Source organism: Tatumella sp. JGM118 (assembly GCF_018257515.1).
Taxonomy (GTDB): domain Bacteria; phylum Pseudomonadota; class Gammaproteobacteria; order Enterobacterales; family Enterobacteriaceae; genus Tatumella; species Tatumella terrea.
The window spans coordinates 1-57,671 of the sequence record NZ_JAERJR010000007.1 but is presented as its reverse complement, the minus strand read 5'-3'; the positions used below and the strand labels follow the sequence as shown (position 1 = coordinate 57,671).

At 51.6% G+C, this 57,671-nt stretch carries 43 protein-coding genes and 1 pseudogene (1 of these 44 running past the window's edge); 32 read left to right on the top strand and 12 right to left on the bottom strand.

Annotation, left to right across the window (positions count from 1 at the left end; translation table 11 throughout):
• The 3 genes from JK223_RS09025 to JK223_RS09015 form a co-directional block, all read left to right on the top strand.
• Nucleotides 1-209: the 3' portion of a fimbria/pilus outer membrane usher protein gene (locus tag JK223_RS09025; protein ID WP_212713856.1), read on the top strand. Its footprint begins 2,041 nt before the window's first position; the window shows 209 of its 2,250 coding nt (coding positions 2,042-2,250); its start codon lies beyond the left edge, outside the window; its stop codon occupies nt 207-209.
• Nucleotides 200-1,156, top strand: coding sequence for a spore coat U domain-containing protein (locus tag JK223_RS09020; protein ID WP_212713855.1), 957 nt, complete (start codon nt 200-202; stop codon nt 1,154-1,156). The genes JK223_RS09025 and JK223_RS09020 overlap by 10 nt, the downstream gene beginning before the upstream one ends.
• Before the next feature lie 893 nt (nt 1,157-2,049).
• Nucleotides 2,050-3,201, top strand: coding sequence for an MFS transporter (locus tag JK223_RS09015; RefSeq protein ID WP_212713854.1), 1,152 nt, complete (start codon nt 2,050-2,052; stop codon nt 3,199-3,201).
• 61 nt (nt 3,202-3,262) lie between these two features.
• Here the strand turns inward: JK223_RS09015 and pflA are convergent, their stop codons facing one another.
• From pflA to ycaO, 4 genes are all read right to left on the bottom strand, one after another.
• Complete coding sequence (pflA, locus tag JK223_RS09010) at nt 3,263-4,003, bottom strand: pyruvate formate lyase 1-activating protein (protein WP_212713853.1); 741 nt, start codon at nt 4,001-4,003, stop codon at nt 3,263-3,265.
• Nucleotides 4,004-4,159: 156 nt separating this feature from the next.
• Nucleotides 4,160-6,442 carry a formate C-acetyltransferase gene (gene pflB, locus JK223_RS09005; RefSeq protein ID WP_212713852.1) on the bottom strand — a complete coding sequence of 761 codons (2,283 nt, stop codon included), beginning with the start codon at nt 6,440-6,442 and terminating at the stop codon, nt 4,160-4,162.
• Between the two features lie 88 nt (nt 6,443-6,530).
• A complete protein-coding gene (focA, locus tag JK223_RS09000; protein WP_212713851.1) occupies nt 6,531-7,391 on the bottom strand; it encodes a formate transporter FocA in 861 nt (286 codons plus the stop codon).
• 327 nt (nt 7,392-7,718) lie between these two features.
• On the bottom strand, nt 7,719-9,482 hold the full coding sequence (gene ycaO / locus JK223_RS08995) for a 30S ribosomal protein S12 methylthiotransferase accessory factor YcaO (RefSeq protein ID WP_212713850.1): 1,764 nt from the start codon (nt 9,480-9,482) through the stop codon (nt 7,719-7,721).
• Between the two features lie 291 nt (nt 9,483-9,773).
• On the opposite strand from ycaO, the gene serC reads away from it, so the two are divergent.
• From serC to JK223_RS08940, 11 genes are all read left to right on the top strand, one after another.
• Complete coding sequence (gene serC, locus JK223_RS08990; RefSeq protein WP_212713849.1) at nt 9,774-10,859, top strand: 3-phosphoserine/phosphohydroxythreonine transaminase; 1,086 nt, start codon at nt 9,774-9,776, stop codon at nt 10,857-10,859.
• Nucleotides 10,860-10,933: 74 nt separating this feature from the next.
• A complete protein-coding gene (gene aroA, locus JK223_RS08985; protein WP_212713848.1) occupies nt 10,934-12,214 on the top strand; it encodes a 3-phosphoshikimate 1-carboxyvinyltransferase in 1,281 nt (426 codons plus the stop codon).
• 200 nt (nt 12,215-12,414) lie between these two features.
• Nucleotides 12,415-13,098, top strand: a complete 684-nt coding sequence (cmk, locus tag JK223_RS08980; protein WP_212713847.1) for a (d)CMP kinase — start codon at nt 12,415-12,417, stop codon at nt 13,096-13,098.
• Nucleotides 13,099-13,223: 125 nt separating this feature from the next.
• A complete protein-coding gene (gene rpsA / locus JK223_RS08975) occupies nt 13,224-14,903 on the top strand; it encodes a 30S ribosomal protein S1 (protein WP_025902849.1) in 1,680 nt (559 codons plus the stop codon).
• Between the two features lie 89 nt (nt 14,904-14,992).
• Entirely contained in the window at nt 14,993-15,289 is a 297-nt protein-coding gene (gene ihfB, locus JK223_RS08970; RefSeq protein ID WP_025902848.1) for an integration host factor subunit beta, read from the top strand.
• A gap of 192 nt (nt 15,290-15,481) precedes the next feature.
• A complete protein-coding gene (locus tag JK223_RS08965; RefSeq protein ID WP_212713846.1) occupies nt 15,482-17,734 on the top strand; it encodes a DNA internalization-related competence protein ComEC/Rec2 in 2,253 nt (750 codons plus the stop codon).
• Nucleotides 17,735-17,768: 34 nt separating this feature from the next.
• A complete protein-coding gene (gene msbA / locus JK223_RS08960; protein WP_212713845.1) occupies nt 17,769-19,517 on the top strand; it encodes a lipid A ABC transporter ATP-binding protein/permease MsbA in 1,749 nt (582 codons plus the stop codon).
• Entirely contained in the window at nt 19,514-20,497 is a 984-nt protein-coding gene (gene lpxK / locus JK223_RS08955) for a tetraacyldisaccharide 4'-kinase (protein WP_212713844.1), read from the top strand. Before msbA ends, lpxK begins: the two co-directional genes overlap by 4 nt.
• Nucleotides 20,498-20,642: 145 nt before the next feature.
• The gene (gene ycaR / locus JK223_RS08950; protein ID WP_212713843.1) at nt 20,643-20,825 is read left to right on the top strand and encodes a protein YcaR; all 183 of its coding nucleotides are present in this window, start codon (nt 20,643-20,645) and stop codon (nt 20,823-20,825) included.
• Nucleotides 20,822-21,574: a 3-deoxy-manno-octulosonate cytidylyltransferase gene (gene kdsB, locus JK223_RS08945; protein WP_212713842.1), complete on the top strand. Its 753-nt coding sequence runs from the start codon at nt 20,822-20,824 to the stop codon at nt 21,572-21,574. Before ycaR ends, kdsB begins: the two co-directional genes overlap by 4 nt.
• 84 nt (nt 21,575-21,658) lie before the next feature.
• Nucleotides 21,659-22,552: a phosphotransferase gene (locus JK223_RS08940; protein WP_212713841.1), complete on the top strand. Its 894-nt coding sequence runs from the start codon at nt 21,659-21,661 to the stop codon at nt 22,550-22,552.
• Nucleotides 22,553-22,561: 9 nt separating this feature from the next.
• Here the strand turns inward: JK223_RS08940 and elyC are convergent, their stop codons facing one another.
• The gene (gene elyC, locus JK223_RS08935) at nt 22,562-23,323 is read right to left on the bottom strand and encodes an envelope biogenesis factor ElyC (RefSeq protein WP_212713840.1); all 762 of its coding nucleotides are present in this window, start codon (nt 23,321-23,323) and stop codon (nt 22,562-22,564) included.
• Nucleotides 23,324-23,447: 124 nt separating this feature from the next.
• Here elyC and cmoM point away from each other — a divergent pair, with 124 nt between their 5' ends.
• The 7 genes from cmoM (at nt 23,448) to JK223_RS08900 (ending at nt 34,104) form a co-directional block, all read left to right on the top strand.
• Nucleotides 23,448-24,233, top strand: a complete 786-nt coding sequence (gene cmoM / locus JK223_RS08930; RefSeq protein ID WP_212713839.1) for a tRNA uridine 5-oxyacetic acid(34) methyltransferase CmoM — start codon at nt 23,448-23,450, stop codon at nt 24,231-24,233.
• Nucleotides 24,230-25,552, top strand: coding sequence for a chromosome partition protein MukF (mukF, locus tag JK223_RS08925; protein ID WP_212713838.1), 1,323 nt, complete (start codon nt 24,230-24,232; stop codon nt 25,550-25,552). The genes cmoM and mukF overlap by 4 nt, the downstream gene beginning before the upstream one ends.
• Nucleotides 25,533-26,273, top strand: a complete 741-nt coding sequence (mukE, locus tag JK223_RS08920; RefSeq protein WP_212713837.1) for a chromosome partition protein MukE — start codon at nt 25,533-25,535, stop codon at nt 26,271-26,273. Before mukF ends, mukE begins: the two co-directional genes overlap by 20 nt.
• Nucleotides 26,270-30,724, top strand: a complete 4,455-nt coding sequence (mukB, locus tag JK223_RS08915) for a chromosome partition protein MukB (protein ID WP_212713836.1) — start codon at nt 26,270-26,272, stop codon at nt 30,722-30,724. The genes mukE and mukB overlap by 4 nt, the downstream gene beginning before the upstream one ends.
• 145 nt (nt 30,725-30,869) lie before the next feature.
• Entirely contained in the window at nt 30,870-32,711 is a 1,842-nt protein-coding gene (ldtD, locus tag JK223_RS08910) for a L,D-transpeptidase (RefSeq protein ID WP_249213550.1), read from the top strand.
• 174 nt (nt 32,712-32,885) lie between these two features.
• Nucleotides 32,886-33,437 (top strand): YcbK family protein, encoded by a 552-nt coding sequence (locus tag JK223_RS08905; RefSeq protein WP_212713835.1) that lies wholly within the window; start codon nt 32,886-32,888, stop codon nt 33,435-33,437.
• 37 nt (nt 33,438-33,474) lie between these two features.
• Complete coding sequence (locus tag JK223_RS08900; RefSeq protein ID WP_212713936.1) at nt 33,475-34,104, top strand: MBL fold metallo-hydrolase; 630 nt, start codon at nt 33,475-33,477, stop codon at nt 34,102-34,104.
• Nucleotides 34,105-34,187: 83 nt separating this feature from the next.
• On the opposite strand, the gene JK223_RS08895 is transcribed toward JK223_RS08900, so the two are convergent.
• The 4 genes from JK223_RS08895 to pncB form a co-directional block, all read right to left on the bottom strand.
• Nucleotides 34,188-35,378 carry an amino acid aminotransferase gene (locus tag JK223_RS08895; protein WP_212713834.1) on the bottom strand — a complete coding sequence of 397 codons (1,191 nt, stop codon included), beginning with the start codon at nt 35,376-35,378 and terminating at the stop codon, nt 34,188-34,190.
• 229 nt (nt 35,379-35,607) lie between these two features.
• Nucleotides 35,608-36,687 carry a porin OmpF gene (ompF, locus tag JK223_RS08890; RefSeq protein WP_305803614.1) on the bottom strand — a complete coding sequence of 360 codons (1,080 nt, stop codon included), beginning with the start codon at nt 36,685-36,687 and terminating at the stop codon, nt 35,608-35,610.
• Between the two features lie 297 nt (nt 36,688-36,984).
• A complete protein-coding gene (asnS, locus tag JK223_RS08885; protein ID WP_212713833.1) occupies nt 36,985-38,385 on the bottom strand; it encodes an asparagine--tRNA ligase in 1,401 nt (466 codons plus the stop codon).
• 150 nt (nt 38,386-38,535) lie between these two features.
• Nucleotides 38,536-39,741, bottom strand: a complete 1,206-nt coding sequence (gene pncB, locus JK223_RS08880; protein ID WP_212713832.1) for a nicotinate phosphoribosyltransferase — start codon at nt 39,739-39,741, stop codon at nt 38,536-38,538.
• Between the two features lie 262 nt (nt 39,742-40,003).
• Between pncB and pepN the strand changes: the two genes are divergently transcribed.
• From pepN to JK223_RS08865, 3 genes are all read left to right on the top strand, one after another.
• On the top strand, nt 40,004-42,619 hold the full coding sequence (pepN, locus tag JK223_RS08875; protein ID WP_212713831.1) for an aminopeptidase N: 2,616 nt from the start codon (nt 40,004-40,006) through the stop codon (nt 42,617-42,619).
• A gap of 190 nt (nt 42,620-42,809) precedes the next feature.
• A complete protein-coding gene (gene pyrD / locus JK223_RS08870; RefSeq protein WP_212713830.1) occupies nt 42,810-43,820 on the top strand; it encodes a quinone-dependent dihydroorotate dehydrogenase in 1,011 nt (336 codons plus the stop codon).
• Nucleotides 43,821-43,987: 167 nt separating this feature from the next.
• A complete protein-coding gene (locus tag JK223_RS08865) occupies nt 43,988-44,530 on the top strand; it encodes a cell division protein ZapC (protein WP_212713829.1) in 543 nt (180 codons plus the stop codon).
• Here JK223_RS08865 and JK223_RS08860 read toward each other — a convergent pair.
• A complete protein-coding gene (locus JK223_RS08860) occupies nt 44,527-45,645 on the bottom strand; it encodes a YcbX family protein (protein WP_212713828.1) in 1,119 nt (372 codons plus the stop codon). The two genes, JK223_RS08865 and JK223_RS08860, sit on opposite strands and share 4 nt — an antisense overlap.
• Before the next feature lie 105 nt (nt 45,646-45,750).
• Between JK223_RS08860 and rlmKL the strand changes: the two genes are divergently transcribed.
• The 7 genes and pseudogenes from rlmKL to JK223_RS17155 form a co-directional block, all read left to right on the top strand.
• A complete protein-coding gene (gene rlmKL / locus JK223_RS08855) occupies nt 45,751-47,865 on the top strand; it encodes a bifunctional 23S rRNA (guanine(2069)-N(7))-methyltransferase RlmK/23S rRNA (guanine(2445)-N(2))-methyltransferase RlmL (protein ID WP_212713827.1) in 2,115 nt (704 codons plus the stop codon).
• 6 nt (nt 47,866-47,871) lie between these two features.
• Nucleotides 47,872-49,788: an ABC transporter ATP-binding protein gene (locus JK223_RS08850; RefSeq protein WP_212713826.1), complete on the top strand. Its 1,917-nt coding sequence runs from the start codon at nt 47,872-47,874 to the stop codon at nt 49,786-49,788.
• A gap of 5 nt (nt 49,789-49,793) precedes the next feature.
• Nucleotides 49,794-51,077 carry a membrane integrity-associated transporter subunit PqiA gene (gene pqiA, locus JK223_RS08845; protein WP_212713825.1) on the top strand — a complete coding sequence of 428 codons (1,284 nt, stop codon included), beginning with the start codon at nt 49,794-49,796 and terminating at the stop codon, nt 51,075-51,077.
• The gene (gene pqiB, locus JK223_RS08840; RefSeq protein ID WP_212713824.1) at nt 51,064-52,707 is read left to right on the top strand and encodes an intermembrane transport protein PqiB; all 1,644 of its coding nucleotides are present in this window, start codon (nt 51,064-51,066) and stop codon (nt 52,705-52,707) included. Before pqiA ends, pqiB begins: the two co-directional genes overlap by 14 nt.
• Nucleotides 52,704-53,276 (top strand): membrane integrity-associated transporter subunit PqiC, encoded by a 573-nt coding sequence (gene pqiC / locus JK223_RS08835; RefSeq protein WP_212713823.1) that lies wholly within the window; start codon nt 52,704-52,706, stop codon nt 53,274-53,276. Before pqiB ends, pqiC begins: the two co-directional genes overlap by 4 nt.
• Nucleotides 53,277-53,532: 256 nt before the next feature.
• Complete coding sequence (gene rmf, locus JK223_RS08830; RefSeq protein ID WP_212713822.1) at nt 53,533-53,700, top strand: ribosome modulation factor; 168 nt, start codon at nt 53,533-53,535, stop codon at nt 53,698-53,700.
• 380 nt (nt 53,701-54,080) lie between these two features.
• A pseudogene (locus tag JK223_RS17155) lies at nt 54,081-54,383 on the top strand (hypothetical protein); the annotation flags it as partial.
• Between the two features lie 97 nt (nt 54,384-54,480).
• Here JK223_RS17155 and fabA read toward each other — a convergent pair.
• Together fabA and JK223_RS08815 are read right to left on the bottom strand one after the other, a co-directional pair.
• Nucleotides 54,481-54,999, bottom strand: coding sequence for a bifunctional 3-hydroxydecanoyl-ACP dehydratase/trans-2-decenoyl-ACP isomerase (gene fabA, locus JK223_RS08820; protein ID WP_025902821.1), 519 nt, complete (start codon nt 54,997-54,999; stop codon nt 54,481-54,483).
• Nucleotides 55,000-55,068: 69 nt separating this feature from the next.
• A complete protein-coding gene (locus tag JK223_RS08815; RefSeq protein WP_212713821.1) occupies nt 55,069-56,817 on the bottom strand; it encodes a Lon protease family protein in 1,749 nt (582 codons plus the stop codon).
• 170 nt (nt 56,818-56,987) lie between these two features.
• On the opposite strand from JK223_RS08815, the gene matP reads away from it, so the two are divergent.
• Entirely contained in the window at nt 56,988-57,449 is a 462-nt protein-coding gene (matP, locus tag JK223_RS08810) for a macrodomain Ter protein MatP (RefSeq protein WP_212713820.1), read from the top strand.
• The last annotated feature ends 222 nt before the right edge of the window (nt 57,450-57,671 follow it).

The following is a 57,671-nucleotide window of genomic DNA, read 5'->3' as shown; positions in this document are numbered from 1 at the left end:
CAGTTGATGTAACAAACGCAGAAGGGCTGACTGCCGTGAAAGGGACGACCCATACGGTGGTGGGTTATGAAGGCAATATCTATCTGGAAGATCCACCGGCCAGGGGTGAGGTTATTGTTCACGGTACCCATGGAGATTGCCGGATACAATTACCAGCAGAGTTGCCCGCAGGGAAAAGTGTGGTGCAGATGGAGGCGATATGCCAATAATTAGAACGATGTTGTGGTTAATGCTCGCAGGTATCGGTTTCGGTTTTTCATCGGGGGCCTCTGCCGCTCCGAATTGCTGGAATGGTGGGGGGATAACCTTTAGTTTTGGTACGGTCACGGCGGGGCAGTCTGCATCCACCTCAGGACAAGTGGCCTTTACCTGTAATAATTATGATTCAGTCCCTGAGTATATCAGGGCCTGTCTGACCTTACAGGATAACGCCCCTCTGGCAATGAATCCGAACGGTGTGAGTGGTTATCCGTTGTATTTTAATGTTTATTCTTCAACGGATACGTCGGATGCACTCAGTGCAAACAATACTGTCTATGCGCAGGGAGACTTTGTGGTGCCGGTGGGCGGTTCGGTGGAAAAGGACTTCACTTTAGTGTCGAAGATAGTTTCCGGACAAACTAAACTGACCGCCTCTGATTACTATAATTATGGCTTCTGGACAGTGATCAAGTACAGTTATGCCAGCAGCAGTAGTCAGTTGCCTTCCTGTGCATCAATGGCATCGACCAATACCCGGACGGTACAGCTGGGAGCCAATGCCGCGGTGAAAAATGGTTGTCAGATCAACAATGTCAGTGATCTGAACTTCGGGGAGTTAAGTCCGGCGGCTTCATCAGCCTTATCGACAACCTCCACATCGACGGTCACGGTGACCTGTCCGGTGAATACGGCCTTTTCGGTAGGACTGGGTAGCGGCTTGCATAGTCAGCAATCGACCCGTTATCTGTGTAATAGCTCAGATAATCAGTGTGTGTCCTATCAGCTATATCAGGATGCCGCTCACAGTAAGCCATGGGATGATACAAATACACAGACAGTCACTTCTGCGACCGGCTCAAGCCAAAGTATGACCGTTTATGGCGTCGTTCCCTCCCAAAGCTGGCCTACACCTGGCGACTACAGTGATACGGTGACGGTGACACTGAATTATTAATCTGCTTGCCGGCTTGTGCGCTGTCCGAATCGGACGTTGACAAGCCGGCCATATTCCTGTCGGCTCTCTCTTCTCTCTTCTCTCTTCTCTCTTCTCTCTTCTCTCTTCTCTCTTCTCTCTTCTCTCTTCTCTGTTCTGCTTAGTATTCGTTCATTACCTTTCTGTAAATCACACTCTTTTTCCCAAAATGACTTAAATCATAAAAAATATTTATTTCATTTGTAAATATTCGCACCCTCTTGTATATCTAAGGCAACAGGTAGCAAAGATTACCTAAAGTAGTTTTATATTTTAAACATTTAACCAGGGCGGAAAGCATTAGCCTGCTGCATTCATTGCAAGAGGGGGTGGAAAATGCGATACCCGCACAGAAGTATCAGAGCTTTAGTTTTTTCAGCTATTTTTTCAGCAATGAGTCTGATGGTAGCTTTTCCGGCAACGAGTCAGATAGTTGAGGCTTCTTTAGGAATACATTTGCAGGTGGTCAATCGCTGCGCAATGCTACTAGAGGCCTCAGCAGGTGATATCTCCGTACATTGCAACAGAAACGTTGCCTATAGGATCACCGTTCGTCCGGATGTGGCGACCGGGGACGGTATTAATCGTGTGGTGGTGAGTTACTAAAAAATACAGTTCAAAACGATACATAATAAGTAAAATCTGACGCTATCAGAGGAGATATCTGTGGCAGAGCTTTTATGTCCTGCCCGATATTGTTACTTATCTGCATCTCCTGAAGTAATAAAACTGTTAATCAACAGGCCTGACACTTCCCGTGTTTCTCATTAATTCCCCGCTGCGAAAGCAAAAAATGCTCTGCATATTTTTGTTAATTGACTTTAAAATTGTTGGTGCCATTATTCGCCACATTATTTCCTTCTGTGGTTATGGCTATGTCTGCATGGTCCCGTCCCGTATTGCTTTTACTGAGTGGTTTACTGTTATTAACCATTGCGATTGCGGTGTTGAATACACTTGTGCCTTTATGGCTGGCCCATGACCAGTTCGCGACCTGGCAGGTTGGCGTCGTGAGTTCTGCTTATTTCTCGGGTAACTTACTGGGGACCATTATTGCCGGTAAAGTGATCCGCCGGCTTGGTTTTAACCGCAGTTATTACCTTGCCGCCGGTGTGTTTGCAGTGGCGACAGGCGCTCTGTTAATTGCTGGTGGGTTTGCGGGCTGGACACTGTGGCGTTTTCTGGCAGGTACCGGTTGTGCGTTAATCTGGGTTGTTGTCGAGAGCGCGTTACTGTGTTCAGGTACGCCGCGCAACCGCGGACGTCTGCTGGCAGCGTATATGATCGTTTATTATATTGCTACGGTTCTGGGACAGTTACTGGTCAGCTTCGTTTCCGATAAAGCGGGTTATGTACTGCCTATGCTGGTCATGCTGATTGTCGTGGCATTTCTGCCATTACTGTTTACCCGCATTAAAACGCCGGAAATCGCGGCGGAGGCTGAAACACCCAACGTCCGGGAAATGTTCGGCCGTCATTCTTCACGGCTGGGGATCAATGGCTGCATCCTCTCCGGAGTGGTTCTGGGTTCACTGTATGGTTTATTGCCGCTCTACCTCTCCCATCGCGGCATGAGCGATTCGAATGTGGGCTATTGGATGGCATTGCTGGTCAGTGCCGCCATCCTCGGGCAGTGGCCTATCGGCAGGCTGGCAGATCGTTTCGGGCGTCTGATGGTATTGAGAATTCAGGTCTTTATGGTGATCCTGGGCGCTTTGGCCATGTTATCTCAAATGGCAATGGTGCCGGCGCTGTTTATTCTGGGGTGCTCCTGTTTCACGCTCTACCCGGTGGCCATGTCATGGGCCTGTGAAAAAGTGGCACATCATGAACTGATCGCGATGAATCAGGCCCTGCTGCTAAGTTATACCATCGGCAGTCTGCTGGGCCCGGTAATGACCTCATTGCTGATGGAACACTACTCGGACAATGTTTTGTTTACCATGATAGCAGCCGTATCTTTCGTTTATCTGGTCATGTTACTGCGTAAAGCAGACCACCAGACAACGCCGGTGGCACATGCCTGATTAATCCGGCTGATCCTTCACTAAAAAAGGGCCAGAGGCCCTTTTTTAGTGTCCGGTATATTCAGTAAATAACCTTATGCCCATAACTGGCAATAATGGCTTTAATTCTTTCCATTGTCTCTTTCGGGGGAGGCCTGACACCTTCGAGCTGATAGTCCTCACCCATTGTGGTCCATTTGTGTTTGCCCAGTTCGTGATAGGGCAGCAGTTCAACTTTCGTTATGTTATCCATCGGGGCGATAAACTGTCCCAGCTGATGAGCTGACGCATCATCATCACTGTATCCCGGTACGACGACATAACGTATCCAGGTGTTCTGCCCGCGTTTATGTAAATACTCTGCAAATTCCAGCATCCGGTGATTCGGCACACCGGTCAGTTTCTGGTGAATTTCATCATTAATTTGTTTCAGATCCAGCATGACCAGGTCTGTGACATCCAGCAATTCATCAATTACATGATCATAACGGCGTACGAAGCCATTGGTGTCCAGGCAGGTATCAATTCCGGCCTCTTTGCAGGCCCGGAACCAGTCACGGACAAACTCTGCCTGCAGAATCGCTTCACCGCCGGATGCGGTCACTCCGCCGCCGGAAGCCTTGATATAGTGACGATATGAAAGGAGGTCATTCATCAGTTCCTGAACAGAGACTTCTTTACCGCTGTGGGTATCCCAGGTGTCCCGGTTATGGCAATAGAGGCAGCGAAGCAGGCATCCCTGAAAAAAGACGATAAAACGAATCCCCGGCCCGTCAACGGTTCCGCAGGATTCGATAGAATGAATATGACCAGTCACTGACATGTAATGGTTCCTCCTTTTTACCTGCCACAAAAAATGCAGGACGGGTATTCAACGGGCCAGGGGGGTCGAAACCCTGTTCTTATCTGAGCGATAGTAAAACAGCGTAAGCAAAAAGGCTCCTTTTAAGGAGCCTTTTACGGTAATGACTCAGTGGCTTCAGATGGACTGAGTAAAGGTACGGGTAATTACATCATGCTGCTGTTCTTTGGTCAGAGAGTTAAAGCGTACGGCATAGCCTGAGACACGAATCGTCAGCTGAGGATATTTTTCCGGGTCTTCCATCGCTTCCAGTAACATTTCACGATTCATGACATTCACGTTCAGGTGCTGGCCGCCTTCAATCGCAGATTCATGGTGGAAATATCCATCCATAAGACCTGCCAGATTGGCTTTACGCACCTCATCATCTTTACCCAGTGCGTTAGGCACAATTGAGAAGGTATAAGAGATACCGTCTTTTGCATAGGCAAACGGTAGTTTCGCGACGGACGTCAACGATGCAACGGCACCTTTCTGGTCACGTCCATGCATCGGGTTGGCACCGGGCCCGAAAGGTGCTCCGGCCCGGCGACCATCCGGGGTATTTCCGGTTTTTTTGCCATACACCACGTTGGAGGTAATCGTCAGCACAGACTGCGTTGGGACAGCATGGCGGTAGGTATTCAGTTTCTGAATTTTTTTCATGAAACGTTCGACCAGGTCACACGCCAGATCATCAACACGGGAATCATTATTACCAAACTGCGGATATTCCCCTTCGATTTCAAAGTCGATGGCCAGGCCATTCTCATCACGAACCGGTTTCACTTTGGCATATTTAATGGCAGACAGTGAGTCAGCCGCGACAGATAACCCGGCAATACCACACGCCATAGTGCGGTAAACATCCCGGTCATGCAGCGCCATCAGTGCCGCTTCATAACTATATTTATCGTGCATGTAATGGATGATATTAAGCGCAGTGACATACTGTGTCGCCAGCCAGTCCATAAAATGATCCATCCGGGCCATCACTTTATCGAAATCCAGCACTTCATCGGTCATCGCAGGTTCTTTCGGTCCGACCTGGATTTTAAGTTTCTCGTCCATACCGCCGTTGATGGCATAGAGCATTGTTTTCGCCAGGTTCGCACGGGCACCGAAGAACTGCATTTGTTTACCTACTACCATCGGGCTGACACAGCAGGCAATCGCATAGTCGTCACTGTTAAAATCCGGACGCATCAGATCATCGTTTTCATACTGGATAGACGAGGTGTCGATAGAGACTTTTGCGGCAAATTTTTTGAAGTTCAGCGGTAACTGTTCTGACCAAAGGATGGTCATATTTGGTTCCGGAGAAGGCCCCATGGTGTAGAGGGTATTCAGGAAACGGAAGGTACTTTTGGTGACCAGTGTACGCCCGTCCAGCCCCATTCCTGCCAGAGATTCGGTCGCCCAGATCGGGTCGCCGGAAAACAGTTCATCATATTCCGGTGTCCGCAGGAAACGGACCATACGTAATTTCATGACCAGATGGTCGATCAGTTCCTGAGCCTCATCTTCAGTGAGTTTACCGGCGCGGATATCGCGTTCGATATAGACATCCAGGAACGTTGAGACGCGGCCGAAAGACATCGCGGCACCGTTCTGCGATTTGACGGCAGCCAGATAACCAAAATAGGTCCACTGGACGGCTTCACGGGCATTGGTTGCCGGTGCAGAGATATCACATCCATAACGGCTGGCCATCTCTTTCATATCTTTTAATGCCTGATATTGATCGGCGATTTCTTCACGCAGGCGGATGGTCTCTTCCAGGTTTTTACCGCTTTCAAGATCACTCTGCAGAGAACCAAACTGTGCGAGCTTATCTTTCATCAGGGCATCAATCCCGTACAGGGCCACACGACGATAATCGCCGATGATCCTGCCGCGGCCATAGGCATCCGGCAGACCGGTCAGGATGCCGGATTTACGGCAGCGCATAATATCGGGGGTGTAAACATCGAAAACCCCCTGATTATGGGTTTTACGGTAGTCAGTAAAGATTTTTTTCAGTGCCGGGTCGAGCTGGCGACCATAGACCTGACAGGAGCCTTCCACCATACGGATACCACCATAAGGGATCAGAGCACGTTTCAGTGGGGCATCCGTTTGCAGACCCACGATTTTTTCCAGGGATTTATTGATGTATCCCGCATCGTGGGAAGTGATCGTGGAAGCCAGGTCTGTATCAAAGTCAACCGGCGCATGGGTACGGTTTTCGATTTTGATCCCTTCCATGACTTTATCCCAAAGCACGGTGGTGGCTTCGGTCGCTGTACTCAGGAAGGCTTCATCGCCCTCGTAAGGGGTATAGTTTTTCTGAATAAAATCACGAACGTTAATGCTGTTCTGCCATTCACCGGCGGTGAATGCCTGCCACGCCACGGCCATTTTTTCGTTGAGTTCAGTCATGATATGCCTGCCTTATTAAGTTGAGTTGAGCGCACTGGCAGCATTATGCGTGCCTGGCGGTACAAGGAATCCATAAAGTAACGACCTGTCACTGACGTACACCCTCGTTACGCAGATAAATCATCCAGTAGGTTAAGCCTACTAACAGGCCTCCGCCGAGAATGTTTCCCAGGGTGACCGGAATCAGGTTGTTCAGAATAAAATGACCGGGGGTCAGGGAAGGGAATTGATCCGCAGAGATCCCTGCCAGTTGCCAGAATTCGGGTGAGGCGAAATTTTTGATGACGATCCCCAGCGGGATCATGAACATATTGGCAATACTGTGCTCGAAACCGCTGGAGACAAACATAGTGACCGGCAGGATCATGGCGATCGTTTTATCGGTGAGCGACCGACCGGAGTAACTCATCCATACCGCCAGGCAAACCAGCAAGTTGGCCAGTATTCCCAGCACGACAGCTTCCACGAAGGTGTGATGCATCTTATGGTCAGCCGTTTGCAGGACATTCATTCCCCAGCCTCCGTTGGCCAGCATATGTTCTCCGGAAAACCAGATTAACCCGACAAAAAAAAGCGCACCAAACAAATTTCCTATGTAAACGTTTATCCAGTGGCGCGCGAGCTGACCCCAGCTGATACGTTTACTGGCTTTGGCGACCACAATGAGGACGGTTGAGGTAAAAAGGTCGGCACCACAGACCACCACCAGAATCAGCCCGAGTGAGAAACAGAAGCCGCCAGCCAGTTTTGACAGCCCGTAAGGCAGAGCAGAGCTACCGGTCGTGGCGGTGATATAAAAGGTAAATGCGATGGAGATGAATACACCGGCAGTGATGGCCAGAAAGAACGTAGTTAAGGGATGTTTCGAGGCTTTATACACCCCGGCATCTTCGGCAACTTTCGCCATGGCTGCCGGCATCAGTAAATTAAAAGGATTGTCAGTTTTCACACTAACCCCTCCGGGTTTTTCGCTGAGTTAAGCGTAACAAAACGTTTATAACCGCAACTTGATGTGGATCATTATTCACCTCTGCAGAGGGCAAAAACAGGCGTAATTATCCGGTATTTTTGAATTAAGCAATTGAAATATAACGTTAAAATATTTTTTAAAAAATATCTTTATTGTTGATTTCGGGGCTGTCGCACCCTTATGATTAGGTTTATCTGCGAATGTCGGGGCTGGAAAAAAGGAGGGTCGTGAAAGGGGGAATGAAAAGACAGAACTAAAAACAGCGCCGTTCTCACGGCGCTGTCGGGGGAGTGTCAGTTCGCGGTATCAGCGTGTTTTCCAGTGCTCACGTTTGGCGTTCTGGAGTTTCTCATACGCTGCCAGTAATGACTGATGTGCAGGGAAGGCCTGAAGATCGGCATCCACAGGATGTAATCCATAGAAAGGTGCTTCACCGCTCAGAGCGGCAGAAGCGGCTTCAACGGTATCACTGCCGTACATCCGGTTAAACGCGTTCAGATATTCCACTGCAGTACGCTCATCTTCCTGAGCCAGTAACAGTAATGTCTGCAGACAACGGTAGTAATTTGCCCGTTCGGCACTGAAGACAGAACCATTAAACTCGATGGTCCACTCTGTCCAGATCAGCGCCTGCTCTGTATCACCGCCGGCCAGCGCCAGCATGGCTTTCAGCTCACCGACACGCAAGGTTGACCAGCCACTGTCTTTACCGGTGGCCAGCCCGAGCAGTTCACGCACCCGGGTGAAATCATCCAGACCTTCATCATCGATTCGCGTGATCAGATCCAGATAATCCTGAGCTTCCCACTCACTGTCAGGCAGACTCAGGAAGAGATCACGGAAATCTGCACCCATATTGTTATTGGCCAGCATCAAGTCTTCTGCGGGATAAATATCTGACATGCCAGGGACGATAATACGGCAGGCATACACTCCGAGATGCTCATAGTCCGCAATATAGACTTCCTGCTGCTCCGCTTTAAAGATATTCATCAGCGTTGTAAATTCTTCATCGGTCGTGCCGGAGAAAGACCAGTCAGCAAAAGGATAATCAGGCGTATCTTTGAACATATCCCAGGAAATCAGTCCGCTGGAATCGATAAAGTGGGTTTCCAGATTGGTGTGTTCAGCGACTTCTTCATCATCGAAGGTGGGCGGTGTGAAGACGTCGAGATCTTTCAGGCTGCGACCCTGCAATAGTTCGGTCACCGTACGCTCCAGCGCCACACCAAAATCAGGGTGTGCACCGAAGGAGGCGAAACAGGTACCATTAGAAGGGTTGAATAACACCACACAGATCACCGGATATTTGTCACCCAGCGACGCATCATAGGCAAAAATAGGAAAACCTTCGGCTTCCAGCTGACCGATGGCTTCCGTCACGGCAGGATAACGCGCCATGACCGCGTCAGGAATTTCCGGCAGGCTGATGGACTCAGCAATAATGCGGTTTTTAATATAGCGCTCAAAGACTTCAGAAAGCCCTTGTACACGCGCTTCACTGGCGGTGTTACCGGCAGACATGCCGTTGGAAACATACAGGTTACCGATGATATTCATCGGAATATAGACCGTCTTGTTGTCCGACTGGCGGGTGAAAGGCAGGGCACAGATCCCGCGTTCATCATTGCCGGATTGTAAATCGATCAGCAGGCTGGCACCCAGCACATCATCCGAGTCATAAAATTTACGTAAACCCTCATCCAGCAGCCCTTCCGGCAGACTGTCATCCTCTGTCAGCGGGAACCACTTTTCGTCCGGGTAATGCACAAAATCACCCGCTGAAATACGGTTACCCAGCCAGAAATCGGCAAAGAAATAGTTGGTCGATAAACGCTCGAAGTATTCACCCAGCGCGGAAGCCAGAGCCGCTTTACGGCTGGCGCCTTTACCATTAGTAAAGCAGAGCGGACAATCGCGATCGCGGATATGCACTGACCACACATTGGGGACAGGGTTCAGCCATGAGGCTTCTTCAATGTTGAAACCCAGCGCCTGTAATTTGTCCTGAAACCGGGTGATGGAATCTTCCAGTGCGGCATCTTTGCCTGGTATAAATGTTTGTGTCATGGGCCGCGTTCTCCCGGGGATCATGAGTAATTGAGTTGCCGGCAATGATACGGATTTTCTTCCGCTATCGCTATGAGGATGAATGAAAATTATCACCTGTACGGAATGCGCCGGCAGGGGGAGTCTTAAGGTCAGCAAAATATGGCAGGATAAAACACCAGTGCCATGAAGGAACAGGGGGATATCCTTTAAAATCATCACCTGCAGAGATTTATTATTGCAGGGTTATTGCCGCAGTGATAAAACCGGTAAGTACCGGATAATCATTCGTTGTAACCATGGTGAGTATAAATGACGCAGGTGTATAATTTTAGTTCTGGCCCCGCAATGTTGCCAGCAGAAGTACTTCGTCGTGCACAGCAGGAACTGACAAACTGGCAGGGACTTGGCACGTCTGTAATGGAAATCAGCCATCGCAGTAAAGAGTTCATCCAGGTGGCGGAAACGGCTGAGCAGGATTTTCGTGACCTGCTGAAGATCCCCTCGAATTACAAAGTACTGTTCTGTCATGGTGGCGGGCGCGGGCAATTTGCGGCAGTCCCTGGCAACCTGCTCAACGGTGCAAGCCATGCGGATTATGTCGATGGTGGTTACTGGGCACATAGCGCCATCAAAGAAGCTGAAAAATTCTGTACGCCTAACACTATCGATATCAAAGTCAGCCATGAGGGCAAAACGGCGCTTCTGCCGATGAGCCAGTGGAAACTGAATGATAATGCGGCTTATGTTCACTATTGCCCGAATGAGACGATTGATGGCACGGCAATTTTCGAACAGCCCGATTTTGGCGATAAAGTGGTCGTGGCTGACTTTTCGTCCACCATTTTGTCCCATGAAATTGATGTCAGCCGCTATGGTGTCATTTATGCGGGTGCTCAGAAAAATATCGGTCCGGCCGGACTGACACTGGTGATCGTCCGTGAGGATTTGCTCGGCAAAGCCCGTACCGATTTACCGTCAGTCTTTAATTATTCTGTGCTGGCGGATAACGGTTCGATGTTTAACACTCCGCCAACTTTCGCCTGGTACCTCTCCGGTTTAGTCTTTAAGTGGCTGAAAGAGCAGGGCGGCGTCGCTGCGATGGAGAAGCGTAACCAGCAGAAAGCGGACCTCCTGTACAACACCATTGATAACAGCGGCTTCTACCGGAATAATGTGGCGACAGCCAACCGTTCACAGATGAACGTGCCTTTCCAGTTAGCCGATGCTGCGCTGGATAAACTTTTCCTGGAAGAGTCTCTGAATCAGGGACTGCATGCGTTGAAAGGTCACCGGGTGGTCGGCGGAATGCGGGCTTCCATCTATAATGCCATGCCGCTGGCTGGCGTACAGGCCCTGACCGATTTCATGCTGGACTTCGAACGTCGTCACGGCTGATCCCCCGGATGGCTGTTTTTTGTGTTTACCCCGTCATGGACGGGGTTTTTGTCTTATAAAAAGAGTGATTTTACATGTCGGATTCTCTGACCTTACAACCTGTCGCCCATGTTGAGGGCACCGTAAACCTGCCGGGTTCCAAAAGTGTTTCCAACCGGGCACTGTTGCTTGCCGCCATGGCGAAAGGCACGACACGCCTGACCAACCTTCTGGACAGCGATGATATTAAACATATGCTGAACGGATTATCCCTGCTCGGGGTTCAGTATTCACTTTCTGAGGACCGTACCGAATGTGTGGTGACCGGGACCGGGAGCGCGTTACGTTCTGACGCCGGAGTTGAACTGTTTCTGGGGAATGCCGGTACCGCGATGCGTCCGCTGGCTGCAGCGTTAAGTCTGGCCGGCAATGATATAGTGCTGACCGGTGAACCGCGCATGAAAGAACGCCCGATTGGTCATCTGGTCGATGCCCTGCGTCAGGGGGGGGCGGACATTACTTACCTGGAAAACGAAAACTATCCGCCACTGCGGATCGGTGGAGGGTTTACCGGAGGGGAAATCAGTGTGGATGGCAGCGTTTCCAGCCAGTTCCTGACCGCATTACTGATGGCGGCACCACTGGCCGCCCGACAGACGGTGATCACTATCAAGGGCGATCTGGTGTCGAAACCTTATATCGATATTACGCTTAACCTGATGAAATGCTTCGGTGTGACGGTCGAAAACCAGTCCTATCAGCGTTTTGTGATTGAAGGCGGACAGCAGTATCAGTCTCCGGGCGATTATCTGGTTGAAGGCGATGCATCCTCTGCGTCCTATTTCCTGGCGGCGGCGGCCATTCGTGGCGGCACCGTGCGTGTGACCGGTATTGGCCGGGAGAGCGTGCAGGGAGATATCCGTTTCGCGGATGTGCTGCAGAAGATGGGGGCAGAGATCGAATGGGGCGACGATTACATTGCCTGTCGCCGTGGCAGTCTGAAAGGCATCGACATGGATATGAACCATATCCCTGATGCGGCCATGACCATTGCCACGACCGCGCTGTTTGCTGAAGGCACTACGCGGATGACCAATATCTATAACTGGCGTGTGAAAGAAACCGACCGTCTGGCGGCGATGGCAACGGAATTGCGTAAAGTGGGTGCGGTGGTTGAAGAAGGCCATGATTACATCGATATCACCCCACCGCAAAAACTTCAGCATGCGGAAATCGCAACCTACAATGATCACCGTATTGCGATGTGTTTCTCGCTGGTGGCACTCTCTGATACACCGGTGACTATCCTTGACCCTGGCTGTACGGCGAAGACTTTCCCTGATTATTTCCGGCAGTTTGCGGCATTGAGTCAGTAAAAATTGCCCGCGCTGGTCAATTATCGTCTATGTTTATTCTCAGCACCGGGACACCGGCGCTGAGAGATTAGCTGAAAATGTTGTTTTCCTGGCTGACTGACAGCATAAGCCTCTGCTACTTATTACGTTTAAGAGAAGGTATACTGATAGCTGATGGCGTTTTTACAGGCTGAATTCAGTACAGTGACAAGGAGATAACGATGACAACAGTCCCGGTGATTACCATTGATGGCCCGAGCGGAGCAGGAAAGGGTACGTTATGTAAAGCCCTGGCTGAAACATTGCAATGGCACTTACTTGATTCAGGGGCTATCTATCGGGTGCTCGCATTGGCCGCGTTGCATCATCAGGTGGATATCGGTTCTGAAGAAGCCTTAGTGCCCATCGCGGCTCACCTTGATGTCCGCTTTGTGTCGGTAGAGGGTGAGTTACAGGTGATCCTCGAAGGTGAGGAAGTCACCCACGAAATTCGTACCCAGGAAGTCAGTAATACCGCCTCTAAAGTGGCCGCATTTCCGCGCGTTCGTGAGGCGTTGTTACGTCGCCAACGCGGATTTAAAGAAGCACCAGGCCTGATTGCGGATGGCCGTGATATGGGCACCGTGGTCTTTCCGGAAGCCCCGGTGAAGATTTTTCTTGATGCAAGTGCAGAAGAAAGAGCGCAACGGCGCATGCTACAGTTGCAGGAAAAGGGCTTTGATGTTAACTTTGAGCGCCTTTTATCCGAGATAAAAGAACGGGATGATCGTGACCGCAATCGTGCAGTGGCTCCTTTGGTGCCTGCCGCGGACGCGCTGGTAATTGATTCTACCGGCATGACTATCGACCAGGTGATTGAAAAATCTCTGGATTATGCGAAGTCTTTGCTGAAGAGTTTCAATTAATCCCCGTGGGAAATTGAACAGAATGCTTTACCTTCGTTTCATGGATGAGGCGAAGAATGTGAAACAACCCCATCCGACAAGAAGTCAGATGGACGTTAAATTGAAGAATCCTGAAGATTATCAATATGACTGAATCTTTTGCTCAACTCTTTGAAGAGTCGCTGAATGAAATCGAAACCCGTCCGGGTTCCATTGTTCGTGGTGTTGTTGTTGCTATCGACAAAGACATCGTCCTGGTTGATGCGGGCCTGAAATCTGAATCTGCGATTCCTGCAGAGCAGTTCAAAAACGCAGCCGGCGAACTGGAAATCCAGGTAGGTGACGAAGTTGATGTAGCCCTGGACGCTGTCGAAGACGGCTTCGGTGAGACTCTGCTGTCCCGTGAGAAAGCTAAGCGTCACGAAGCGTGGATCACGCTGGAAAAAGCTTACGAAGAAGCTGAAACTGTTACCGGTGTTATCAATGGCAAAGTCAAAGGCGGCTTCACTGTTGAGCTGAACGGTATTCGTGCGTTCCTGCCAGGTTCACTGGTAGATGTGCGTCCGGTTCGTGATACTCTGCACCTGGAAGGCAAAGAGCTTGAATTCAAAGTAATCAAGCTTGATCAGAAACGTAACAACGTCGTCGTTTCACGTCGCGCAGTTATCGAATCTGAAAACAGCGCTGAGCGTGATCAGCTGCTGGAAAACCTGCAGGAAGGCATGGAAGTCAAAGGTATCGTTAAGAACCTGACTGACTACGGTGCATTCGTTGATCTGGGTGGTGTTGACGGTCTGCTGCATATCACTGATATGGCGTGGAAACGTGTTAAACATCCAAGCGAAATTGTTAACGTTGGCGACGAAATTACAGTTAAAGTACTGAAATTCGACCGCGAGCGTACCCGTGTATCTCTGGGCCTGAAACAGCTGGGCGAAGATCCTTGGGTTGCTATCGCTAAGCGTTACCCTGAGAGTACTCGTCTGACCGGTCGTGTAACTAACCTGACTGACTACGGCTGCTTCGTTGAAATCGAAGAAGGCGTTGAAGGTCTGGTACACGTTTCTGAAATGGACTGGACTAACAAAAACATTCACCCATCTAAAGTTGTTAACGTGGGCGATGTTGTTGAAGTTATGGTTCTGGACATCGACGAAGAACGTCGTCGTATCTCCCTGGGTCTGAAGCAGTGCAAATCTAACCCATGGCAGCAGTTCGCAGAAACCCACAACAAGGGCGACCGTGTTGAAGGTAAAATCAAGTCAATCACTGACTTCGGTATCTTCATCGGCCTGGACGGTGGCATCGATGGTCTGGTTCACCTGTCAGACATCTCCTGGAACGCGACCGGCGAAGAAGCTGTTCGTGAGTACAAAAAAGGCGACGAAATCGCTGCCGTTGTACTGCAGGTTGATGCAGAGCGCGAGCGTATCTCTTTAGGCGTTAAGCAGCTGGCTGAAGATCCTTTCAACAACTACATCACACTGAACAAAAAAGGTGCGATCGTAACTGGTAAAGTTACTGCAGTTGACGCGAAAGGTGCTACAGTTGAATTAGCTGACGGCGTTGAAGGTTACCTGCGCGCTTCTGAAGCTTCACGCGACCGTATCGAAGATGCGACTCTGGTTCTGAACGTAGGCGACGATGTTGAAGCTAAGTTCACCGGTGTTGATCGTAAGAACCGCGTTGTAAGCCTGTCTGTTCGTGCGAAAGACGAAGCTGACGAGAAAGATGCAATTGCTACTGTTAACAACAAACAGCAAGACGAAAGCACCTTCTCTAACGCGATGGCTGAAGCCTTCAAAGCAGCATCTAAAGGCGAGTAATTGCCCTGAAGAGGCAGACAACAGCGTTATGCTGTTGTCTGTTCAGGCCAGCTGTCAAAAGTTCCCTAAAGGAAATCACCGGAGGATTCATGACTAAGTCAGAGTTGATCGAACGCCTTGCCAGCCAGCAAACTCATATACCGGCTAAGGCTGTTGAGGATGCGGTTAAAGAGATGCTTGAACATATGGCATCGACCCTGGCACAAGGCGAACGCATCGAAATCCGGGGATTTGGCAGTTTTTCTTTGCACTACCGTGCTCCTCGTACTGGCCGTAACCCGAAAACGGGTGACAAAGTGGAACTGGAAGGTAAATACGTTCCCCACTTCAAACCGGGCAAAGAGTTACGTGACCGTGCGAATTTAGCGGTTAATGCCAAAGCCTGAATTTCAGAAGATGCTAAAAACGATACCTTAGGGTATCGTTTTTTTTGCCTGTTGTGAACCCGCCCGATAAAACTTCCCCCCGTGTGACTTCGCTAAATAATCTCTGTGGTTCTCACGCGCATTCTCTCTGACAGAGGTTGTTACTGCTGTACCAGAGCAGGCACTCTTCTCCTCCGACTCCGGGAGGGGAATATGAGTCTGATACTGTTTTCCGGCATTACCATCTTCGCGTTATCTGCATTACTCTTCTTGCCGGAACTGCCGTCCGGCAGCGTACTCTGTGGCATCGTATTACTGTCCTTCTTATTGCTACGCAGCGAATTACGGGCATTACAGGCGCTGGCCTGGCTGGGAGGTATCTTCTGCTGGGGAGTGCTGGTAGCCCGGCAGCAAGTTCACCAGATGGAGGCACTGACCCAAAGACCACTCGCGGCCGAAGTCAGGGTTATCGCCACTGAGCAATACCGGCAGCAGATGAGTATCAAAATCCTGAGGATTTCCGGGCAACCTCAGTTTCCTGCCTTGCAGGCCAGGGTGAATGTGGGCGAAGAGGTCGGCGCGTTTTGTCCCGGACAGCGGTGGCTGATGCGTTTGAGATTACGTCCGGTGCATGGTCGTCTGAATGAAGGTGGCTATGATCAGCAACGTACAGCCTTAGCCGCTTACCGGCCGATTAGCGGCCGGATCCTGCAAAAAAAAGTTCTTACGGCAGATTGTAGTCTGAGGGCCGGGATTATGGCCGCGGCGGACGAAGCAATGGCTGGGCTGAAGTACGGCGGTGTCCTTCAGGCTCTGCTGTTTGGTGTCCGGGACAGGTTATCCCCGCAGGTTTCACAACTGTTTCGTGAGACCGGCATTGCACACCTGATGGCTATCTCGGGTATGCATATCGGGCTTGCGGCGGCATCGGGATGGGGGATCGTGCGATATCTTCAGCGGGGGTTACCGGCCCGTCTGATTACCCCCTTTCTGCCAGGCATTATCAGTCTGTTACTGGCGGCCTGTTATACCTGGCTCTCCGGAATGCAGGCGCCGGCATTACGGGCCATGCTGGCAATGACGTTCTGGCAGATATTTCGCCAGCATTATTTTAATTTCAACAGCTGGCAGGTCTGGCTATTGTGCGCGGGGCTCCTGTTGCTCAGTGACCCGATGTTTGTCTTATCCGAAAGCTTCTGGCTATCAACGCTGGCGGTCCTGATGTTACTGATCTGGTACCGGTGGTTTGCCTTGCCTCGGTATTATGCCCGGCACTGGCGCTGGCGAAGTCTGCAGCTATTACATCTGCAGTCGGGGATGTTGCTACTGATGTTACCGCTACAGGCATTATTATTTAACGGTACCAGCCTGCTGGCTTTACCTGCGAATCTGATCGCCATTCCGCTGATTTCTCTGTTTACGTTACCCGTTGCAGGGCTGGCATTACTCCTTATCCCCACGGGGCTTTCCGGACTCTTCTGGCAACTGGCCGATCAATCTCTCACACTGCTGGTGATGTTGCTTGAGTCTCCGCCACCGGGATGGTGGTATGTGACCGATGTTTATCTGTGGGGCCCGGTGGTCTGGGGTGGCCTGCTCTTTTTTCGCTCCGCGGCCTGCTTTCATTATCCCTTTCACGGCCTGGCATTATTACTCTGCTGTCTGCTATGGCGTTATCCGCCCCGCAATGACGAATGGCGAGTGGATATGCTGGATGTCGGGCATGGCCTGGCCGTGGTGATAAGTCAGGGAGATGAAGCGGTGGTCTATGATACCGGCAATCGCTGGCAGCAAAGTAATGCCGGAGAACGTATTATTGTTCCCTGGTTGTTAAGTCACGGATTAAAATTGCAGCAAGTGATTATCAGCCATCGTCATCTGGATCATTATGGCGGTCTCAATGGGGTCCTCTCTTACTGGCCGGCAACACCGGTCAGAACAGCATTTTCCCGCCGCGGATATCTTCGCTGCGTACGCGGAGAGCGCTGGCAATGGCAGCGACTCAGCTTTAGTGTGCTCTGGCCTCCCGCGGGTGGCACAAACGGCCAGAATAATGAGTCCTGTGTCATTAAAGTCTCAGATGGTTTTTTTAGTCTGTTGCTGACCGGGGATCTGGAGCGTCAGGCAGAAATGAAACTTGTTTCGCTGGAGAAACAGCACCTGCAGGCAACCTTTCTCCAGGTCCCGCATCACGGCAGTAATACCTCGTCATCCCCGGTGCTGCTCAGGACGGTGAAGGGAGAGGTGGCCATGGCATCGGTTGCCCGTTATAACGCCTGGAAAATGCCGTCGCTGAAGGTTATTGAACGTTACCGTAACGCCGGTTTTCGCTGGTCGGATACGGCAGTATCGGGGCAAATCTCCTTGCGGATCTCTCATCGCCAGTATCAACTCTCAGAAATGCGCGAAGAAATTTTCCCCCGCTGGTATCATCAGTGGTTTGGTGTAAAGCCTGAATCCGGGTAGAATAGCCGGTAATCTCAAACAACGTGAAGAAATAATGCATTCAGATAAAGATCTCTCAACGTGGCAGACATTCCGTCGGCTCTGGCCAATGATCGCCCCCCATAAGGCGGGACTGATCGTCTCAGCGATTGCATTGGTGCTAAATGCCGCCGGTGACACCCTGATGTTATCGTTACTTAAACCTCTGCTTGATGACGGGTTTGGTAAAGCCGATAAATCCGTTTTAATTTGGATGCCCTTAGCCGTGATTGGCCTGATGCTGATGCGTGGCATCACCAGTTATGTCTCAAGTTACTGCATCTCCTGGGTTTCCGGTAATGTCGTCATGCGGATGCGTCGCAGCTTGTTTGCTCATATGATGGGAATGCCGGTGGCCTTCTTTGACCAGCAATCGACCGGGACCTTGCTTTCCCGAATCACCTATGACTCTGAACAGGTAGCCTCTTCCTCTTCCAGTGCGCTGGTGACGGTCGTCAGGGAAGGGGCCTCGATTATCGGCCTGTTTATCATGATGTTCTACTATAGCTGGCAGCTGTCGTTGATCCTGATCGTACTGGCGCCGATTGTCTCTTTTGCTATCCGCCTGGTCTCCAAACGTTTCCGTAACATCAGTAAGACCATGCAGAACACGATGGGGCAGGTCACCACCAGTGCCGAGCAGATGCTCAAAGGGCATAAAGAAGTCCTGATCTTTGGTGGGCAGGAAATTGAGACTAAACGCTTCGATGTCGTCAGTAACCGCATGCGACAGCAGGGGATGAAGCTGGTTTCCGCTTCTTCTATTTCAGACCCGATTATTCAGCTGATTGCCTCGCTGGCACTGGCGTTTATCCTGTACGCTGCGAGTTTCCCGGCAGTCATGGATACGCTGACCGCAGGGACAATTACTGTCGTTTTCTCCTCGATGATTGCACTGATGCGTCCGTTGAAGTCACTGACCAACGTGAATGCGCAATTCCAGCGCGGTATGGCGGCCTGCCAGACCTTATTCACCATCCTGGACTCTGAGCAGGAAACGGATACCGGTACCCGTGTGATTTCCCGTGCCCGGGGAGACATCGCGTTCCGTAATGTGACCTTCTGTTACCCTGGCCGTGAAATACCGGCATTACATAATATCTCTATGGATCTGCCGGCCGGTAAAACGATCGCCCTGGTAGGCCGCTCCGGCTCGGGTAAATCGACCATTGCCAGTCTGCTGACCCGTTTTTACGATATTCAGTCCGGTGAAATCACGCTGGATGGCCATGATCTGAAAGAATATACCCTGCAGTCATTACGTAACCAGGTGGCGCTGGTGTCGCAAAATGTGCACCTGTTCAATGACACGATTGCCAATAACATCGCTTACGCCCGTGAGTCACAATACAGCCGTGAGGATGTCGAACGTGTTGCCAGAATGGCCCATGCCATGGACTTCATCGGCAAAATGGAACACGGCCTGGATACGGTGATCGGTGAAAACGGTGTTCTGTTATCCGGCGGGCAGCGTCAGCGTATCGCCATCGCCAGGGCGTTATTGCGCGATTGTCCTATCCTGATCCTGGATGAAGCAACCTCGGCACTCGATACCGAATCTGAGCGCGCGATCCAGTCGGCTCTGGATGAACTGCAGAAAAACAGAACATCCCTGGTGATTGCTCACCGTTTGTCGACCATCGAAAATGCGGATGAGATCGTGGTGGTCGAAGACGGGCGCATTATCGAACGCGGTTCTCACACAGAATTGCTGGAGAAACGCGGGGCTTATGCCCAGCTTCATAACATGCAGTTCGGGCAATGATTGAGCGCCTCTGGAGCGGACAGTCAGGTTGGTGGCGGCTGCTGCTGCCATTTTCCCTGCTGTATGGTGCGGTTACGGCCGTTATCCGCTGGAGCTATCGTCGTGGCTGGCGTAAAAGCTGGCAGGCGCCCGTTCCGGTGGTTGTGGTAGGTAACCTGACCGCCGGTGGTAACGGTAAAACACCGGTGGTTATCTGGCTGGTGGAACAACTCAGAGCCAGAGGCATTTCCGCAGGGGTTGTTTCCCGGGGATATGGCGGAAAATCAGAACGTTATCCTCTGGTCCTGAAAGACACAACCACTACGGCGGAGGCCGGTGATGAACCGGTGCTGATTTATCAGCGCACCGGCGTGCCTGTCGCCGTCGCGCCACGGCGTTCGGACGCGGTGGCAGCTCTGTTGAAATCATCACCGGTCGAAGTGATTATTACTGACGACGGGTTACAGCACTATGCGTTACGGCGTGACCTCGAAGTCGTGGTCGTCGATGGTATGCGACGGTTTGGCAATGGCTGGTGGCTGCCTGCCGGGCCTATGCGCGAGCGTGCATCACGCCTGCAGGAAGTGGATGCGGTAGTGACCAATGGGGGTGAAGCTCATGACGGTGAAATTACCATGCAGCTGGTCTCCGGAGAGGCGGTAAATTTACTCAGTGGTGAAACCCGGCCACTGTCGTCATTGACGAATATCGTCGCCATGGCGGGTATTGGCCATCCTCCCCGTTTCTTTTCAACACTGAAATCCCGCGGTGTGACCCCGGAGGCCGAAATTGCTTTCGCTGACCATCATGCCTATTCAGCACAGGAACTCGAGGTATTGCTTACCGGCGAACAGCAACTGCTGATGACCGAGAAGGATGCGGTAAAATGCCGCCAGTTTGCCCGGGCCAACTGGTGGTATCTGCCGGTGACGGCGCGACTGAGCGGGGAAGCCGCACCGGCGTTACTGGATAAAGTCGTCCGCCTCAGCCAGCGACCATAATACCGGTTGTGATCCCCTGAACCCCGTTCTATGACAGAGGCCTGATGGCCTCTGTTTTCTTTTCCCGGCCATGACAAACCATGTTTCCTCCCGGGCGGCTGTGATATGCTAGCGTTCAGTCCCCGCGGTCCGTGATGGAGGAAATATGGATCACCGTTTACTCGAAATAGTGGCATGCCCGGTCTGCAATGGTAAATTGCAGTATAACCAGCAACAGCAGGAACTTGTCTGCAAACCTGATGGCTTAGCCTATCCGGTGCGTGACGGTATTCCCGTTCTGCTTGAAAATGAAGCCCGTACATTGACAGCGGATGAGAGCCTGTCATGAGTTTTGTGGTCATCATTCCTGCCCGATATGCGTCTACACGTCTGCCCGGAAAACCTCTGGTCGACATTAATGGCCTGCCGATGGTTGTCCGCGTGCTGCATAAGGCGCTGGCCTCCGGTGCTGACCGTGTGATCGTGGCGACAGATCATCCTGCGGTGGCTGAAGCCGTCACTGCCGCGGGGGGTGAAGTATGTATGACCCGTGAAGATCACAATTCCGGGACTGAGCGACTGGCTGAGGTGATTGATACCTGTCAGCTGGCTGACGATACCATTATTGTGAATGTGCAGGGGGATGAACCTCTGGTCCCGCCGGCGATCATTCGTCAGGTGGCCGGAAACCTGGCACAGGCCAGCTCAGGCATGGCGACCCTGGCGGTTCCTGTGACAGAAGCAGAAGAAGCGTTTAACCCGAACGCCGTTAAAGTGGTGACCGATCATCAGGGTTATGCGCTTTACTTCTCCCGCGCCACGATCCCCTGGGATCGTGAACGTTATGCTGCGTCACGGGAGACGATTGGTGACACCCTGTTAAGACATATCGGTATTTATGCGTATCGTGCCGGGTTTATCCGCCGTTATATCCGCTGGCAGCCCTGCGCGCTGGAGCAGATCGAACTGCTCGAGCAGTTAAGGGTGCTCTGGTACGGTGAAAAAATACATGTGGATGTCGCGCTGGAAACTCCGCAAGTGGGTGTGGATACCCTGGCAGATCTTGAGCGTGTGCGAGAGATTCTGGCAGAAAAGTAATCATTTCCGGTTCGGCAGGCAGGAGAAAGGCTGACGAAATGTCCCTGATAGCGGGCCATGAGATGCAGCTTATCAGGAGGAAAAATGGAACTGTTAAAGGCAGAACTCAGCCTGATCCTCGGGGAATCGATCAGCCGGATTGAGACGCTACATTGCCAGTCACAATCCTGTCTGTACGCTATTTATGACCGGTCAGGTCATGCGATGCCGATGGCCGTACGCTGTTTTTCTCAGCCTGGTCTGGCCGAACAGCAAGCCAGAAAGCTGATGCTGTTGCGTCAGAAAGGGACGATCCCTGTCCCCGTCGTCTATGGTGTCGTCGTCAGTGAACGGCTGCCGTTTCATGAATTATTGTTGATGGGGCGTATCGGAGGCATCTCTGCTGAAGCCCCGGCCTCTTCGGCTGAACAATGGCAGACACTGGCACAGCAAATTACGGAAGGGCTGGGGGCGTGGCACTCACATTCCGCAGACGGGATGAGTGGCTATGTCGACAGCACTCAGAAAATCCGCTGGCCTGACTGGTATCTTCAACACACCTCCGTGCTCCTCGCGTTGCTGCGGCAGAAACGTCAAACGGCGATCCCGGCTGATGACCAGCAACTGCTGCACCGCAGTCTGCTCTGCCATGAGACGTTATTTGCTGATCTTAATGCCCCTAATGTGCTGGTGCATGGCAACCTGACCCTGAATACGATTATTAAAGATCCCCGTACAGGGCATTTGCTGGCAATGGTACAACCGGGAAGAGTGCTCTGGGCACCGGCAGAGTATGAACTTTTTCGCTTACAAAACTCGCCCCGGGAACAGAGCCTGTTACAGTGTTATCTGAAAAAATACGGCGTTGATGAGGGGTTTATCTGGCGATGTTCGCTCTATCGCCTATGGGACCAGGTGGAGCAGTTAATTCATAATCGCCCGTTTTCGACGGAATTATATTCTGAGGCCAGGGATAACCTGCTTCCCTGGCTCGAATAACCACAACAATCAGGCCTTGTCTGTCAGGCTCTGCCACATTCTTCCCAGTGTTTCATACCATGCTCTCTCGCTGTGTGACAGCCAGAGCGGGGAGGGGGTTAATTTTTCCCAAAAATTCAGGGGGCTGGTGATGGCCATCTGATTTGCCGGTGCAGGAACAGGCGCTAACCCTTGCTGGCGGAAAAATTGCATCGCTCTTGGCAGATGATTGGCGGATGTGACCAGGATCAGTGGATGATTACCGATAAGTTGCCGGACAGCCGCGGCTTCTTCTGCAGTGTCTTTGGGCTTATCCAGCTGAATGATATCCTGTGGCGGGACGCCCAGTGATTCAGCGACTTCTGCAGCCACACTGGCATTACTGCGCGGATTTCCCTGCGCTCTGGCACCGGTAAAGATCATCTTCGCTCCCGGAGAGAGACGCCACAACCGCACACCTTCGGTCACCCGGGGCAGGCTGTTGCCGATCAGATTGGATCCCGGTGCCCAGCGGGGGTTATAGGTATATCCGCCACCCAATACGACGATATAGTCACCGGGCCGCCCGTCGCGGAGCGTCGGATACTCTGACTCCAGCGGGGCCAGCAGGCGATCGGCGACGGGTTGCAGGCTTAACAGTAATAAAATAACCCAGCTGACTGAAAGTAATATCCGGGCCGTCTTTTGCCAACGCGTAAACCATAATAATAAAAGCGCCAGCCCCATGCAGATAAGGAGCAGCGGCAGAGGCAACAGCATTCCCCCGATCATTTTTTTGAGCATAAAAAGCATAAATATCACCAGTTTTGTCTGAAAAAACAGCAGCCGGTAGCAATATAAAGGATGAAAGATTCATTCTTACAAGACCTGTGACAAAATAGCATATTTCTTACGTGACCCATCCGGAGCTTTTGTCATGAAGGATCGTAATTTCGATGATCTTGCGGAGAAGTTTTCTCAAAACATTTATGGCACCGCGAAAGGTCAGATCCGCCAGGCAATTCTTCGCGATGAGCTCGATGAGATTTTACCGACGCTCCCGGCAGGCCCGTTGTCGATAGTCGATGCCGGCGGCGGGATGGGACAAATCTCCTGCGGGCTGGCGGCCAGCGGGCACCATATCCTGCTGGGGGACGTTTCCGGCAAGATGCTGGAGCGTGCAGAAGAAAATGCGCAGCGTCTGGGTGTCAGCGGGAACATGGTTTTTAAACAAATGCGGGTGCAGGATATTGCAGACCATTTGGATAAACCCGCGGATCTGGTATTGTTTCATGCTGTGCTTGAATGGGTGGCCGAACCTGAAACGGCGCTGAAGGCAATCTATAATGCGTTAGCCCCCGGCGGGGTGTTATCGCTGATGTTTTATAACCTGAATGGTCTGGTGATGCAGAACCTGACACTGGGGAATTTTGGCTATTTACGGGCAGATATGAAAAAACGTAAAAGACGGACACTGTCCCCGGATTATCCCCGTGACCCCGTACAGGTGTATCACTGGTTAACCGAATGCGGATTTATTATTGAACAGCGGGCAGGGATCCGTGTGTTCAGTGATTTTATTCGTGATATGCCCCCCAGTGCTAATGGCTTTGACGGGATCCTTGAAATGGAAAGACGCTTCAGCCGCCAGGAACCGTACCTGAGTCTGGGGCGCTATATTCACGTCACTGCGCGCAAACCACTGCAGAAGGATCAATTATGAGTGATTTCTCCCAGACGATCCCGGAACTGGTCTCCTGGGCCCGTAAAAGCGATTTTTCAATTTCGCTGCCTACGGAGCGTCTGGCTTTCCTGCTGACAATCGCGACATTAAATGGCGAACGGATGGATGGTGAACTGAGCGAAGGCGAACTGATCGACGGCTTCCGTCATGTCAGTAAAGCCTTTGAACAGACCAAAGAAACCGTTCAGGCCAGAGCGAACAACGCCATTAATGACATGGTACGTCAGCGGCTGTTAAACCGTTTTACCAGCGAACAGGCAGACGGACACGCGATCTACCGTCTGACGCCACTCGGTATCGGTATTACCGACTATTATATCCGGCAGCGTGAGTTTTCGACCTTACGATTGTCGATGCAGCTCTCTATCGTCGCCAATGAACTTAAGCGCGCTGCGGATGCGGCCGAAGAAAACGGGGATGAATTCCACTGGCATCGGAATGTATTTGCTCCGCTTAAATATTCTGTCGCGGAGATCTTTGACAGTATTGATCTGACACAGCGGTCGATGGATGAACAGCAGCAGGGGGTAAAAGAAGATATTGCGGCCCTGCTGAATAAAGACTGGCGGGCGGCTATCTCCAGTTGTGAACTCCTGCTGTCTGAAACCTCCGGTATTCTGCGTGAATTACAGGATACGCTGGAGGCTGCGGGCGATAAGTTACAAGCCAATCTGCTGCGGATTCAGGATGCGACACTGAACAGCCCGGATCTGGGGTTTGTGGATAAACTGGTGTTTGATCTGCAAAACAAACTCGACCGTATCACCAGTTGGGGCCAGCAGGCGATCGATCTCTGGATCGGGTATGATCGGCATGTACATAAATTTATCCGTACTGCGATTGATATGGATAAAAATCGCGTCTTTGCCCAGCGGTTAAGACAATCGATACAAGGTTATTTCGATGCGCCATGGGGGCTGAGCTATGCCAGCGCCGATCGTTTATTCGATACCCGTGAAGATGAACTGATCTTACGTAATGATGAAGTCACCGGCGAACTGCCGAATGAACTTGAATTTGAAGAGTTCAATGAGATCAGAGAACAGCTGATGGCCATGATTGAAGAAGCTCTGCGTGTCTATAAGGAACAGGCGATACCGCTGAATCTGGCGACCGTGATGCGCGACTATCTGGCTCAGTATCCACGGGCGCGACATTTTGATTTAGCCAGAATTATTATCGATCAGGCAGTCAGTCTGGGCGTTTCTGAAGCCGACTTAGCAGGGTTACCTGCGCAGTGGCAGTCTATTAATGATTACGGAGCCAAGGTGCAGGCACATGTCATTGACAAATATTGAACAAGTGATGCCGCTTAAGCTGGCACAGGCACTGGCAAACCCGGTTTTTCCTGCGCTGGATAGCCAGTTACGGGCCGGGCGTCATATCGGATTTGAAGAATTAGATAATCATGCCTTCCTGATGGATTTTCAGGCAGAACTGGAAGAGTTTTATGCCCGGTACCACGTGGAGTTAGTCCGTGCCCCGGAAGGATTTTTCTATCTGCGTCCACGTTCTACCACGCTGATTGCCCGCTCAGTGTTATCTGAGCTGGACATGATGGTCGGTAAAATATTGTGCTACCTCTACCTGAGCCCGGAACGGCTGGCGAATGAGGGCATTTTTACCCAGCAGGAACTCTACGATGAGCTGCTGGCACTGGCTGACGAAAGCAAACTGCTGCGCTTTGTTAACCAGCGGTCGACCGGCTCTGATCTGGATCGTACCCGACTGCAGGAGAAAGTCAGGGCTTCCCTGAACCGCCTTCGCCGGCTGGGGATGGTCTGGTTTATGGGGAATGACAACTCTAAGTTCCGCATTATGGAATCGGTATTCCGCTTTGGTGCTGAAGTCCGTAGCGGTGATGAACCGCGTGAAGCCCAGTTGCGGTTAATCCGTGATGGTGAAGCCGTCTCCCTGGAGAAGACGGAAACAGCAGACCCGGCAGGCCGTGGCACGGAGGCAGAAAATGAGCAGTTCAGTGAAGATTCCGCAGAAAGCGGGGAGGATGACGAGGAATGATTGAACGTGGAAAGTTTCGATCGCTGACATTGATTAACTGGAACGGTTTTTTTGCCCGGACCTTTGATCTCGATAATATGGTAACCACGTTATCCGGCGGTAATGGTGCGGGTAAATCCACCACCATGGCAGCATTTGTGACCGCGTTGATTCCGGACCTGACTCTGCTGCATTTCCGTAATACCACCGAAGCGGGGGCCACCAGTGGTTCCCGGGATAAAGGGCTGCACGGAAAACTGCGGGCCGGTGTCTGTTATTCCATCCTCGATGTGATCAACTCACGCGGACAGCGCGTAATTGCCGGTGTGCGTCTGCAGCAGGTGACCGGGCGTGATAAGAAAGTCGATATCCGGCCTTTCAGCCTGCATGATGTCCCGGCAGAATTAAACCCGACAGAGTTGCTGACCGAGGTGGTGAACTCTCGTCAGGCAAAAGTCCTGTCGCTGAATGAAGTGAAAGAGCGTCTGGAGCTTCAGGAAGGGATCACTTTTCGTCAGTACAACTCGGTAACCGATTATCACAGCATGATGTTCGAGCAGGGTATCGTTGCCCGTCGTCTGCGTACCCAGGGTGACCGCAGTAAATTCTATCGTCTGCTTGAAGCCTCGTTATATGGCGGTATTTCCAGCGCCATCACCCGCTCACTGCGTGACTATCTGTTACCTGAAAACGGCGGTGTGCGTAAGGCCTTCCAGGATATGGAAGCCGCATTGCGTGAAAACAGGATGACGCTCGAAGCCATTCGGGTAACCCAGTCTGACCGTAATTTATTTAAGCACCTGATCACCGAAGCGACCGATTATGTTGCCGCCGATTATATGCGTCATGCCAACGAGCGACGTACGCACCTCGATGGCGCGCTGTTATTGCGTAATGAGCTATTTACCGGCCGTCAGGAACTGGCGAGCGGTCAGTACCGTCATGTGGAAATGGCACGCGAGCTGGCTGAACTGTCCGGCTCGGAAAAAGAATCCGAAGCCGAATATCAGGCGGCCAGTGATCACCTGAACCTGGTTCAGACGGCTGTTCGTCAGCAGGAAAAGATCACGCGCTATGAAGGTGAACTGGAAGAACTCAGTTACCGGCTGGAAGAGCAGCAGGAAGTGGTGGCCGAAGCCGAAGAAATCCATGAAGATAACCAGCAGCGTGCAGAAGATGCTGAGCTGGAAGTGGATGAGCTGAAGAGCCAGTTAGCAGATTTTCAGCAGGCTCTGGATGTTCAGCAAACCCGTGCGATTCAGTACCAGCAAGCCATTCAGGCATTACAGCGCGCCCGCGAGCTGTGTGGCATTTCTGATCTTTCCCTGGAAAATGCCGAAGAGTGGCAGCAGCGTTTCAGCGCCAGAGAAGAAGAAGCCACGGAGCTGTTACTGACTCTGGAACAGAAACTGAGTGTTGCTGATGCCGCGCACAGTCAGTTCGAGCAGGCACTGGCCCTGGTTAATCAGATTGCCGGCCCGGTAGGGCGCCATGAAGCCTGGCAAACCGGTCGCGAGATCATCCGCGATGCCGCCAATCAGCGCCACTATGCCGATGAATTATCCTCCCTGCGCTTACGCCTGTCTGAACTGGAGCAACGTTTACGCGAACAACACGACGCGGAGCGTTTACTGGCGGAATTTTGTAAAAGCCAGGGGCGTCAGTACGATGCCGATGCTCTGGACGGATTGCACCGTGAACTGGAAGCGCAGATCGAATCGCTGTCAGAGCGGGTTGCCGACGCCGGAGAACACCGCCTGACCTTGCGTCAGACACTGAGCCAGATCCGCGAAAAAATCACGTCACTGACCAGCAAAGCACCACACTGGCTGGCGGCACAGGAGATCCTGACTCAGCTCAGCGAGCAGACCGGCCAGGCGCTGACCAGCAGTCAGCAGGTGACCGGTTACATGCAGCAGCTGCTGGAGAAAGAGCGTGAAACGACGGTTGAACGTGATGCCATCGCTGCCCGTAAGCGTGAAACGGAACAACAAATTGAGCGGCTGAGCCAGCCAGGCGGTGCTGAGGATGCCCGACTGACACAACTGGCTGAACGTTTCGGCGGGGTACTACTGTCTGAAATTTATGACGACGTTACCCTCGACGATGCGCCGTACTTCTCAGCCCTCTACGGGCCTTCCCGCCATGCGATTGTCGTTCCTGACCTGTCGCTGATTCAGGAACAACTGGCCGGTCTCGAAGAGTGTCCGGAAGATCTGTACCTGATCGAAGGGGACCCGCAGTCGTTTGATGACAGTGTCTTCAGTGCAGATGAACTGGATGGTGCCGTCATTGTTAAAGTGGCCGACCGTCAATGGCGTTATTCCCGTTTCCCGAAAGTCCCGCTTTTCGGCCGTGCTGCGCGCGAAAATCAGCTGGAACTGCTGTACAACGAACGGGATAAACTGGCCGAAACCTACGCGACGTTGTCGTTCGATGTTCAGAAAACCCAGCGCTTACATCAGTCGTTCAGCCGCTTTATCGGCAGCCATCTGGCCATCGCCTTCGAGCAGGATCCTGAACAGCAGATCCGCGAACTCAATGCCCGTCGTCTGGATGTGGAACGCGCACTGAATCAGCATGAAAGTGAGACGGTTCAGCAGCGTCAGCAGTATGAATCTGCCAAAGACGGGGTGGCAAAACTTAACCGGCTGCTTCCGCGGGTCAGCCTGCTGCTGGACGAAACGCTGGCGGATCGTTATGAAGAGATCCGTGAGCAGGTGGAAGAGGCGCAGGAAGCCTCCCGCTTCCTGCATCAGCACGGCGTACGGATTAACAAACTTGAGTCGATGTTGTCGGTGCTGCAAAACGATCCGCAGCAGCACGAGCAACTGCAGGCCGATTATCAGACCGCGCAGCAAAAACAGCGCGAATATCGTCAGCAGTCGTTTGCGCTGACCGAGGTTATTCAGCGCCGCGCTCACTTCAGTTACTCCGATTCCGGCAGCATGGTGGACGGTAACAGTGACCTGAGTAATAAACTGCGTAAGCAACTGGAGCAGGCTGAAGGTGAACGTGCCCATGCCCGCGAACGGCTGCGTGAGCATCAGGCGATGCTAACCCAATATACTCAGGTTCTGGCATCGCTTAAAAGTTCGTACGAAGCGAAACAGGATATGCTGAAAGAACTGCACCTTGAAATGCAGGCTATCGGTGTGGCTGCGGATGTTCGTGCAGAAGAACGGGCTAAATCACGTCGTGATGAACTCTATGAATCACTGAGCCGTAACCGTGCCCGCAGTAACCAGCTGGAGAAGCAGATCTCTTTCTGTGAAGCCGAAATGGATGCACTGCAAAAACGCCTGCGCAAACTGGAGCGGGATTACGTTCAGCAGCGTGAACAGGTCGTGCGTGCGAAAGCCGGATGGTGCACGGTCATGCGGCTGGTGAAGGATAACGGTATCGAACGCCGCCTGCATCGCCGTGAGCTGGCCTATCTGGGCGGGGATGAATTACGTTCTATGTCGGATAAGGCCCTCGGGGCATTACGTCTGGCGGTGGCGGATAATGAGCATCTGCGTGATGTCCTGAGGTTATCCGAAGATCCGAAATACCCGGAACGTAAGATCCGATTCTTTATCGCCGTTTACCAGCATCTGCGTGAGCGTATCCGTCAGGATATCATCCGTACCGATGACCCGGTAGAAGCCATCGAGCAGATGGAGATTGAACTGAACCGTCTGACAGAAGAGCTGACCGCCCGCGAGAAACATCTGGCGATCAGTTCACGGAGTGCGGCAAATATTCTGCGCAAAACCATCCAGCGTGAACAGAACCGCATCCGTCAGCTCAACCAGGGGCTTCAGGGCGTCAGTTTCGGCCAGGTGAACAGTGTGCGCCTGAACGTAAATGTGCGGGAAGCTCACTCCGTATTACTGGAAACGCTGGCCAATGATCATGAGCAGCATCAGGATCTGTTTAACAGCCAGCGCCTGACCTTCTCAGAAGCGCTGGCCAAACTGTATCAGCGTCTGAACCCGCAGATTGATATGGGACAACGGACACCACAGGTCATCGGTGAAGAGCTGCTGGATTACCGTAACTACCTGGAAATGGAAGTTGAGGTCAACCGTGGGTCAGATGGCTGGTTACGTGCAGAAAGCGGGGCGCTGTCGACCGGGGAAGCGATCGGTACCGGGATGTCCATCCTGGTCATGGTCGTGCAGAGCTGGGAAGAAGAGTCCCGTCGTCTGCGTGGCAAGGATATTTCCCCTTGTCGTCTGCTGTTCCTGGATGAAGCGGCCCGACTGGATGGTCGTTCAATAGCGACTCTGTTTGAACTGTGCGAACGTCTGGATATGCAGCTGGTGATCGCTGCGCCGGAAAATATCAGTCCGGAGAAGGGAACCACCTATAAACTGGTCCGTAAAGTGGTGAATAACACCGAACACGTTCATGTCGTCGGCTTGCGGGGATTTGTTCCCGAGCCTTCCGTGAGCGCAACATCCGGCGGCCCGGCACCTCAACATTGAGTGTCGCAATTCCGGTAAATAAATGACATAAAACGGTATTTGTTTTTCAGCAAATACCGTTTTATTGTTTTAGTGGCGCTTATTCGTGTAAAGAAGAAAAATCCGGGCTAATGTAGTCATTACGGTAAGACATAAGGGGGCAGGGATGTTGAATAATGGTCTTAAATTACGGCCTGTAACGATATTGTGTAGTTTTTCACTGATGCTGGCACCGGTAACCTCGTTATTTGCTGCTCAGACACTTACCGGTCATCCGGTGCATACTTCCGGTGAGCATTCTGTACCGGTAAGACACAATTTTAATGCGGTCATCGCGGCGTTACCTGCCGGAGTTCATCTTTATTATTCATCCACGTTAGCCTCACTTTATCAGTCCCGGCATATGCAACCGATGTGGCAGGATCCGGTGGCGGTCGAAAAATTTCAGCAACAGCTGGCTGAAGTCGCGTTGTCCGGTGTTCAGCCACAGTTCGGTCAGTGGGTCAGCTGGCTTTCACGCAGTGATATCTCCGGTATGGAGCGTGATGTCCTGCTATCGGATGCCATGCTGGGATATCTGCAGTTTACTGCCGGCGCCCCGATAAAAGGGGAAAGCTGGTTATACGGGGACACGCCTTACAGTCTGGCATTACCCCCGACCGGCGATATTGCCCGCTGGCAGTCATCGATAACCTCCCGTAATGAGCGGGTGTTTATGGATTCTCTGATGCCTCGTCACCCTCAGTACCTGCCGATGCAGGCCGCGCTGAAAAAACTCTTATCAGAGGATCAGCGATGGCCTTATCTGACCAACCGCATCTCTATCAGACCGGGGGAAAGCAGCCCGGAGATCCCGACACTGCGCACGATTTTAATCCGCAGTGGTATGCTCAGTGCAAATGCTCCGGTATCTGTACCGCAGACACCGGTGTCTGACACCTCTGCTCAGCAGCAATCCGCCGCGCCGGCGACAGCGTCAGGCAGCCAGAGCGCCTTACTGCCGGGGAAACCCCTCGCCGGCACGACTTCTTCGCAGGTCAGTGCCCCGGCAGGCAACGGGACCACGTCCCCGGCACTGACTCCGGCGGTGAACCCTGAAGATATTTACGGTCCTGAACTGGTGGAAGCGGTGAAACGTTTTCAGCAATGGCAGGGCCTGGCCCCGGATGGCGTTATCGGACCGATGACCCGCGAGTGGTTAAACGTGACGCCACGGATGCGTGCCGGCCTGCTGGCACTCAACATGCAACGTCTTCGATTGCTGCCGGACGATATGCATAACGGCATTATGGTCAACATCCCTAACTTTTCGATGAGCTATTACGAGCAGGGGAAAACGATCCTCAGCTCACGGGTTATCGTCGGACGGCCGGACAGGAAAACACCATTGATGCGTAGCGCGCTGAATGATGTGGTGCTCAATCCGCCCTGGAATGTCCCCACCAGTCTGGTCCGTGGCGATATTGTCCCGAAAGCCAAGAGTGATCCGGATTACCTGATGAAGCATGGCTTCACCCTGTTATCAGGGTGGAATGCTGATGCTCAGGTGATCAGTCCGGAGAGCATTAACTGGGCGGCGGTAAATCCCGCGACATTCCCTTACCGTGTGCGTCAGGCCCCCGGGCCACAGAATGCGCTGGGACGTTATAAATTTAATATGCCAAGTTCTGATGCCATCTACTTACATGATACGCCGAACCATATGCTGTTTCAGCGTGATGTCAGGGCGCTAAGTTCAGGTTGTGTGCGTATTAATAAGGCTGCTGAACTCGCAGGGATCCTGCTGAAAAATGTAGGCTGGGATAGCAGCCGGATATCCGGCGCTCTTCAGGAAGGGAGTACCCGCTATCTGGCTATCCGTTATCGAATTCCGGTTAACCTCTATTATCTGACCGCCTGGGTAGGCGAAGATGGTCAACCGCAATTCCGTACCGATATCTACAATTACGATAATCTGGTTCGCCGGGGGCAGAGCAGTTTTGCCCCTGCAGAAAAATTTATTCTGTAACCGCCCACCACATAGAGGCGTCATCCTGCCAGCCGGCCCGGATGACGCCCTCTGGCTGCCTTATTGTCGGGCCGGGGATGATATTCCCCGGGTCTGTATTGACGTGACTGAGACATCTGGTTAATGTGCCATTGTCTGTTTTTTGTTCCGCTGTCACTCAGGTTATAGATCACCATGGATAAATTTGATTCCCAACGCAGAAAAATCATCTTGTCAGGTTGCGCCGCCGCAGGGCTGGCATTACTCCCTGGCCTGGCTGAAGCCTCGTTATCTGCCGCCCGCCCCCGTATACTCACGCTCAGTAATATGCATACCGGTGAAACGATGAAAACCGAGTTTTTTAACGGTCAAACATATAATCAAAGTGAACTGGCACGCCTGAATCATTTTTTCCGTGATTACCGGGCGAATAAGGTAAAGAACATCGACCCGCATTTGTTCGAGCAACTCTACCGGCTACAGGTTATGCTGGGTACCCGCAAACCGGTTCAGCTGATTTCCGGCTATCGTTCACTGGCGACTAATAATAAATTACGTTCGACCGGTAGCGGAGTGGCAAAACACAGTTACCATACGCTGGGCCAGGCGATGGACTTTCATATTGAAGGTGTTCAGCTGGCGATGGTGCGCTCTGCGGCATTGAAAATGGGTGCCGGCGGGGTAGGCTACTATCCAAAAAGTAATTTTGTTCATATCGACACCGGGCCGGTCAGACACTGGCAATAACCGGTGTTTCAGAAAAGAGGTTCAGGCATTGAGTCAGTTGAATTACACCCTCATTCCGGTTACGGCATTTTCTCAGAATTGTTCCGTCGTCTGGTGTGAGGCACAGGGAAATACGGCGATTATCGATCCCGGCGGGGATGCCGGGGTGATAAAAAAGGTACTCAGCGACCTGCAACGAACGCCGGAAAAGATTCTGCTTACCCACGGCCATCTTGATCATGTCGGGGCCGCCGCCGAACTGGCCGCATTTTACAACATACCGGTTATCGGCCCGCAGTTGCGGGATAAATTCCTGCTGGATGCCCTGCCACAGCAGAGCCAGATGTTTGGTTTTCCCTATTGTGCCCCTTTACAGCCCGATCAATGGCTGGAGGAAGGAGAGACGCTCTCGTTAGGTAAGGTATCCTTTGAAATATTACATTGTCCCGGACACACGCCCGGACATATCGTCTTGCTGGATCGGCAAAATAAACTGTTATTTTCCGGGGATGTGATTTTTAAAGGCGGGGTGGGCCGCAGTGATTTCCCGCAGGGAGATCATCAGCAGTTAATGACCTCGATAAGGGAAAAACTGTTACCGTTAGGGGATGATATAACGTTTATCCCCGGCCATGGCCCGTTATCCACGCTGGGGAGCGAACGGACCACAAATCCGTTTCTGCAGTAAATGACCGCATCAGCACTGATGCAGAGAACATCCGCCAAAAAAGCCATCCGTCAGGATGGCTTTTTTCATACAGTGGCGATCGATCACAACACGGCGATAATCGACTCACAGAGAGCGGACATATTATCAGGCGTCATTCCGGCAATATTGATACGTCCGGAGTCCACGGCGTAGATAGCATAGTCGTTACGCAGGCGATGAACCTGTTCAGTGGTCAGTCCGCTGTAAGAGAACATGCCGTTCTGCTGATGAATAAACCCAAAGTCTTTACTGGCGCCTTTTTCTGTCAGAGTATTCACAAACAACTGACGCATACGCTGAATACGCTGACGCATGTCTGATAATTCCTGTTCCCACAGGGTCCGCAGCGTCTCGTTACCGAGGATCGTTGCGACTACGGCTGCACCGTGTGACGGCGGGTTAGAATAGTTCGCACGAATGGCAAATTTGACCTGGCTGAATGCGGCCGCAGCGATCTCTGCATTTTCTGCCACCAGCGTGAAGGCGCCTACACGTTCGTTATACAGACCGAAGTTTTTGGAATAGGAACTGCACACCATTAGCTCTTTGTGCTGTTCAGCAAAGATACGCAGCCCCTCAGCATCCTCTTCCAGTCCGCGTCCGAACCCCTGATAAGCAAAATCGAATAAAGGTAACCAGCCACGCGACACTGACAGGTCAGCCAGTTGCTGCCATTGTTCCGGTGTCGGGTCGATCCCTGTCGGGTTGTGACAGCATCCGTGGAACAGTACCACATCACCCGGCGCTGCGTGTTCCAGCGATTTCAGCATCCCCCCGAAGTCCAGCTGGTGGGCTGTGGCATCGTAGTAATCATAATGACAGACCTGCAGGCCGCTGGCGGTGAAAATACTTTTATGGTTTGGCCAGCTCGGGTTACTCACCCAGATACGTTTCACGTCTGTCTGTTGGGTCAGGAAGTCAGCCGCAACGCGCAGTGCACCGGTACCTCCCGGCGTCTGCGCCGTACAGGCCCGCTTTTCGGTGATGATCGGATTCTCTTTGCTGAACAACAACTCCTGAGTCAGCCGGGCGAATTCAGGATAGCCATCAATACTGAGATAGCTTTTTGTCGTTTCATTTTCCAGCAGGATTTGCTCAGCTTTTTTCACACTGGTCAGAATAGTGGTTTTGCTGGTCTCATCTTTATAAACACCGATACCCAGATTAATTTTTTCAGGTCGGTTATCAGCCCGAAAAAGATCGGCCAGTCCCAGAATAGGGTCGGCTGGTGCAGCAGAAATTGATTCAAACATGAGTGAGATCCGATTGATATATATAAACGTTTGCGTCTGAACCCAAGGTTATCCCGAGAGACAGCAATTGCCAACAGTTGTTTGGTAATTTTATCCGCGGGAGATCAAAGTTTTAAAATGAACCGGTCTCAGGAATGGCGTGAAAGTCTTCAGGCGGGTACAGCGGGGCAGAATCCTATAAAAAAAAACGGGGTCAGAAGACCCCGTTTCAGCACTAAACTTTGTCGGATTAGAACTGGTAAATCAGACCTACAGCAGCGATGTTGTCGGTCGCCAGGCCCAGTTTGTTGTTGTCATCCAGCTGGTTGATTTTGTAATCAACATAGGTAGACATGTTTTTGTTGAAGTAGTAAGTCGCGCCCACTTCGATGTATTTAACCAGGTCAGCATCGCCAACGTTCTCGATGTCTTTACCTTTAGTCTGAACGTATGCCAGAGAAGGACGCAGACCGAAATCGAACTGATACTGAGCAACCAGCTCGATATCCTGAGTTTTGTTAGCAAAACCGGATACTGCAGTACCGTTAACGGTACCGGAGATAGGGGTTGCGTTCAGGCCTTCAGCGTAAGTTGCTGCCAGGTAAATGTTGTTTGCATCATACTTCAGGCCGGTTGCCCATACCTGAGCGCGGTCGCCTTTGCCCAGAGCGGCTGCATTCTGCTGACCGGTACGGTCCTGAGAAGAGAATGCACCTGTGACTGCGACACCGATTGGAGAAGTGTAGCTGGTAGAGATACCGTAGCCGTCACCGTTAGCACGCTGGATGTCTGAACGGTCGTTTTTGCCCTGGTACTGAGCTGCGAAGTCCCAGCCATCAACCAGACCAAAGAAGTTGGTGTTACGGTAGGTAGCAACGCCGGTAGCACGGCCAGTCATGGTGTCGGTGTAACCGAAGTCACCACCGAATTCTGGCAGCATATCGGTCCAGCCCAGAACGTCATAAGCAACCGCGTAGTTACGACCGTAGTCGAATGAACCGTACTGACCTGCTTTCAGACCAGCGAAGCCCAGACGGGTCTTAGTGCCGGTAGAAGCGTCAGAACCTTCTGAATTGTTTGCTGGCAGGTTATATTCCCACTGGCCATAACCGGTCAGCCAGTTGTTGATCTGAGTTTCACCTTTGAAACCCAGACGTGCGTAAGACTGGTCACCATCGTTAGAGGTATCTTTTGAAAAGTAGTGCAGTCCGTCGACTTTACCGTACAGATCCAGCGTATTGCCGTCTTTATTATAGATTTCTGCGGCATTAGCTGCGCCTGCAACTAACAGAGCCGGGATCATAACTGCTAAAATGTTGCGCTTCATCATTTATTACCCTCGTTGGAGTTTATTAGAGACTACTGCCACTACTGTCAACAATTCTTTACAAGAACTATTAATGAAGTTTGGTGTCTTTATGTGTCTGAGGCATCTTTCCATTCATACGGTGCTATTTCTAGCGCGAATATGCTACAAAACCAGAGTTCTGGTTTCAAATAGAAAATATGTATTACAAAATGTAAATTTTGCGGAACTTTGTGAGATGAATCAATATTTCAGAAAGTAATAAAGCCGGCAGAAGCCGGCTTTATTATCTATATGAAATTGTTATTGATTAATTGACAATTAGAAATTTGCGTTACGTGGTGTCCGCGGGAAGGGAATAACATCTCTTACATTCTGTACACCGGTGACATAGGCGATCAAACGCTCAAAGCCCAGGCCAAATCCTGAATGCGGAACGGTGCCGTAGCGACGCAGGTCACGATACCACCAGTAGTCTTCTTTATTCAGGCCCATCTCTGCCAGACGTTCATCGAAGACATCAAGACGCTCTTCACGTTGTGAACCCCCGATGATTTCGCCGATACCCGGAGCCAGCACGTCCATGGCCGCGACAGTTTTACCGTCGTCGTTCAATCGCATATAGAAGGCTTTGATGTCTTTCGGGTAGTTTTTCACCACAACCGGCGCGCAGAAATGTTTTTCTGCCAGGAAGCGTTCATGTTCTGAGGAGAGATCGATTCCCCAGGAGACCGGGTTTTCGAACGTCTGACCGCTCTTCAGCAGAATATCGATAGCATCGGTATAATCGATCTGTGCGAAATCCGCTGAAACGAATTTCTCCAGTCGCTCGATGGCTTCTTTATCGACACGTTCGGCAAAGAAAGCCATATCGTCAGCCCGTTCAGCCAGTACGGCTTTAAATGCATATTTCAGCATCGCTTCGGCCAGACCTGCGGCATCATCCAGAGAAGCGAAGGCAATTTCCGGTTCGATCATCCAGAATTCAGCAAGGTGACGACTGGTGTTCGAGTTTTCTGCGCGGAATGTCGGACCAAAAGTATAAATTTTTGATAACGCACAGGCATAGGTTTCGCCGTTCAGCTGACCGGAGACGGTCAGGAAAGACTCTTTACCAAAAAAGTCTTCACTGAAATCCACCTGACCTTTATCGGTGCGGGGCAGGTTCTCAAGGTCCAGTGTGGATACGCGGAACATTTCGCCGGCGCCTTCAGTATCCGACGCGGTGATCAGCGGCGTAGATACCCAGAAGTATCCCTGCTCGTGGAAAAAGCGGTGGATGGCCTGCGCCAGCGTATGACGCACGCGTGCGACCGCGCCGATCAGGTTAGTACGCGGGCGAAGGTGGGCGACCTCACGAAGGTATTCGATGCTGTGGCGTTTTGCCGCCATCGGATAGCTATCCGGATCTTCGACCCAGCCGGTAACTTCAAGGGCTGTGGCAACAATTTCAAAGGCCTGTCCCTGTCCCGGAGATTCCACGACTTTTCCGGTGACAATGACAGAACAGCCGGTGGTCAGATGTAAGACGTCGTCCTGATAATTATTAAGCGAATTATTAACAACAGCCTGAACAGGATTAAAGCAGGAACCGTCATAAATGGCGATAAAAGAAAGACCGGCTTTGGAATCTCTACGGGTACGGACCCAGCCGCGTACTGTGACTTCACTGTCAACAGCAACCCGGCCTTGCAGTACGTCCACTACAGGCACTACGCTCATAATTATCTCTCTATTCAATAATGTTTATAAATGCCCCTGGCGGGGAAAACGGATATGTTACTTGTGAGTTCACAGGAAACAAGAAAAATTACGCACTGTCGGCGATTTCATAGTGAAGGGGAAGGAGAGTCCGTTCTCCTGAGGCCAGCATTAACTGGCCTGTCTGACCGGAGGCAACTCGAACGCTTTCTGAAGTGCCCGGACAAATGACGGGTCATGACAAATTGTTTTGCCCGGGCTGTCGGACAATTTAGCGACCGGTTTACCGTTGCAGCTGACCAGCTTAATCACGATATTGAGCGGCGTGACACCCCGGATATCACAGGTCAGGCGGGTCCCGATACCGAAAACGACTCTGACCTGAGGATCGAAATGCCGGTAGAGCGCCAGCGCTTTATCCAGCGTTAAGTTATCAGAGAACACCAGTGTTTTGGTTTGCGGGTCGATGCCGAGTTTCCGGTAATGGGCGATCACTTTTTCACCCCATTCTACCGGTTCACCGGAATCGTGACGCAGGCCCTGATAGCGGCTGGCAAAATTGAGGTCGAAATCGCGCAGGAAAGCATCCGTAGTAATACAATCCGTCAATGCAATCCCCAGCTGGTCGGGATATTCGTCCAGCCAGGCTTGTAAAGCGACCCGCTGACTGGAGGCCAGCTCCGGGCTGATTTGCTGATGGGCCTGAAACCATTCATGTGCCTGGGTGCCCACCGGGGAAATGTTCAGTCGTCTGGCGAGATCATAGTTACTGGTCCCCGAAAGCCAGGGAACTTCCTGCTGCAGTGTTTCGACAATCGCGTGCTGAACCTGTCGCGAATAGCGCCGGCGTGTGCCGAAATCCATCAGCCTGAAACGTGAGATATCCATATCCGCTGAGGCCTGACGGAATGCGCTCAGTTTTTCGTGCAGAGTGCTCAGGGCCTGGTCCACACCGATACAGGGAGTCTTATCCCGGTGGACCAGCTCGCTTATCAGCGCGAGTAGCGGGATTTCCCACAGGATAACCTCTGCCCAGGGACCGCGTAATGTAATGCTGAGCTTACCCTGCTGATCACGCACATCCACCTGCTCAGGTTTAAAACGGAACGCTTTCAGCCATTGCAAATAGTCCGCAGTAAAGAACGGTAAACCGGACAGATAGAGGTACTCCGTGTCAGTGAGTGCGAGTGATTGCATCTGATCAATCTGCTGACGGAGCTCACCGGCATAATGGCCCGGCACGTCGTCCCCACGACAACGAAACCCGGCAGTGACCGACAGATCACGGTAGCGATGGTAAACCGCTTGCTGCATGTGCAGTTTATACGCATCAGTATCCAGCAGTGATGTGATTATCGGGGAAGCATATCGTTTCATGGTGCGTATCTGCATCCTAAGTCTGCGGCGCCAGGCCTGGTCAGAGAGTGTTAAGAATATTAAACAACAATTCCAGTATAACGCTATCTGATGAAAAGTGAATCAGATCACAGCATATCTGCCGCTGCCGGTCGTTACTCAACGGTGCTTATTGTTAAATAAATGGAGAGAATTTACCGACAGGCGCTTTGCATCTGGAAACAGCCCGCTAAGAAGCATAAACTCATGACGAGTGTATTTTTTTTATGACCGGGAAAAATTTATGACAGATCAACCGCAAATTAAATATCGCCACGATTACAGCGCGCCGGATTTCACTATCACCGATATTGATCTCTCATTTATTCTCGATGAGCAACAGACCCGTGTTACGGCGGTCAGCCAGGTGAAACGTCTGAATGAGCAGGCGACAGACCTGGTCCTGCAGGGGGAATCCCTGACGCTGGAAAGCCTGGAGATTGACGGGCAAGCGTGGCAGGAGTACAGCATTGAAGAAGGCTTGCTGACGGTACGGGGCGTCCCGGCTGAATTTACCCTGAAGATAGTCAACACTATCCACCCGGATCAAAATACCGCGCTGGAAGGACTGTATAAATCCGGTGAGGCGTTGTGTACTCAATGTGAAGCCGAAGGTTTCCACCATATTACCTGGTATACTGACCGCCCGGATGTACTGGCGCGTTTCACGACCACTATTGAAGCCGATAAAAAGAAATATCCGTATTTACTGTCGAACGGTAACCGCATTGCTTCAGGTGACTGCGGAGAGGGGCGTCATTGGGTAAAATGGCAGGACCCGTTCCCTAAACCGTGCTACTTGTTTGCGCTGGTGGCCGGCGAATTTGATGTCTTACGCGATACCTTTACCACGCGTTCAGGCCGTGATGTCGCTTTAGAAATCTTTGTCGATCAGGGTAACCTCGACAGGGCTGACTGGGCGATGACCTCGCTGAAGCAGAGTATGAAGTGGGACGAAGAGCGATTTGACCTCGAATACGATCTGGATATTTTCATGATTGTTGCCGTCGACTTCTTCAATATGGGGGCGATGGAGAATAAAGGTCTGAACGTCTTTAACTCCAAATATGTGCTGGCGAAAGCCGAAACGGCGACCGATAAAGATTACCTCGGTATTGAAGCCGTTATCGGTCACGAATATTTCCATAACTGGACCGGTAACCGTGTGACCTGCCGTGACTGGTTCCAGCTGAGTCTGAAAGAAGGGCTTACCGTCTTCCGTGATCAGGAGTTCAGCTCTGATCTGGGGTCGCGTCCGGTAAACCGGATCGAAAATGTCAGGGTGATGCGTGGCGCTCAGTTCGCGGAAGATGCCAGCCCGATGGCCCATCCGATCCGTCCGGATCAGGTGATGGAAATGAATAATTTCTACACCCTGACCGTCTACGAAAAGGGATCGGAAGTGATCCGCATGATGCATACGTTACTGGGCGAAGAAAAATTCCAGAAAGGTATCAAACTTTATTTCCAGCGTCATGACGGCAGCGCCGCTACCTGTGATGACTTCGTGCAGGCGATGGAAGATGCGTCCGGCGTCAGTCTGACACAATTCCGCCGCTGGTACAGTCAGTCCGGTACACCGGTGCTGACCGTCAGTGATGAATATGACCCGCACCATGAAGTCTATAAACTGCATGTAAAGCAACACACACCGGCAACGGCCGATCAGAAAGAAAAGCTGCCATTACATATTCCGCTGGATATCGAACTTTATGACGGTGAAGGCAACATCATTCCACTGCAGTACCAGGGTAAGCCAGTGTCATCCGTGCTGGATGTGACCGAAGCTGAGCAGACGTTTGTGTTTGATAATGTCTACTTCCAGCCGGTCCCGTCGTTGCTGCGGGAGTTCTCGGCACCGGTAAAACTGGATTATCAGTGGAGTGACGCGCAACTGACCTTCCTGATGCGCCATGCACGCAATGACTTTTCCCGCTGGGATGCGGCACAGAGCCTGCTGGCCACCTATGTGAAACTGAACGTGCTACGTTTCCGTCAGAAGCAGCCACTGTCGCTGCCACAACACGTTGCAGAAGCTTTCCGTTCCGTACTGGCCGATAAAGGGCGTGACCCGGCATTGACGGCGCTTATCCTGAGCCTGCCTTCTGAAAATGAGATGGCGGAATGGTTTGAACTCATTGACCCGATAGCTATCGCCGCCGTCAGAACAGCCATTATCAGAACGCTGGCGAAAGAACTGCAGTCAGAGTTGCGTGAAGGTTACCGTGAAAACCAGTGCGGTGAATATAAAGTGGTTCAGGAAGATATTGGTAAGCGGGCACTTAAAAACGTCTGTCTGAGCTATCTGGCCTTCGGTCAGCCGGAAGAAGCAGATACCCTGGTACGCCAGCAGTATCAGCAGGCCAACAATATGACAGATGCACTGGCAGCGCTGAATGCGGCAGTGAGTGCACAACTGCCATGTGCCGATGAACTGCTGGGACAATGGGACGAGCGCTGGCATCAGGATGGTCTGGTGATGGATAAATGGTTTGTTCTGCAGGCCACCAGTCCGGCTGCGGATGTATTGGCGCGCGTGGAAGGTCTGCTGAACCATCGCTCATTTACCATGACCAACCCGAACCGTGTGCGTTCGCTGATTGGTGCTTTTGCCTCGGCTAACCCTGCAGCTTTTCATGCCACCGACGGTAGCGGATACCGCTTCCTCACCCGGATGCTGAAAGATCTGAATAAACGTAACCCGCAAATTGCGGCAAGGCTTATCGAACCTCTGATCCGTCTGAAACGTTATGACAGTCAGCGCCAGCAACTGATGAGAGAGGCACTTGAGGAACTCAAAGGCCTCGATAATCTCTCCCGTGATTTATATGAAAAAATCACCAAAGCCCTGGCGGCATAGTCAGTGATGAAATAACGCTGAAACCACCTGTTACCGGGTGGTTTTTTTTCATTCAGTCAATGTTCTGCTTTTTGATATTACGGCGGGCGATTCAGGGAAATTTACTTTTTCCCGAAAGCTCATTACCATTCCGGCGCAAAATAAGCACGGGCGATAGCCCGGCGCGCGACCACAGCATCCAGGAGAGTGCATGTTATATCCAATCATCCGTCCTGCCCTGTTTCAGCTCGATCCCGAACGGGCCCATGAACTGACGATTAACCAGTTGAAACTGATTCGTGGCACACCCTTTGAACGCCTCGTGCATCAACGTGTACCGTCGCGTCCGGTAAGTTGTATGGGATTACAATTCGATAATCCGCTGGGCCTGGCCGCCGGATTAGATAAAAATGGTGAATGTATCGATGCCTTTGGCATGATGGGCTTCGGTTTTGTTGAAGTCGGAACCGTCACTCCGCGTCCGCAAGCCGGCAATGATAAACCCCGCCTTTTCCGTTTAGTTGAGGCCGAAGGGATTATTAACCGGATGGGATTTAATAATCTCGGTGTGGATCATCTGGTTGAGAACGTCAAAAAAGCGCAGTTTAAAGGGATCATCGGTATCAATATTGGTAAAAATAAAGATACCCCGGTCGAACAGGGCAAAGACGATTATCTGATCTGCATGGAAAAAACCTATGCGCATGCCGGGTATATCACGGTGAATATTTCATCCCCGAATACTCCGGGTTTACGTACGCTGCAGTACGGTGAAGCACTGGATGATTTGTTATCGGCAATTAAAAATAAACAGCAGGAACTTCAGAAGCGGCATCTTAAATACGTCCCGGTGGCGGTAAAGATCGCGCCGGATCTTTCGGAAGAAGAATTGATCCAGGTCGCGGATAGCCTGGTCAGACATAATATTGATGGCGTGATTGCAACGAATACCACGCTGGATCGATCACTGGTGGAAGGGCTGAAACATGCCGGAGAGAGTGGCGGATTGAGCGGTCGTCCGGTACAGCTTAAAAGCACACAAATTATTCATCGTCTGAACCAGGAATTAGCGGGACGACTGCCAATTATTGGTGTCGGCGGCATTGATTCATTAATGGCGGCGAAAGAAAAATTAGCGGCGGGTGCATCGCTCATCCAAATCTATTCCGGGTTTATTTATAAAGGACCGGGTCTGATTAAAGATATTGTGAAGAACATTTAACCACAAAAAGCAGATTATTTAGCCAGAGGGGTTTATTTACGTCTCTGGCTCGTTTATATTTTGTTCAGATCAGGGATGGCTGGCCTGCCTGGCTGTTTATTATTGAGTCCTGAAAGAAGGATATTCAGGCAACGGTATATTTGCCGTAAATTTAAGAGGCACCATAAATGACATTGAAACCTGACGATCGCTGGCACTGGTATTATGATGAGAAGCAGGACAGATTAATGCTGGATCTAACCGAGGGATTGCATTTCCGTTCGCGTTTTTCCAAAAAAATGCTGACGCCCGATGCTTTCGAATCGCAGAAATTTTGTGTTGATGATGCTGCCGGTTTTTTTAATTTTGAAGAACGTTGCCGCGATGCGGATTTCAGTCATCAGCAACGGGCAGAATTGGTCCTGAATGCGCTGGTGGCCGGACGCTTCCTTAAACCCCTGATGCCCAAAAGCTGGCACTTTACCGCCTGTCATGCGGGCTGTGCGCCGGAAGCCGGGCAACTGGTTGAGGCACTGTTATCTGACACGCAGGAGCCGGTGCGTTTTCTGGTTGTCGAAGCCGGAACCAGCGCGACTCTTTGTGTTCTTGCTCAGACGTCATTACTGCTGGCCGGTAAAACGCTGTTACTGGGTGAGGCGATTAAAATCATGAACGACAGGTTACGTCCTTATGAACCTGTCGCGGAACTCTGCTTCGACCAGGTGGTTTAACGCGGGTTTTCCCCGAGAACGATTGAACTCTGCGGAATACAACTGCAACTCAGCAGGGTGTTACCGTCGACTGCCCCGGCATTCAGCGGAGTAACGTCTCCGCTTTCTAATGTCAGCCTGCAGCAGCCACATGACCCCATCCGGCAGGAATACGGGATCCGTAAACCGGCATTTTCAAGCTGTTCCAGCAAAATCTGCTGATTGTTGCCGCGGAAGGTTTTACCCTGACAGGTAATATCGATCGTGGTCGCGGCGGCGGGTGTCGTGGCAGTGGTGTTCTCCGGAGTATGTTCAGCATAGAGACGGGCCGGTTTACGGGCCAGGATGACAACGCTATCGCCGCAACGGATCACTCCACTGTTACGTGCCATCAGATTCAGACCGAAATCGATATCACCGCTATCATCGGCCGCCTGTCTGAACGTCTTCAGGGTCCTCATCGGCTCTCCTGACGGATGAGCCACTCCCCGTTCAGTACTGACCGTGGTCAGCACACAGCGACTGCAGGGTTTGGCAACATCAAATGTCACCTCACCGACACGGATCACTGCCCATTGATCTTCATCCCAGGCCGGTGCGCCGCTGACGACCAGATTCGGGCGGAATTGCTCGATACGGACCCCGGCAGGACAGCGATTTTGTAAATCATAGAATGAAGCGTCGTTGATCAGCAGAAAAGGGTACCCATCGGCGAACCCCAGCGGCACTTCCGGAGCACGTTTAACGCGACGGGCCGGGTTTTCACCTATCCAGCGTAACTGAACCGGATGGGGGAAAAACGTACTCAGCCAGCGGTTGATGCTTTCCGGGGCAATATAAGCATCAAAATGTGATCCCCAGACCTCGGTCGTTTCCCCGCCGTCACTGAATTCATCGAACCGGACCAAAGCCTGACTGCCGTCATTTGCCTGCAAAAAGAGACCTTCAGCCATGATCAGCGGCGTAAAGAGGACCATCTCAGGAAAACGGCGTGCGGTAATGAAGGTGCCTTCGGTATCCGTGATCATAAACAATCGATCCCAGGCAAGCCCGGCGGGACGGACCAGCGACTGGGAAACCGCAGTGCCACGCATGGATTTAACCGGATGAATAAATAACCGCGATAAACTAATCATAGGGGAACCCGTGAGGTAACTTTTCAAAAAGAAGCTAACTTTATGACATAGCGCTGTGATTCGCTATAATGCGCAACTATTTTCAATTAAGCAGACCTAAAAATTATGAATTCTCTTTTTGCCAGTACAGGCCGTGGGCTGGAAGAACTATTAAAAACTGAGCTGGAATCGCTGGGTGCTCAGGATATCCAGCTGGTGCCGGGAGGTGTTCACTATCAGGGCGATGATAAAACGCTTTACCAGAGCCTGATGTGGAGCCGCCTTGCATCGCGCATCCTGCTGCCATTAGGAGAGTTTGGCTTGTGGAGCGATCTCGATTTATACGTCGGTGCCCAGTCGATTCCCTGGACTGAACTGTTTGACAGCCATCAGGGATTTGTCGTGCATTTTAACGGGACCAATGAGGTGATCCGTAACAGCCAGTTCGGTGCACTGCGGATCAAGGACGCCATTGTCGATAGCTTCACCCGTAAAAATCTGCCGCGCCCGGACGTTAACCGTGACAATCCCGATATCCGCATCCATGCCTGGCTGAATAAAGATAAAGTCAGTATCTCTCTGGATTTGAGCGGAGATGCATTGCATCAGCGTAATTACCGTCAGCAGACGGGTCAGGCGCCGATGAAGGAAAACCTGGCGGCGGCGGTGGTAATGCGTTCCGGCTGGCAGCCAGGCACACCGATGATCGACCCGATGTGTGGTTCAGGTACCCTGTTGATTGAAGCGGCGATGATCGCGGCGGATCGTGCTCCGGGCCTGAACCGTGAACACTGGGGCTTCCTGGCCTGGAAAGGACATAACGACGCGCTGTGGCAGGAAGTGGTGAGTGAAGCGCGCGCGCGCGCCGGCCGGGCGATGCAGGGGAAAAAAGTTCGTTTTTATGGCTTTGATAACGACCCGTCTTTGATCCAGCGGGCGCAGGCGAATGCCCGTAAAGCGGGGATGAATGCGTTTATTACGTTTAAGCAGCAGGATGTTTTACAGCTGAAAAACACCTTACCTGAAGAAGAAAAGGGAACGCTGCTCAGTAACCCACCGTACGGGGAACGTCTGGAAAGCGAACCGGCACTGATAGCCCTGCACAGTCAGCTGGGACGTATTGTGAAGAATGAGTTCGGCGGCTGGAAATTATCCCTCTTCAGTGGGTCGCCGGAGTTACTGAGCTGCCTGCAACTGCGGGCGGAACGTCAGTTTAAAGCGAAAAACGGCCCGCTCGACTGTATACAGAAAAACTACCAGCTGATGAGCGGTGCGTCTGCACGTCAGGGCGAAATAGCGGAAGACTATGCGAATCGCCTGCGTAAGAACGTGAAAAAGCTGGATAAATGGGCCAGACAGGAAGGCATTGATTGCTACCGCATTTATGATGCCGATCTGCCGGAATATAATATTGCGGTCGACCGCTATGCGGATCGGGTCGTGATTCAGGAATATGCACCGCCGAAAACCGTCGATGCACAAAAAGCCAGACAACGCTTATTCGATGTGATCAGCGCGACATTGAATGTGCTGGAGATCCCGGCAAACCGTCTGGTACTGAAAACCCGTGAACGTCAGCGCGGGAAAAGCCAGTATCAGAAACTCTCTGATAAAGGCGAGTTTTTTGAAGTCAAAGAATATAATGCCCGTTTCCTGGTCAACCTGACGGATTACCTGGATACCGGACTGTTTATTGACCACCGGATTGCGCGTCATATGTTAGGTGAAATGAGTCAGGGGAAAGACTTCCTTAACCTGTTTGCCTATACCGGCAGTGCCAGTGTCCATGCGGGGCTGGGCGGTGCACGGTCAACCACCACGGTGGATATGTCACGGACCTATCTGGAGTGGGCTGAGCGCAATCTGCAACTGAACGGTTTATCCGGACGGGCACATCGGCTTATACAGTCAGACTGTCTCAGCTGGCTGGAAAATGCGACCGAGACGTTTGATCTGATCTTTATCGATCCGCCAACCTTCTCCAACTCTAAGCGGATGGAAGAGAGCTTTGATGTTCAGCGCGATCATCCGGAACTGATGCGCTCTCTGAAACGGCTCCTGCGTCGTGGCGGGACTATTATGTTCTCTAACAATAAGCGCGGATTCAAAATGGATCATGACGCGCTGGCTGCACTGGGTCTTCAGGCGCAGGAAATTACGCAAAAAACCCTCTCACAGGATTTTGCCAGAAATAAACATATTCATAATTGCTGGCTGATCACTGGCACGGGTAAGGAATAAATAGTTATGTCTTTAATCAGTATACATAATGCCTGGTTATCGTTCAGTGATGCGCCATTACTGGATAACACTGAGTTACACATCGAAGAAAATGAGCGTGTCTGTCTGGTCGGCCGTAATGGTGCCGGTAAGTCCACCCTGATGAAGATCATCAACCAGGAAATCGCGCTGGATGATGGCCGTATTGTGTACGAGCAGGATCTGGTGGTAGCCCGACTGCAACAGGATCCGCCGCGTAATATCACCGGTTCGGTCTATGACTTTGTGGCGGAAGGTGTCGCGGATCAGGCGCAATATCTGAAAGCCTACCACGCCATTTCTCATCAGGTCATGGAGGATCCGAGCGAGAAAAATCTTAATGAAATGGCCCGGTTGCAATCGCTGCTGGACCACCATAATCTCTGGCAGCTGGAAAGCCGGATTAACGATGTTTTACAGAATATCGGTCTGAGCCCGGAAACTGAGCTGTCTTCGTTATCCGGTGGATGGTTACGTAAAGCCGCGCTCGGCCGTGCTCTGGTCAGTAACCCGAAAGTCTTACTGCTGGATGAACCGACTAACCACCTGGATATCGAAACCATTGACTGGCTTGAGACGTTCCTGAAAACATTCAGTGGCAGCATTGTCTTCATCTCCCACGACCGTTCGTTTATCCGCAATATGGCTACCCGTATTGTGGATCTGGATCGCGGTAAACTGGTCTCCTGGCCCGGAGATTACGATAATTTTGTGCTCGGTAAAGAAGAAGCCCTGCGGGTTGAGGAACAGCAAAACGCAGAATTCGACCGCAAACTGGCACAGGAAGAAGTGTGGATCCGTCAGGGGATCAAAGCGCGTCGTACCCGTAATGAAGGTCGTGTCCGCGCCCTGAAAGCGTTACGTCGTGAACGTTCCGAACGTCGCGAAGTGATGGGTAAAGCGAATATGCAGGTGGAAGAAGCCTCACGTTCCGGAAAAATTGTCTTTGAACTGGAAAACGTCAGTTACCAGGTGGAAGGGCGGTCACTGGTTAACGATTTTTCAGCGCAGGTCCAGCGTGGCGACAAAATTGCACTGATCGGCGCGAACGGTTGCGGTAAAACCACGATGTTACGCCTGATGCTCGGTGATATAGCCGCAGACAGCGGTCGGGTACACAGCGGAACCAAACTGGAAGTCGCTTACTTTGATCAGCACAGGGCAGAGCTGGATCCGGACCGTACGGTCATGGATAACCTGGCAGAAGGTAAGCAGGAAGTGATGGTGAACGGTAAACCCCGCCATGTGCTGGGCTACCTGCAGGACTTCCTGTTCCACCCTAAACGTGCAATGACACCGGTCCGTGCCCTCTCCGGAGGTGAGCGTAATCGCCTGTTACTGGCAAAATTGTTCCTGAAACCCAGCAATTTAATGATTCTGGATGAACCGACCAATGATCTGGATGTTGAAACGCTGGAATTGCTGGAAGAGCTGATCGACGGTTACCAGGGAACCATCCTGCTGGTCAGCCATGATCGTCAGTTTGTGGATAATACCGTGACAGATTGCTGGATTTTTGAAGGCAACGGTGAGATTGGCCGCTTTGTGGGGGGCTATCATGATGCGCAGTTACAGCGTGCGGCCTATCTGCAGACCAAAAAAACAGTCAGTCCGAAACCGGCCAGCAGCGCAGATAAACCGGTAAAAAATACCGAAAAAAATGCCGCAAAACCGGCCAAACTCAGCTATAACCTGGCACGTGAACTGGAACAGTTGCCGCAGAAGCTGGAACAGCTGGAAACGCAGATTGGTGAGCTGCAAGCGCAAATGAGCGAGCCTGATTTCTTCACTCAGCCGCAGGATAAAGTGCGGGCAGCGACAGAACAACTCACGGCCACCGAGCAGGCGCTGGAAGAGGCCTTTGCCCGCTGGGAAACCCTCGAAAATATGAGAAACGGAGCATAACCCCCATGAACATAACCCGGTGTGAGCAGCTTAGTGATGCAGACACATGGGTTCTGTGTCCGCAATGTGACCTGGCCTGCCGCTTACCAGCCCTGAGTACGGGGAAAAAAGCGGTGTGTCCACGCTGTCATTCCACATTGTCTATGCGCTGGCCGGACCCTGGTGTCCGGCCAACCGTCTATAGCATCTCGGCACTGCTCATGCTGGTACTGGCGAATTTATTCCCGTTTATCAGTATGCACGTGGCGGGAATAAGCAGTGAAATTTCCCTGACCCGGATACCGGATATTATGGTTTCCGATGATTTCAGCCCGCTGGCATTCATCTTTTTAATGCTGGTACAGGTAATCCCTGCCTGTTGTCTGGTGATCCTGCTTCTGCTGGTGAACCGGGTAAAAATGCCGCACGGTTTACGCGTCATGCTGGGACGGGGATTTTTCCATCTGCGTAACTGGGGAATGGCTGAGATCTTTATGGCCGGGGTACTGGTCAGTTTTGTGAAACTGATGGCCTACGGTGAAATTGGCCTGGGGATCAGTTTCTGGCCCTGGTGCCTGTTCTGTATTCTTCAGCTCAGGGCCTTTCAGTGTGTCGATAAGCGGCAACTCTGGCTCCATATCCAGCCGGAACTGCCGGCCTTTAAAACCCCGGTTGCAGGGGTCAGCGGACTGGCGCAGGGCATGCGCGCCTGTCCCTGCTGTACCGCCATCTTACCGGTGGATAGGCGTACCTGTCCGCGATGCTTCACCCGCGGGGAGGCCCGTAAACGACAGAGCCTGCAATGGACACTGGCATTATTACTGACATCGGTAATGATTTATGTGCCGGCGAATATTATGCCTATTATGGTGACCAGTGCGCTGGGATCGACTTATCCTTCAAACATCATGGCCGGGGTTGTGCTCCTCTGGAGCGATGGCTCATACCCGGTGGCGATGATTATCTTTATTGCCAGTATTATGGTGCCAACGCTGAAAATACTGGCTATTGGCTGGCTCAGCTGGAATGCCAGTGGCAGGGGACGACGGGACAATGAGAAGATGCATCTGGTGTATGACGTGGTCGAATTCGTCGGACGCTGGTCTATGATTGATGTGTTTGTGATCGCCATCTTATCTTCACTGGTGCGCATGGGAGGGCTGATGAATATCACACCTGCTCCGGGCGCACTATTGTTTGCTACCGTCGTTATTTTAACGATGTTCGCCGCACTGACATTTGATCCTCGTTTGTTGTGGGACCGTGAAACCGAAAATCGTGTTGAGGAATCTGGTGTTGAAACAGAATAATCACGAAACAGTCCGTGTAGAAAATATCAAGAGATGGTCACCGGTATGGATAGTGCCGATTGTCACGCTGCTGATTGGCGGATGGATACTATTTTATCATTTCTCCCATCAGGGGCCGGAAGTCACTCTGATAACCAGTAATGCCGAAGGGATAGTTCCCGGCAAAACGACCATTAAAAGCCGCAGCGTTGATATCGGAATGGTGGAGAGTGCCAAACTGAGTGACGACCTGAAACAGGTGGAAATCAAAGCCCGGCTGAATAATGGCATGGAGAAAATGCTGCATCAGGATTCAGTCTTCTGGACGGTTAAACCCCAGATTGGCCGTGAAGGGATCACCGGGCTGGGCACCTTGTTGTCCGGGTCCTATATTGAACTCCAGGCCGGTACCAAAGGCGATGAACCGGACCATTATCAGTTGCTCGATGCTCCTCCTCTGGCACCACCGGATGCCAAAGGTATTCGTATTACGCTGGACAGCATGAAAGCCGGACAACTGAATGCCGGTGATCCGGTGCTGTTCCGTGGATATCGTGTCGGCTCGGTCGAAACCAGTAAATTCGATACCGATAAACGTCTTATGAGCTATGAACTGTTTATTCAGGCACCTTACGATCGTCTGGTGACGACCAATGTGCGTTTCTGGAAGGACAGCGGTATTGCGGTGGATATGTCTGCTTCCGGGATGCGGGTAGAGATGGGATCACTGACGACTTTATTCAGCGGTGGTGTCAGCTTTGAAGTTCCGGACGGGGCGACCCTCGGAGAGCCGGCGAAGAACCACGCGGAATACCATCTGTATGATGACCATAACTCTATTCAGGAATCCATGTACACGCGTCATACCGACTTCCTGATGTTCTTCAATGAGTCGATCCGCGGTCTGCAAGCCGGTGCACCGGTGGAATTTCGGGGTATTCGTCTGGGTACCGTAGCGAAAGTGCCTTACATCATGCCGGGCAAATATGAAAAACTGGGTAATGACTACCGTATCCCGGTCCTCATCAGGATAGAGCCGGACCGCTTTGCGGCCAGTGTCGGAGATAACTTTAACCTGCAGCAGCACCTGCAGGAAGGGCGTCAGCATGGACTAAGGGCCAGCCTGAAAACGGCAAACCTGATCACCGGGGCATTGTATGTCGATTTAGACTTCTACAATAATGCGCCGCAGTTCAGCGGGCCTGATAGCGTCGCGGGTTATGAAGTGATCCCGACGGTCGCGGGCGGACTGAACCAGTTGCAGCAGAAAGTCATGAGCATTCTGGACAAGGTGGACAAACTGCCACTGGCACCGATGCTGACGGAAGCGACCGGTACGCTGAGACAAAGTCAGAAAACACTGCGTGAGTTACAAACTACTCTGGATAATGTGAATAAAATTACCGGCAGTCCGGCAATGAAAACATTACCGGCAGATATGCAGCAGACATTACGTGATCTTAACCGCAGTCTGAAAGGACTTCAGCCTGGTTCACCGGCTTACAACAAGCTGGTCGGAGACATGCAGCGGCTGGATCAGGTTCTGCAGCAGTTGCAGCCTGTGCTGAAAACCTTAAATAACAAAAGTAATGCCTTAGTATTTGAGGCCTCCCCGGGTCATGACCCACAGCCGAAGAGGGCAAAACAGTGAAAAAAGGGTTAGCTATTTGCTTTGCGCTGCTCCTCAGTGCCTGTAGCAGCGATGCGAATAAACATTACTACCAGTTACCCGCAGTCAGTACGTCGGCAGGCGGTGACGTTGCTGTCAGTCAGGTCTCCGGCGCACCCCGTTCTCTTTGGGTAGAGCCGGTGACTGTGTCAGATTATCTGTCAGGTAACGGGATCGCTTATCAGACCAGTGATGTGCAGTACGTTATTGCGGCGAATAATCTCTGGGCCAGTCCGCTGGACCAGCAGTTACAGCAATCACTGGTCAGCAATCTCAGCCAGCAATTACCGGGCTGGCTGGTCAGCGGTACCATGACAGGGAGTAATGATTACGACACGCTGTCTGTGAACGTCACCGGCTTCCACGGTCGTTATGATGGTAAGGCTGTGATCACGGGGTCCTGGATACTGCAAAGTAATAGCAAAACGTTCCGTCAGCCGTTTTCTCTGGTTCTCTCGCAGGATAAAGACGGTTATGCGGACCTGGTCAGAACGTTGTCCGCAGGCTGGCAAAAGGAAGCCGCGCAGATTGCGCAGCAGATAAGCCAGTAACTCCCCACAAAAAACCGCCGCCGTCAGGCGGTTTTTTTTTGTCCGCTGAATGCTGAATCAGATAATTCCGGAGAGGTGGGCAGGCCCCGTCTTAGCAGCAATACGCAAAACGCAATGCGAAATTCCCGCAATTGAAGCCGATATTTGAGATTGATCTTTTCTGCCTGAGACGGTAGAAATAAGGGGTGGTTGCACATTAATTAACCACAATTCTTTCTATCCCGTCCCACCTTAATCGAAATGAGGGAAAGCAGGTATGAAGAGACAAAAAAGAGACCGCTTAGATCGTGCACATTCACGCGGCTATCAGGCCGGGATTACCGGACGTCCAAAGGAGAACTGTCCTTACCAGACGACCGATACGCGCTCCCATTGGCTCGGAGGATGGCGGCTAGCCATGTCCGAACGCTCAGTATTTGCTTAACCCTGAGGACCTGAGAAAACCAGGGCTTCTGCATGCTGGCCGGAGCCCTGGTGAAAACAATCATACCCGTAGTATTCCCCATGCCCCCTGGTAACACTTTCCTTTTAATACCCGATAAACATGACACTCTGATGACAGCGTATGCCGGAACTCAGCAGATGATTGTCTGTCTCACGTCACTTTACTGAGAGTGGTCCGCTGCGGGACCTTGCAGCCAGAAGGACGAACATGGCCCTGAAGAGACAAAAATGGCCCTCAGGCTGATAGCGGTCACTTTAAGTGAACGGCATTGTTTTTAAGAGGATATTCTGGTTGTCAGGCCCTGACTTACTCTTCTTACTTCCGTTCCCTTTCCCTGCTCAGGAGTACCCGTCCAAAGCGCTGGCGAGGAGGCTGAGCGTGTCATCAAGACGCTGTACCTTGTTAATGATATTGATGATCATCGTCGACGGATAATGGCCGGGTTAAATCAGGGAGAAGGCTGCCAGGCCGGTGACCAGCCATACCATGGACTCAAGAGGTCATTTCCGTTTGTGGAGCGTGGTAGTATCGGTAAAAGGAAGTGCCAGCGGAATCAGCTCAGCAGGGAGAAAATTTGCAAGAAGCTGTACTTCATCAGAAGCGGTAAGATGGATTCATGCCCGGTGAGGGTGAAAGTTCCATTTAAAAAGGGTCCATGTTGAACATGAACCCTTTTTACATCATGCACTGGATCGATCAGGTCGTCTTAAACGATCGGCATTAGCCCTCAGGCCCCTTTTTTCTGATAAAGCGGGTTTATCAGAATGCGCCGGTATCTTTGAACAGGCCGACTTTCAGATCGCTGGCAGTATAGATGAGTTTGCCATCGACAAAAACTTCACCATCTGCAACGCCCATCACCAGCTTACGGTTGATAACACGTTTGAAATGAATTTTATAGGTCACTTTCTTCGCGGTAGGTAATACCTGACCCGTGAATTTAACTTCACCGACACCCAGAGCGCGGCCTTTACCTTCGGCACCCAGCCAGCCCAGATAAAATCCGACTAACTGCCACATGGCATCCAGTCCCAGGCAGCCTGGCATCACAGGGTCATTGACAAAATGGCAGGCAAAGAACCATAAGTCCGGAGTAATATCTAACTCAGCTTCAACGAAACCTTTGTCGTAATTACCGCCTGTTTCAGACATTTTGATGACCCGATCCATCATCAGCATATTACCGGCAGGTAATGGAGGACCATTCTCGCCAAATAACTCACCGCGTCCGGAGGCAGCAAGATCTTCTTTAGTATAGGATTCGCGTTTTTCTACCATGTCAGTTTTCTAACCTTAAATTTATGAATGACGGAGAATAGCGTACAGCTGTACGCTGAGCAAGTCCGATTAGTTCTGGTTGAACCAGTTCAGCCAGCGAAATAAGCCGCTGCGTGGTCGTGGTTCGGGCAGGGTCGCCCGGGCAATCCGCTCCTGAACGAGAGATAACAGATCATCTGTTTCTTCTTCCGTGCGCCACTCTTTGCCGGTCAGGATAGCCACCGCATCATCCGCACGGTCAATCGCCCACAGATGAAACTGACCTGCTTTAACGGCATCAACAACGTCCTGGCTCAGTGAAAGATGACGGACATTACTTTGCGGAATGATCACCCCTTGTTCACCGGTCAGTTCATGTTGTGCACAGACAGCAAAGAATCCTTCAATCTTCTCGTTCAGACCGCCCACCGGTTGAACATTACCGAACTGGTCAACCGACCCCGTCACCGCGATGGATTGTGAAATCGGTTGCCGGGATAAGGCACTGATGAGGGCACAAAGTTCCGCCAGTGATGCACTATCGCCATCCACCTCAGAATAAGATTGTTCAAATACCATCGACGCGCTGAAGGGGAGTTGCTGTTCGAGCTCCAGTTCTGCAATCAGATAGGCCTGGATTATCATCATCCCTTTCGCATGCAGATTACCCCCCAGCTCCGCTTTACGCTCAATATCCATAACTTCACCATCACCATAGTGCACGACACAGGTAATACGTGAAGGTTCACCCCAGGGGCGGGGATGCCCCGGGAAGTCCAGTACAGACAGGCCATTGACCTGACCGATGACTTCGCCACTGGTCTCAATCAGAATCTGTTGCTCACCGATTTCTTCCAGCATTCTTTCCGGCAGGTAGCTTTCGCGCCACAGACTTTCTTCCTGAGCTCCTTGCAGGCTCTGTGCTGTTATTTCGCCGCCATAAGTAAAGGCAGCAGTTAACTGCCGGTTTATCCAGCGCGGACAAAGGGGTAATAATGTCTGGTCACCGGTATAGCGACAACCTTCCCCGATAAGTAATGGCCAGGCATCGTCGGACAGCGCAGGAAGCCCTTCACGTAATGCCACCTCTCTGACACCTTCACACCAGAGAGCCATATCCTGATCGTCATTGATGCGCCACTGCCCCTCAAATTCCGTGTAAAGCGCATCTTCCAGAAATTCCGGCTCCTCTTCGCCGAAATCAGCCAGCGCATCCCGGTCACCGCAGAGGATCAGTTTTACCTTCAGAGGTATTGCCGGCAGTGAGACGGGCAAAGGATGTTTATCATCCGGGGAGAGCCACTCGAAGTATCCCCGGGAGATAAATTTTTTCAGTCGCAACCACATCAGTGGCTGTGCAATTAAGGTACGCACGGAAAGGATCAACGCACCACCATTGGCTTCATGCAGTAAACCGGGTTCCGGAGTCCAGTGACCGTGCGTGCCGCGGACGACACCAAACAATTGGGCACTTTCAATCCACTCCGCGTAATGCACCCCGGGCTGCTGTCTGAAGGTGGCAGTATCGGGGGGGGCCGGGGTAAGGGTATACTGGCCTGCCGCCTGAGAACGATAATTCCATCCCCGTGATTCCTGAGCAGATTCATCAACCGACAGATAGGCCTGCGCAATAGAGGACAGGTAATCACTATTTTCCTGACTGCGGATTATCAGTACCGGTGAACGTGGTTTGCATGCCAGATAAGCCAGCGCATTCATTAATCGCGGCTGAAGGGATGACAGGATATCACCTTCATCCGGGACAGACTGTGTGAAGGCAGACTGATAACGGGAAGTATCTGGCTGCAAGGCTTGCCAGGGGAGTTGAGTTCTGATCAAAGTTATCGCATTTATCCGGAGTTAATAAACCATCGATTATACAGAAAATAAGGGGATGAAACAGTGCGGCATACAGCGACCGGCTCCGGTGACCCGCATAATTAATCCTTACTACAGCAACCCGAAAAACTGTTATTCTTAATCGGTGACCTGAAGATGATGAGATCCCGATGAAATATCTGCAACTTGAAAATCTGGAGTCCGGCTGGAAATGGGCCTACCTGGTGAAAAAGCATCGGGAAGGGGAAGCCATCACCCGGTATCCGGAGCACAGTGCGGCACAGGAGGCCGTGCGGTGGCTTATCTCTTTTGAACATCAGCCGGAAGATATTAACCAGTGGATTGACCAGCATATGAATCCCGGGTTAGTGAACCGAATGAAACAGACTATTCGTGCACGGCGTAAGCGCCATTTCAATGCAGAACATCAGCATACCCGTAAAAAGTCGATAGACCTTGAATATCTGGTCTGGCAACGTCTGGCAGGACTGGCCCGGCGCCGCCATAGTACGTTATCTGAAACCATCGTTCAGTTAATTGAAGATGCCGAGCGTAAGGAAAAATACGCCAGTCAGATGTCATCGCTGAAACATGACCTGGAGTCTATTCTGGGGCAGCCTGAGAAAAAATAACCGCAGTTCGCGCAGTGATATCGCGCGGGGGGCAAAAGCAGAAGGGCAAAAAAAACCCCGCATTCGCGGGGTTTTTTATTGTCACCCCTAAACCACCTCCTAGGGAGGTGGTGATTGATCCTGTAAGGCTATAGCCTGAAGAATACCCATGCCGGAATATCTCTGCTTACTCACCACAAGTAAAAGGAGACAAACCAACATGGGGCTTTACAGGAGTTCATC

Excerpts from the sequence above, each read along its gene's own strand:
- JK223_RS09020 (WP_212713855.1), top strand. The coding sequence starts at position 200 with ATGCCAATAATTAGAACGATGTTGTGGTTAATGCTCGCAGGTATCGGT.
- JK223_RS09015 (WP_212713854.1), top strand. The coding sequence starts at position 2,050 with ATGTCTGCATGGTCCCGTCCCGTATTGCTTTTACTGAGTGGTTTACTG.
- pflA (WP_212713853.1), bottom strand. The coding sequence starts at position 4,003 with ATGTCAGTGACTGGTCATATTCATTCTATCGAATCCTGCGGAACCGTT.
- pflB (WP_212713852.1), bottom strand. The coding sequence starts at position 6,442 with ATGACTGAACTCAACGAAAAAATGGCCGTGGCGTGGCAGGCATTCACC.
- ycaO (WP_212713850.1), bottom strand. The coding sequence starts at position 9,482 with ATGACACAAACATTTATACCAGGCAAAGATGCCGCACTGGAAGATTCC.
- serC (WP_212713849.1), top strand. The coding sequence starts at position 9,774 with ATGACGCAGGTGTATAATTTTAGTTCTGGCCCCGCAATGTTGCCAGCA.
- aroA (WP_212713848.1), top strand. The coding sequence starts at position 10,934 with ATGTCGGATTCTCTGACCTTACAACCTGTCGCCCATGTTGAGGGCACC.
- cmk (WP_212713847.1), top strand. The coding sequence starts at position 12,415 with ATGACAACAGTCCCGGTGATTACCATTGATGGCCCGAGCGGAGCAGGA.
- rpsA (WP_025902849.1), top strand. The coding sequence starts at position 13,224 with ATGACTGAATCTTTTGCTCAACTCTTTGAAGAGTCGCTGAATGAAATC.
- ihfB (WP_025902848.1), top strand. The coding sequence starts at position 14,993 with ATGACTAAGTCAGAGTTGATCGAACGCCTTGCCAGCCAGCAAACTCAT.
- JK223_RS08965 (WP_212713846.1), top strand. The coding sequence starts at position 15,482 with ATGAGTCTGATACTGTTTTCCGGCATTACCATCTTCGCGTTATCTGCA.
- msbA (WP_212713845.1), top strand. The coding sequence starts at position 17,769 with ATGCATTCAGATAAAGATCTCTCAACGTGGCAGACATTCCGTCGGCTC.
- lpxK (WP_212713844.1), top strand. The coding sequence starts at position 19,514 with ATGATTGAGCGCCTCTGGAGCGGACAGTCAGGTTGGTGGCGGCTGCTG.
- ycaR (WP_212713843.1), top strand. The coding sequence starts at position 20,643 with ATGGATCACCGTTTACTCGAAATAGTGGCATGCCCGGTCTGCAATGGT.
- kdsB (WP_212713842.1), top strand. The coding sequence starts at position 20,822 with ATGAGTTTTGTGGTCATCATTCCTGCCCGATATGCGTCTACACGTCTG.
- JK223_RS08940 (WP_212713841.1), top strand. The coding sequence starts at position 21,659 with ATGGAACTGTTAAAGGCAGAACTCAGCCTGATCCTCGGGGAATCGATC.
- elyC (WP_212713840.1), bottom strand. The coding sequence starts at position 23,323 with ATGCTTTTTATGCTCAAAAAAATGATCGGGGGAATGCTGTTGCCTCTG.
- cmoM (WP_212713839.1), top strand. The coding sequence starts at position 23,448 with ATGAAGGATCGTAATTTCGATGATCTTGCGGAGAAGTTTTCTCAAAAC.
- mukF (WP_212713838.1), top strand. The coding sequence starts at position 24,230 with ATGAGTGATTTCTCCCAGACGATCCCGGAACTGGTCTCCTGGGCCCGT.
- mukE (WP_212713837.1), top strand. The coding sequence starts at position 25,533 with ATGTCATTGACAAATATTGAACAAGTGATGCCGCTTAAGCTGGCACAG.
- mukB (WP_212713836.1), top strand. The coding sequence starts at position 26,270 with ATGATTGAACGTGGAAAGTTTCGATCGCTGACATTGATTAACTGGAAC.
- ldtD (WP_249213550.1), top strand. The coding sequence starts at position 30,870 with ATGTTGAATAATGGTCTTAAATTACGGCCTGTAACGATATTGTGTAGT.
- JK223_RS08905 (WP_212713835.1), top strand. The coding sequence starts at position 32,886 with ATGGATAAATTTGATTCCCAACGCAGAAAAATCATCTTGTCAGGTTGC.
- JK223_RS08895 (WP_212713834.1), bottom strand. The coding sequence starts at position 35,378 with ATGTTTGAATCAATTTCTGCTGCACCAGCCGACCCTATTCTGGGACTG.
- ompF (WP_305803614.1), bottom strand. The coding sequence starts at position 36,687 with ATGATGAAGCGCAACATTTTAGCAGTTATGATCCCGGCTCTGTTAGTT.
- asnS (WP_212713833.1), bottom strand. The coding sequence starts at position 38,385 with ATGAGCGTAGTGCCTGTAGTGGACGTACTGCAAGGCCGGGTTGCTGTT.
- pncB (WP_212713832.1), bottom strand. The coding sequence starts at position 39,741 with ATGAAACGATATGCTTCCCCGATAATCACATCACTGCTGGATACTGAT.
- pepN (WP_212713831.1), top strand. The coding sequence starts at position 40,004 with ATGACAGATCAACCGCAAATTAAATATCGCCACGATTACAGCGCGCCG.
- pyrD (WP_212713830.1), top strand. The coding sequence starts at position 42,810 with ATGTTATATCCAATCATCCGTCCTGCCCTGTTTCAGCTCGATCCCGAA.
- JK223_RS08865 (WP_212713829.1), top strand. The coding sequence starts at position 43,988 with ATGACATTGAAACCTGACGATCGCTGGCACTGGTATTATGATGAGAAG.
- JK223_RS08860 (WP_212713828.1), bottom strand. The coding sequence starts at position 45,645 with ATGATTAGTTTATCGCGGTTATTTATTCATCCGGTTAAATCCATGCGT.
- rlmKL (WP_212713827.1), top strand. The coding sequence starts at position 45,751 with ATGAATTCTCTTTTTGCCAGTACAGGCCGTGGGCTGGAAGAACTATTA.
- JK223_RS08850 (WP_212713826.1), top strand. The coding sequence starts at position 47,872 with ATGTCTTTAATCAGTATACATAATGCCTGGTTATCGTTCAGTGATGCG.
- pqiA (WP_212713825.1), top strand. The coding sequence starts at position 49,794 with ATGAACATAACCCGGTGTGAGCAGCTTAGTGATGCAGACACATGGGTT.
- rmf (WP_212713822.1), top strand. The coding sequence starts at position 53,533 with ATGAAGAGACAAAAAAGAGACCGCTTAGATCGTGCACATTCACGCGGC.
- fabA (WP_025902821.1), bottom strand. The coding sequence starts at position 54,999 with ATGGTAGAAAAACGCGAATCCTATACTAAAGAAGATCTTGCTGCCTCC.
- matP (WP_212713820.1), top strand. The coding sequence starts at position 56,988 with ATGAAATATCTGCAACTTGAAAATCTGGAGTCCGGCTGGAAATGGGCC.